Source organism: bacterium, from assembly GCA_024742285.1.
Taxonomy (GTDB): domain Bacteria; phylum Myxococcota_A; class UBA9160; order UBA9160; family UBA4427; genus UBA4427.
In genome coordinates this window covers 114,100-171,770 of record JANSYR010000010.1, presented here as the reverse complement: position 1 = coordinate 171,770, position 57,671 = coordinate 114,100, and the positions used below count along the sequence as shown (strand labels likewise).

The 57,671-nt window shown below is 69.3% G+C and carries 42 protein-coding genes (2 of these 42 only partly in view); 25 read left to right on the top strand and 17 right to left on the bottom strand.

All coding sequences use genetic code 11. From position 1 onward, the window contains the following. Positions 1-1,668 carry the 3' portion of a BamA/TamA family outer membrane protein gene (locus NXI30_18495; protein MCR9096221.1) on the top strand. Its footprint begins 252 nt before the window's first position, so the window shows 1,668 of its 1,920 coding nt (coding positions 253-1,920); the start codon falls outside the window, past its left edge; the stop codon is at positions 1,666-1,668. After that, positions 1,668-5,273 carry a translocation/assembly module TamB domain-containing protein gene (locus NXI30_18490; GenBank protein ID MCR9096220.1) on the top strand — a complete coding sequence of 1,202 codons (3,606 nt, stop codon included), beginning with the start codon at positions 1,668-1,670 and terminating at the stop codon, positions 5,271-5,273. Before NXI30_18495 ends, NXI30_18490 begins: the two co-directional genes overlap by 1 nt. Here the strand turns inward: NXI30_18490 and NXI30_18485 are convergent. Both NXI30_18485 and NXI30_18480 read right to left on the bottom strand, forming a co-directional pair. Further along, on the bottom strand, positions 5,270-7,252 hold the full coding sequence (locus NXI30_18485; protein ID MCR9096219.1) for a pyrroloquinoline quinone-dependent dehydrogenase: 1,983 nt from the start codon (positions 7,250-7,252) through the stop codon (positions 5,270-5,272). The genes NXI30_18490 and NXI30_18485 overlap by 4 nt on opposite strands. Next, positions 7,249-8,352, bottom strand: coding sequence for a DUF1214 domain-containing protein (locus tag NXI30_18480; protein MCR9096218.1), 1,104 nt, complete (start codon positions 8,350-8,352; stop codon positions 7,249-7,251). The genes NXI30_18485 and NXI30_18480 overlap by 4 nt, the downstream gene beginning before the upstream one ends. A 123-nt stretch (positions 8,353-8,475) precedes the next feature. Here NXI30_18480 and NXI30_18475 point away from each other — a divergent pair, with 123 nt between their 5' ends. The 6 genes from NXI30_18475 to NXI30_18450 all read left to right on the top strand — a co-directional run bounded on the left by NXI30_18475 (position 8,476) and on the right by NXI30_18450 (position 16,697). Beyond that, the gene (locus NXI30_18475) at positions 8,476-9,144 is read left to right on the top strand and encodes a TetR/AcrR family transcriptional regulator (protein ID MCR9096217.1); all 669 of its coding nucleotides are present in this window, start codon (positions 8,476-8,478) and stop codon (positions 9,142-9,144) included. Positions 9,145-9,204: 60 nt separating this feature from the next. Beyond that, positions 9,205-10,551, top strand: coding sequence for a cytochrome P450 (locus tag NXI30_18470; GenBank protein MCR9096216.1), 1,347 nt, complete (start codon positions 9,205-9,207; stop codon positions 10,549-10,551). After that, on the top strand, positions 10,551-11,648 hold the full coding sequence (locus NXI30_18465) for a dihydrodipicolinate reductase (GenBank protein ID MCR9096215.1): 1,098 nt from the start codon (positions 10,551-10,553) through the stop codon (positions 11,646-11,648). The genes NXI30_18470 and NXI30_18465 overlap by 1 nt, the downstream gene beginning before the upstream one ends. Positions 11,649-11,668: 20 nt before the next feature. Then, entirely contained in the window at positions 11,669-12,631 is a 963-nt protein-coding gene (locus NXI30_18460) for a Rieske (2Fe-2S) protein (protein MCR9096214.1), read from the top strand. Beyond that, positions 12,628-12,834, top strand: coding sequence for a ferredoxin (locus NXI30_18455; protein MCR9096213.1), 207 nt, complete (start codon positions 12,628-12,630; stop codon positions 12,832-12,834). The genes NXI30_18460 and NXI30_18455 overlap by 4 nt, the downstream gene beginning before the upstream one ends. Positions 12,835-13,250: 416 nt before the next feature. Continuing rightward, positions 13,251-16,697: a pyruvate carboxylase gene (locus NXI30_18450; GenBank protein MCR9096212.1), complete on the top strand. Its 3,447-nt coding sequence runs from the start codon at positions 13,251-13,253 to the stop codon at positions 16,695-16,697. A 10-nt stretch (positions 16,698-16,707) separates the two neighbouring features. On the opposite strand, the gene NXI30_18445 is transcribed toward NXI30_18450, so the two are convergent. Continuing rightward, positions 16,708-17,115, bottom strand: a complete 408-nt coding sequence (locus NXI30_18445) for a PaaI family thioesterase (protein ID MCR9096211.1) — start codon at positions 17,113-17,115, stop codon at positions 16,708-16,710. Between the two features lie 84 nt (positions 17,116-17,199). Here NXI30_18445 and NXI30_18440 point away from each other — a divergent pair, with 84 nt between their 5' ends. Next, positions 17,200-18,354 (top strand): epoxide hydrolase, encoded by a 1,155-nt coding sequence (locus NXI30_18440; GenBank protein MCR9096210.1) that lies wholly within the window; start codon positions 17,200-17,202, stop codon positions 18,352-18,354. Positions 18,355-18,392: 38 nt separating this feature from the next. Here NXI30_18440 and NXI30_18435 read toward each other — a convergent pair whose 3' ends face one another. Continuing rightward, the gene (locus NXI30_18435) at positions 18,393-19,757 is read right to left on the bottom strand and encodes a cytochrome P450 (GenBank protein ID MCR9096209.1); all 1,365 of its coding nucleotides are present in this window, start codon (positions 19,755-19,757) and stop codon (positions 18,393-18,395) included. A 137-nt stretch (positions 19,758-19,894) separates the two neighbouring features. Here NXI30_18435 and NXI30_18430 point away from each other — a divergent pair, with 137 nt between their 5' ends. Both NXI30_18430 and NXI30_18425 read left to right on the top strand, forming a co-directional pair. Next, entirely contained in the window at positions 19,895-21,226 is a 1,332-nt protein-coding gene (locus NXI30_18430) for an acyl-CoA dehydrogenase family protein (GenBank protein ID MCR9096208.1), read from the top strand. A 32-nt stretch (positions 21,227-21,258) separates the two neighbouring features. Further along, positions 21,259-21,738 (top strand): hypothetical protein, encoded by a 480-nt coding sequence (locus NXI30_18425; GenBank protein MCR9096207.1) that lies wholly within the window; start codon positions 21,259-21,261, stop codon positions 21,736-21,738. Positions 21,739-21,808: 70 nt separating this feature from the next. Here NXI30_18425 and NXI30_18420 read toward each other — a convergent pair whose 3' ends face one another. From NXI30_18420 to NXI30_18395, 6 genes are all read right to left on the bottom strand, one after another. Beyond that, positions 21,809-22,543 carry a hypothetical protein gene (locus NXI30_18420; protein ID MCR9096206.1) on the bottom strand — a complete coding sequence of 245 codons (735 nt, stop codon included), beginning with the start codon at positions 22,541-22,543 and terminating at the stop codon, positions 21,809-21,811. Positions 22,544-22,978: 435 nt separating this feature from the next. Continuing rightward, on the bottom strand, positions 22,979-24,496 hold the full coding sequence (locus tag NXI30_18415; GenBank protein MCR9096205.1) for an NAD(P)/FAD-dependent oxidoreductase: 1,518 nt from the start codon (positions 24,494-24,496) through the stop codon (positions 22,979-22,981). 13 nt (positions 24,497-24,509) lie between these two features. Continuing rightward, positions 24,510-25,715 carry a CoA transferase gene (locus NXI30_18410; GenBank protein MCR9096204.1) on the bottom strand — a complete coding sequence of 402 codons (1,206 nt, stop codon included), beginning with the start codon at positions 25,713-25,715 and terminating at the stop codon, positions 24,510-24,512. Between the two features lie 59 nt (positions 25,716-25,774). Continuing rightward, complete coding sequence (locus NXI30_18405) at positions 25,775-26,500, bottom strand: hypothetical protein (protein MCR9096203.1); 726 nt, start codon at positions 26,498-26,500, stop codon at positions 25,775-25,777. 172 nt (positions 26,501-26,672) lie between these two features. After that, entirely contained in the window at positions 26,673-27,710 is a 1,038-nt protein-coding gene (locus NXI30_18400) for an amidohydrolase family protein (GenBank protein MCR9096202.1), read from the bottom strand. Positions 27,711-27,714: 4 nt separating this feature from the next. Then, positions 27,715-28,797: a Zn-dependent alcohol dehydrogenase gene (locus NXI30_18395; protein MCR9096201.1), complete on the bottom strand. Its 1,083-nt coding sequence runs from the start codon at positions 28,795-28,797 to the stop codon at positions 27,715-27,717. Between the two features lie 143 nt (positions 28,798-28,940). On the opposite strand from NXI30_18395, the gene NXI30_18390 reads away from it, so the two are divergent. Then, positions 28,941-31,133, top strand: a complete 2,193-nt coding sequence (locus tag NXI30_18390; protein MCR9096200.1) for a molybdopterin-dependent oxidoreductase — start codon at positions 28,941-28,943, stop codon at positions 31,131-31,133. After that, a complete protein-coding gene (locus NXI30_18385; protein ID MCR9096199.1) occupies positions 31,130-33,076 on the top strand; it encodes a DUF3604 domain-containing protein in 1,947 nt (648 codons plus the stop codon). Before NXI30_18390 ends, NXI30_18385 begins: the two co-directional genes overlap by 4 nt. Here the strand turns inward: NXI30_18385 and NXI30_18380 are convergent. Further along, on the bottom strand, positions 33,055-34,563 hold the full coding sequence (locus tag NXI30_18380; protein ID MCR9096198.1) for a hypothetical protein: 1,509 nt from the start codon (positions 34,561-34,563) through the stop codon (positions 33,055-33,057). The genes NXI30_18385 and NXI30_18380 overlap by 22 nt on opposite strands. A 145-nt stretch (positions 34,564-34,708) precedes the next feature. Here NXI30_18380 and NXI30_18375 point away from each other — a divergent pair, with 145 nt between their 5' ends. The 3 genes from NXI30_18375 (at position 34,709) to NXI30_18365 (ending at position 37,763) form a co-directional block, all read left to right on the top strand. Further along, entirely contained in the window at positions 34,709-35,518 is an 810-nt protein-coding gene (locus tag NXI30_18375; protein MCR9096197.1) for an SDR family oxidoreductase, read from the top strand. A 1-nt stretch (position 35,519) separates the two neighbouring features. After that, positions 35,520-36,854: an MFS transporter gene (locus NXI30_18370; protein MCR9096196.1), complete on the top strand. Its 1,335-nt coding sequence runs from the start codon at positions 35,520-35,522 to the stop codon at positions 36,852-36,854. A 165-nt stretch (positions 36,855-37,019) separates the two neighbouring features. Next, positions 37,020-37,763, top strand: a complete 744-nt coding sequence (locus tag NXI30_18365; protein MCR9096195.1) for a hypothetical protein — start codon at positions 37,020-37,022, stop codon at positions 37,761-37,763. A 52-nt stretch (positions 37,764-37,815) separates the two neighbouring features. Here the strand turns inward: NXI30_18365 and NXI30_18360 are convergent, their stop codons facing one another. Next, a complete protein-coding gene (locus tag NXI30_18360) occupies positions 37,816-38,592 on the bottom strand; it encodes an SDR family oxidoreductase (protein ID MCR9096194.1) in 777 nt (258 codons plus the stop codon). Between the two features lie 116 nt (positions 38,593-38,708). Here NXI30_18360 and NXI30_18355 point away from each other — a divergent pair, with 116 nt between their 5' ends. Together NXI30_18355 and NXI30_18350 are read left to right on the top strand one after the other, a co-directional pair. Further along, entirely contained in the window at positions 38,709-39,737 is a 1,029-nt protein-coding gene (locus NXI30_18355) for a Rieske (2Fe-2S) protein (protein ID MCR9096193.1), read from the top strand. Between the two features lie 105 nt (positions 39,738-39,842). Beyond that, positions 39,843-40,511 carry a TetR/AcrR family transcriptional regulator gene (locus NXI30_18350; protein ID MCR9096192.1) on the top strand — a complete coding sequence of 223 codons (669 nt, stop codon included), beginning with the start codon at positions 39,843-39,845 and terminating at the stop codon, positions 40,509-40,511. 22 nt (positions 40,512-40,533) lie between these two features. Here the strand turns inward: NXI30_18350 and NXI30_18345 are convergent, their stop codons facing one another. The 3 genes from NXI30_18345 to NXI30_18335 all read right to left on the bottom strand — a co-directional run bounded on the left by NXI30_18345 (position 40,534) and on the right by NXI30_18335 (position 44,012). Further along, positions 40,534-41,802 (bottom strand): methyltransferase domain-containing protein, encoded by a 1,269-nt coding sequence (locus NXI30_18345; protein MCR9096191.1) that lies wholly within the window; start codon positions 41,800-41,802, stop codon positions 40,534-40,536. Between the two features lie 165 nt (positions 41,803-41,967). Further along, positions 41,968-43,026: an ADP-ribosylglycohydrolase family protein gene (locus NXI30_18340; GenBank protein MCR9096190.1), complete on the bottom strand. Its 1,059-nt coding sequence runs from the start codon at positions 43,024-43,026 to the stop codon at positions 41,968-41,970. A gap of 32 nt (positions 43,027-43,058) precedes the next feature. Next, a complete protein-coding gene (locus NXI30_18335; GenBank protein MCR9096189.1) occupies positions 43,059-44,012 on the bottom strand; it encodes an aldo/keto reductase in 954 nt (317 codons plus the stop codon). Positions 44,013-44,386: 374 nt separating this feature from the next. Between NXI30_18335 and NXI30_18330 the strand changes: the two genes are divergently transcribed. Together NXI30_18330 and NXI30_18325 are read left to right on the top strand one after the other, a co-directional pair. Next, entirely contained in the window at positions 44,387-45,922 is a 1,536-nt protein-coding gene (locus NXI30_18330; GenBank protein MCR9096188.1) for an amidohydrolase family protein, read from the top strand. Further along, positions 45,919-48,009: an alpha/beta hydrolase domain-containing protein gene (locus NXI30_18325; protein MCR9096187.1), complete on the top strand. Its 2,091-nt coding sequence runs from the start codon at positions 45,919-45,921 to the stop codon at positions 48,007-48,009. The genes NXI30_18330 and NXI30_18325 overlap by 4 nt, the downstream gene beginning before the upstream one ends. Before the next feature lie 9 nt (positions 48,010-48,018). Here the strand turns inward: NXI30_18325 and NXI30_18320 are convergent, their stop codons facing one another. Further along, entirely contained in the window at positions 48,019-50,952 is a 2,934-nt protein-coding gene (locus NXI30_18320) for a fused MFS/spermidine synthase (GenBank protein ID MCR9096186.1), read from the bottom strand. Positions 50,953-51,153: 201 nt separating this feature from the next. Here NXI30_18320 and NXI30_18315 point away from each other — a divergent pair, with 201 nt between their 5' ends. The 5 genes from NXI30_18315 (at position 51,154) to NXI30_18295 (ending at position 57,476) form a co-directional block, all read left to right on the top strand. Continuing rightward, entirely contained in the window at positions 51,154-51,642 is a 489-nt protein-coding gene (locus NXI30_18315; protein MCR9096185.1) for a hypothetical protein, read from the top strand. Positions 51,643-51,784: 142 nt separating this feature from the next. Then, the gene (locus NXI30_18310) at positions 51,785-53,950 is read left to right on the top strand and encodes a PQQ-dependent dehydrogenase, methanol/ethanol family (protein MCR9096184.1); all 2,166 of its coding nucleotides are present in this window, start codon (positions 51,785-51,787) and stop codon (positions 53,948-53,950) included. Positions 53,951-54,062: 112 nt separating this feature from the next. Further along, positions 54,063-55,547: a hypothetical protein gene (locus tag NXI30_18305; protein ID MCR9096183.1), complete on the top strand. Its 1,485-nt coding sequence runs from the start codon at positions 54,063-54,065 to the stop codon at positions 55,545-55,547. A gap of 169 nt (positions 55,548-55,716) precedes the next feature. Continuing rightward, positions 55,717-57,069 (top strand): FapA family protein, encoded by a 1,353-nt coding sequence (locus NXI30_18300; GenBank protein ID MCR9096182.1) that lies wholly within the window; start codon positions 55,717-55,719, stop codon positions 57,067-57,069. Then, complete coding sequence (locus NXI30_18295; protein ID MCR9096181.1) at positions 57,066-57,476, top strand: CBS domain-containing protein; 411 nt, start codon at positions 57,066-57,068, stop codon at positions 57,474-57,476. The genes NXI30_18300 and NXI30_18295 overlap by 4 nt, the downstream gene beginning before the upstream one ends. Here the strand turns inward: NXI30_18295 and NXI30_18290 are convergent. Next, positions 57,473-57,671, bottom strand: partial view of a DUF3820 family protein gene (locus NXI30_18290; GenBank protein MCR9096180.1) — the 3' portion only. It continues 104 nt past the right edge of the window; 199 of the gene's 303 nt are visible here — the last part of the coding sequence; the start codon falls outside the window, past its right edge; the stop codon is at positions 57,473-57,475. The genes NXI30_18295 and NXI30_18290 overlap by 4 nt on opposite strands.

The window sequence follows — 57,671 nt, the reverse complement described above, 5'->3', positions numbered from 1 at the left end:
CGCCCCGCCCCGCGGCTCGATCCGTTCACGCTGGAAGACGATCTGGACCGTATCCGCGATCTGTACCGCTCGGTCGGCCACTTCGAAGCGGAGATCCAGGCCGACGTCGTCCCGCTCGCGCCCAGCCGCTCGGCGGAGCGCGTCGACGTCCACCTCACGATCGTCGAGGGACCGGCGACCCGACTCGACGGCTGGGACCTCACGATCGTCGAGCCGGCGGACGCGGCGCGACCGCTCTCCGACGCCGAACGGACCGCGCTGCAGGCGATCGTCGAGCCGCGCGACGAGGGGCGCTTCGGGACGCGACTCTATCGGGAGCGACGCGAGGCGCTGCTGCTCGCCTGCGCCGAGATGGGCTTCCTCTTCGCGCGGATCGAGGGTCGAGCGAGCGTCTCGACGGAGACCCTCTCTGCACGCGTCGACTGGCAGCTGCGGATCGGCCGACGCGCGACGGTCGGTGCGATCTCGTTCACTGGCCTCGAGAGGGTCTCGAGGCACGTCGTCGCGCGCGAGCTTCGGCTCGAGCGAGGTGAGGTCCTGCGGGCTTCGATGCTCCGCGACTCGGAGCGACGGCTGATCGAGACCGCGCTCTTCCGGAGCGTCGTGGTCGGCGAGCCGAAGGGCGGAGACGGCGCCCGCGTCGACGGCGTCGTCGATCTCGAGATCTTCCTGGAGGAAGCGCCGCCCCGGTCGGCGCGCGCGTCGATCGGCTACGGAAGGGAAGACGGCCCCCGCGCAGAGGTGTCCCTCGACTGGCGCAACTTCCTGGGCGACGCGCGAAGGCTTCGGCTCCGCGCCTTCGGCTCGTTCCTCGACGTCGGTTTCGAGGGGACCCTCGGGCAGCCGCACTTCTTCGGTCCCAAGACGCGGGTCGACCTCTCGGTCTCCGCCCTGCGTCGGGCGCGTCCCGGATACGAGGCCTTCGTGACCGGGGCGAGCGGGATCGTCTCGCACGCGCTCCGTCGCGACGGGCCGGTCACCGTCTTCGGCGGACTCGGCTACGAGCTGTCCGACATCCTGAGCTTCGAGATCAGCACCTCGCCCGCGGTGCGTGGCCCCGAAGACAGCGTGATCGTGAATGGCTTCGGCGGCATCCGCTACGACGGCGTCGACGACCGTCTCGACCCGCGCCACGGCTTCCGGGCGACCCTCGAAGCCGAGCTCGGTGGGTTCCCGCTCGGCTCCGACCTCGACTACCACCAATGGAGTCTGGACCTTCGGGCCTATCGCGCCCTCGGTCCCGTCGTCCTCGCCGCGCGCGCCGCGGCGACCACCCTCGATCCGATCGACGGTTCGCGCGACGACGTTCCTCTCACGCGGCGACTCTATTCCGGTGGCACGCAGTCGATCCGAGGCTTCGGGTTCCAGAAGCTCGGCCCGGAGGACGCGGCGAACGACCCGATCGGCGGGCTCTCGCGGATGGAGCTCGGGACCGAGCTGCGCCTACGCGTCTACGGCCCCTTCGCGCTCGTGGGCTTCGTCGAGGCCGGGGACGTCCGGTCCCGTCCCTTCGCGTTCCACCCGAGCGCGCTGCGCGCCGCGGCCGGGCCCGGCCTCCGCGTCGATACGCCCGTCGGCCCGCTCCGGCTCGACGTCGGTTTCCTGCTGAACCCGCCGCGCGACACGGATCCGTGGCGTATTCATCTGTCCGTGGGGCACGCATTCTGATGAGAAGACTCTTCTCCCTGCTCGGCTGGCTCGTGTTCTCGGCGATCGTCGCGGCGACGGTGATCGTGATCGCGATCGACGTCGGCTTCCAACGCGATCGTTTGCGAGACGCCGCGCTGTCGATCGTCCGCGACGAGCTCGGGCTCGAAGTCGCGGTCGATCGGGTCGACGGTCGCGCGAGCCGGGGCCTCGAGCTGCACGGCGTCCGGATCGGCCCCGAGGCCGCGCCCCTCGCGGAGATCGATCGAGTGCGCGCCGAATGGCGGATCTGGCGATGGCTCCTCGACGACGAGCTCCGGATCGAACGAATCGAGGTCGAGAGAGCGAGGCTCTCCCTGGAACGCGACGCGGACGGGCGGTGGCGAACGCTCGACGATGTGCTCGATCGCCTTGCCGACCGGCAGCCGCCGGCGCCGGCCGCGGACGCCGAAGCGCTCCCCCCGATCCTGGTCCGGCGACTCGCGATTCGTGATTCGCAGATCGCCCTCACTGCGACGTCCACGGACGCGAGCGACCCGAACGACGGCGCGGAAGGCGCCGATCGGATCGTGTTCGCCGTCGAGGCCGAGGCCACCGGAATCCGCCCCGACACGGAAGTCGGCCTGCCCGTCGAGCGTGCGGACCTCGAGCTCGAGCTGGTCGAGGCGATGCGCGTCGGGTCGACGCTGCCCGCGTTGGACGCCGCGCGAATCATCGTCGGCCTCACGGCGGAAGGCGGTCTGTCCACCACGCTCGAAGCGCGCGGCCCGGGTCTCACCCTCGATGCGACCGTCGAGGGGACGACCGGGACGCCCGGCCCCGTGCGATTCGCGCTGCGCGTCGACGACCTCGGCTCGCTGGCGCGCTGGGTCCCTCGCGCGGAGAACCTCCTCGGTCGCGCCCGGATCGAAGGCGAGCTCGAAGGCTTCCGGCTCGATGCGCCGACGATCTTCGAGCGCGACGCGCTCGATGGCCGCCTGACGGTCGACGCCGCGATCGACGGACTCCCGCCGATTCGGGGTCGATCACTGCCCCCCGGCCTGCTCGAGATCCAGGCCCGGGCGCGCGTCGACGCGGGCCGGATTCTCGTGGAAGGGGCGACGCTCTCCCACGCCCGGGGGCTCCAGGCGACGCTCTCCGGGACCGCATCGCAGACGCACCTCGAGGACGCATCCGTCGCCGCGCGGGTCGAAGACCTGGGCGTGTGGACTCGAGCGCTCCTTCCCGAGGTCGAGGATCTGCGCGGTCGAACGCTCGAGCTCACGGCCGACCTCGACGGACCGATCGACGCGCCGAGCGGCGCCGTCGTGGTGAACGCGCGGGGGCTCACCCTCGGTGACCTCGCGCCGACGGACCTCGCGGTCTCGCTCCGGCGAAACGGTACGGCCCCGGCCCGGCTCCACGCGCTGGCCTGGGCGACGGGGTCTCCCCGACCGGATCCACGCGCTCCCTCCGTCCCGCTCCGGATCGAAGCCGAGATCGATCCCGTCGGCCGACGGGCGACCTTCGGCGCGGCGTTCGACGGCACCTTCGTCTCGCAGTCGGGCGCCGTCCCCACCCCGTTCTCGGGCGCGTTCACGCTCGACGGCCGAACCGAAGCGGAGGGCGATGGTCTGCGGGTCGAAGCGCAGCTTCGCGGAGAGGAGGTCATCGTCGACACGACGTCGTTCGGCTCGCTCGACCTCGCCGGACGAACGCGCGCGCCAGCCACCCCGGATCGGATCGAGGTCGACCTGACACGACTCGAGACCGGAACCGGATCGGCGCGGTTCCCGCGAATCCGTCTGGAGCGGCCGGCCTCCCTCACGCTCGAGGCTTCGCAGCGCTGGAAGATCGACGACCTGGCCTTCGCGCTCGACTTCGAAGACGAGGGGACCGTCGAATCCGTGTCCACCGACTTCGACGCCGAGGGGCCCGTCGAATCCGGGTCCACCGACGGCGGACCGAACCCGGGCGCCGCGATCGTACTGACGGCCGACGGTCGCGCCGGCACGCCGGATTCGGTCGCTCTCGTGCTGCGCGCGCTTCCGATCGAAGCGATCACCGCGCACCTCGAAGCTCCCCCGCCCCTGAGCGGACGCCTCTCTCTCGAAGCCCGCCTGGACGCCCGGAACGGCGTCCTCTTCACCGCAGGCGAAGGGACGATCGAGGCCCCGACGCTCGCGGCACGCAGCTTCGACGACGTCTCCCTCTCCTGGGAAACGAACGAAGAGGCGAAGGCGACCCTTTCGCGCCTCGTCGTCCAGATGGCGGCGGCGACCCCGATCGAGATCGAGGCGCGTCTGCCTCTCGTGCCGTCGGATCCCGAGCGGATCCGCGGCGCCGTCCTGAACCAGACCACCTTCGTGGCGAAGCTCGACGGCTTCGATCTCGCGCTGCTCGCTCCCGCGATCCCTCGTACCCTGCGCGATCCCGCCGGAGAGCTCCGCGGACGACTCGAAGGACGGCTCGAAGACGGACGCCCGCGACTCTCCGGCCGCCTCGAGGTCGCGGACGCCGGCATCACCGTTCCCCTCCTCCGCCGACGCTTCGCCCCGCTCGACGGCCTGGCCGTCCTCGACGAATCGAGGCTGGAGCTCCGCGAGCTGCGTCTGGGCGACGACGAGGCGGGCGCTCGACTGACGGGATTCGTCGACCTCGCCCCCGACGCCGGCCTGCCGATCGACGCGGAGCTCGCCTTGCTGAACCTGCCGGTCTCCCGGTCGCCGCTCCTGCACGCCGACGTCGACGGGCGCCTCTCGCTCTCGGGGTCCCTGGCGCGACCGAAGATCGAGGGTCGACTGACGCTGCCCGGTGTACGGGTGCGGGTGCCCGCGGCCCAGGATCCTCTCCTTCGAGAGATCCGCCTGACCGCGGCCGCCGGCGACGCGCTCGTCGAGTCTGCGCCCGGCGCCGACGACTTCGTCACTTCGTCCTTCATCGACGTCGAGTTCGAGGTTCCCGAAGGCGCGCGGATCCGCGGCCAGGGCGCCCATCTCTACGTGAAGGGAAACGCCCGGATCGCTTCCCGCCCAGGCGAGGCCTTGCGGGTCTTCGGCGAGGGAGAGGTCGTCAACGGCACGTACACGCTCCAGGGGCGCCGCTTCCAGGTCCGCCGAGGAAGCGTCCGGCTCGTCGGCGACCGGGAGGTCGATCCCGTCCTCGACGTGGAGGCTCGTCTGCCGACCGGCGACATCGTCGCGATCGTCGACGTGACGGGCCGCCTCTCGTCCCCGATCGTCCGCCTGCGCTCCGAACCCGAGCGCAGCGAGCAGGACGTCCTGGCCTACCTGATCTTCGGACGCCCCGCGGACGAGGTCGGCGCGAGCCAGAGCGGCGCGATGGACGCGGCGGCGGCGCGTCTGGTCGCGGGGGTCGCCGAGCGCGAGCTGCGCGAGCTGCTCGGCGACGCGATGCCGGTCGACTCCATCGAGATCGGCGCCGACGACGAGGGCAACACGAGCGAGCTCGGCTTCGGAAAGTACCTGCAGCCCAACCTCTACCTGCGGTACGTGCACGTGCTCGGGGACGAACCGGCGGACCGGGTCGGCGTCGAGTACCGGGTGAACGATCTGATCAGCGTCGGCAGCAGCGTCTCGACGACCGGCGATGCCGGCCTCGACCTGATCCTCCGGCACGACTTCTAGGGCGCGCCCTCGTCCGGGAGCGCGTACGCGATGAAGACGTCGCCGGGCGGGAGGCCGACGCGCTCATAGCCGGTCGCGCCGATCACCACGTATTGACGCCCGCCCACGCGGTAGGTCATGGGCGTCGCGATCGGGGCGTAGGGCGTGTCCGTTCCCCAGAGAAGGTCGCCGGTCTCGGCGTCGAAGGCGCGGAACCGGTTCTCCATCGCGGCGCCGATGAAGACGAGACCGCCCCCCGTGGCGAGGGGCCCACCGATGTTCGGCACGCCCAGGTCCCAGGGAATCGGGAGCGGCGCGAGGGTGCGGAGTCCGCCGAGCGGAACCTGCCAGTCGATGTCGCCGGAACTCAGGTCGACGCTCGCGAGCGTGCCCCAGGGCGGCGTGCTGCAGGGCACGCCGAGGGGCGACGTGATCATCTCGCGGGTCATGCCGTAGGGCGTGCCCTTCATGGGCTGGAGCTCGACGTAGCCTTCGCCGGAGAACTTCAGGTCCTCCGGCATGTCCTTCCGTTCGACGAGGGCGACCTTCCATGGGAAGTCCTGCTGGTTGACCAGGATCCGCTGGCGCTCCTCGTCGACGGCGAGTCCGCCCCAGTTCTGCCCGCCCGCGTTGCCGGGCACCATCAGGGTCCCTTCGAGGGTCGGCGGCGTGTAGATCCCCTCGAAGCGGAGCGCAGCGATTGCGTCGCGACAGGCCGCGCGATCGAAGGGCGTGAGTCCCCAGGCGTCGTCGGGCGAGAGCGAATGGCGGACGAGGGGCGCTGGCTTGACGGTGAAGGGCTGCGTCGGCGCGAGCGCCTCCCCCGCGACGCGGACCTGTGGGACCGGCCGTTCCTCGACGGGGAAGAGCGGCTGGCCGGTCTCGCGATGGAGGATGAAGAGCATCCCCATCTTCGTCGCCTGGACGAGGGCCGGAATCTCGCGCCCGTCCCGACGCAGAGTGAAGAGGGTCGGCTGCGCGGGAACGTCGAAGTCCCAGAGGTCGTGGTGCACGGTCTGGAATCGCCAGGCGACTTCGCCGCTCGCCAGATGGATCGCGACGACGGAGCTTCCGTAGTAGTCGACGTCGAGATCGCCCCGATAGTAGTCCGGGGCCGGATTCCCCGTCGGCACGAAGAGCAGATCACGCTCGAGATCGACGGACATCGGTGCCCAGACGTTCGGCGTCCCGAGCGCGTAGCCGGCCTCGCTCGTGTTCTCGGTCGTCGGGACGAAGCCCGGCGAGCGCAGGTCCCAGGCCCACCGGAGCGTGCCCGTCCGCGCGTCGTAGGCCCGCACGACGCCACTCGGCGCATCGGTCCGCTTGTTGTCCGCGATCGCCGCTCCGACCACCACGACGTCGCGTCCGACGGCTGGCGGCGAGGTGACCTGGTACTCGCCCTTCCAGTCCTGGCGCCCGACGCCGGGGTTCAGGTCGACCTGTCCAGCCTCGCCGAAGCCCGGGCAGGGGTCGCCGGTCGACGCGTCGAGCGCGATCAATCGCGCGTCGTTCGTCGCCGTGAAGATCCGACGCCCGCAAGTCGCGCCTTCGTCGGCCGCCGGGTCGCGCCAGCTCGAAACGCCGCGGCAGACGAGCTGGTTGCCGTATCGACTGTCGAGGTCGAACCCCGGATCGAAGCGCCAGCGCTCCTCCCCGGTCGCCGGGTCCACCGCGATCACGAAGTTGGTCGGCGTACAGAGATAGAGCGTCTCGTCGACGAGGATCGGCGTGGTCTCGGACGCGAAGGGCGACCGCGTCTGCCCGCCGCGCGCGCCCGGCAGATCCCCCGTTTCGAACCGCCATACCTCCTCGAGGCAGGCGACGTTCTCCGAGCGGATCTGCGCGAGGGGCGAGTACCGGGTGCCGCCGGAGTCGTTCCCGTAGCTCGGCCACTCGCTGGCCGGCCCGCCGCTCGTCGCCGGCTCACAGGACGGATCCTCGGCGCAGCCCGAGAGCGCGAGGGCCAGCAACGGAAGCACCGCCGTTGCGACGCCCCTCACGCGAGCTCGCTCGCCTTCACGACCCGCGTCCTCGGCTCGACGATCTCCTCCGCGCCGGTCAGGCGAAAGAGGAAGGTGCCGTTCGTGTGGCCGGCGGTCGTGAGCCAGTTCGGCCAGCCGGGGTCCTTCTCGGTGATCACGATCCGGACGGAGCCGTCGGGCTCGACGTGGGCGGTGTCCTTGTTCACGTTCGTCCGGTGGTACCGGTAGTCGAGGCTCTCCATCCAGTAGTTGCAGACCTGAAGGCTCCACGCGCGACACGGCGGAACGTGATCCAGCTCGACCACGAGTGCCTCGCCTTCGGCCAGGGTCCAGTACGAGTTGAAGTAGGCGATCGCCGGATCGCCACCGACGCGACGGGTGATCTCGGGATCTTCCCGGGGAAGCTCGTTCGGGTGCGCCTGATAGCGCGCCGCCCAGTCACAGAAGAGATTCGCCGTGCCGTCGAGGAAGCCGACGGCGGAGCCGAGCCCTTCGGCGAACTTCGCGGGATCCAGCGGATCCGGGATCTCGCGCGCCGAGAGACACTCGATCTCGAGCTCGGCGATGGTCTCCTTCGAACGATCGCCGAAGGTCTGCCGAATGAGCAGCACCTGCGTCTCGTCGGTCATCGGAAGCCAGTTCCCAGGGTGCTCCTTCGTGCTGACGATGATCTCGAACGTGCCGTCGTCCGCGACCTCGAGCCCGTCCGTGTCGAGGAAGCCCGTCGGGAGCATCGTCCCACCCTGCCCGAAGTTGCTGCCCTGGGTCAGGAAGCTGACGGACTGGATCGTGCCGCGATGGCCGCGGATCCGGTACTCGAAGGCGCCGGAGAGCGCGCACTTCTGGAGGTACTTGTCCGGATCGTCCCCGCCGTACTTCACCATCTCGTCGCAGGGGCGGTAGATGACCGGGAACTCCGGATCGGCATGCTCGGTGAAGATGTCGAAGGACGAACGCAGAACCCGGGTCAGGTAGCGGTAGCCCTCGGCCCGGGTGAAGGGGTCCGCGGGGACCTCGGGGCGCAGGACGTGGCGCCCGACCTGCTTCAGGCGATCACAGAATTCGTCCCAGGCGGAGCCGTCCATCAGGCTCTGCAGGCGCTCGTCGACGTCGGGCATGGCCCCTCCTCATCGCCCGCGTGGGGCCGCCGCGGAGCGGACGCCCCGGGGCGTCCCCGGACGATGGCAGAAATGCGGTCGATCCAGGATTGAAATCTGATTCTAATCTGTCAATATCAGATTATGACGAGCGCCTCCCCCTCCCCCGGTGGCCGCCGAGCCGCGGCCCGCGAGCACGCGAAGAACGCGCGCCACGCCGCCTATCGCGATCTCGTCGTCGAGGCCGCCTCCGAGGCGTTCGCGCGGGACGGCGTCGCCGCGACGCGCATGGAACAGCTGGCGGAGGCCGCGGGGATCTCGCTCGGAACGCTCTACTCCGTCTACAAGGGCAAGGCCGAGATCGTCGACGCCCTCCACGAAGCCCGGCTCCGGGAGATCCACACGGCGTCGATCTCCGCCGAGGACGCGGCGTCGGATCCGCTCGAATCGCTCCTCGCCGGAAGCCGCGCCTACCTCGCGTACTTCATGGAGCGGCCCGAGTACCTGCGGATGTACCTCGACGAGGGCGCGAACTGGGGCGTACGGCGCTCGATGGATCGCGAGTCCCGGCGCGCGGCGGTCTGGGGCGATGGCGTGGCCCAACTGGCCGCGATCTTCGAGCGCGGAATCGAGGAAGGCGTCTTCGAGCCGGGGAATCCGGATCGGCTGGCGCGCACGATGCTCGCGATGCAGCAGGTGCTGCTCGCGGACTGGTACGAGGCCGGCGCGGATCCGTCCGACGAGGCCATCCTGAACGAAGTGGAGGTGCTGCTCCGGCGCGCCTTCTGTACCGAGGCGGGGCGCCCGCGTTAGGCGCTCTCCTTCGGGTCGACACCACGAGACGACACGAGAGTCAACACGAGAGGAATGCCCATGAGTGATCAGCCCCGCCCCAAGGTCGTGAGTGGCGCGAAGCCCGAGTCGGGCCACTACGACGAGTTCATGGCCCACGCGGCCCACTTCCTCTACCGGGCCTACCAGGAATGCGGCGAGCTCGCGGAGTTCGACCTCTTCGGCGCCAAGCACGTCCTGCTCGGGAGCGCCGACGCCCAGGAAGCGGTCTACCGGTCGCCGGACGATCGCGTCTCCACCGCGGCACCCTATCAGTACATGGTCCCCGTCTTCGGCGAGGGGATCCAGTACGGCGCGCCGCTCGAGATCGAGCGCCAGCAGGTCCGCTTCATGTCCGACGCGCTCCGCCCCAAGCGCATGAAGACCTATGCCCAGGTCGTGGCCGAGGAAGTCGAGGACTTCATCGCCGACTGGGGCGACGAGGGCGTCCGGGAATTCCACGACACGTTCAAGGACATGGTCCTGCGTACCTCGACCCACTGTCTGATGGGCAGGGAGTTTCGCGAGCGGCTGACGGACGAATTCGGCGTGCTCTTCGCCCAGCTCGAGCACGCGATCTCGCCGGAGGCGGTGATCGACTTCAAGTCCGAGGCGGACGCCTTCGCCAAGCGCGACGAGGCGCGGGCGCGGCTCCAGGACATGCTGATGGAGGCGGTGAACGATCGGCTCGAAGCGAACGCCCGCGGCGAGGAACCGCCGACGGACATGCTCCAGAGCTTCCTCGATGCGCGCTACAAGGACGGCAGCGCGATGGCCCACGAGCTGATCCCCGGCATGATCATCTGGATCATGTTCGGCGGCTTCCACACCAGCTCGAACACCGCCGCCTGGTGCTGCGTCGAGCTCGCGCGTCATCCGGAGTACCAGCGCGAGGTGATCGAGGAGGTCGACGCGATCTACGGAGACGGCGGGGATCTCTCGTTCACGTCGCTGCGCGAGATGCCCGTGATGGAGGGCTTCCTGAGCGAGACCCTGCGGCTCCACCCGCCGCTTCTCACGCTCATGCGCCAGGTCGTGAACGAGCCCTTCGAGTACAAGGGCAACACCTTCGAGGTCGGGACGAACCTGGTGATCTCGCCCTACGTGTCCCACCGCCTCCCCGAACACTTCCCGGATCCGGAGCGCTTCGATCCCCATCGCCCGCTTCCGGAGCACCTCTTCGCGCTGATCCCCTTCGGCGGCGGGAAGCGCAAGTGCGTGGGCAACGCGTTCGCCTACCTCCAGGTGAAGTCGATCCTGACCGCCCTGCTCTCGCGCTACGAGCTCTCCTGCGTCGATCCGCCGGAGAGCTACCGCGAGGTCATGCCCTCGCTGATCCTCCGCCCGAGCGACCCCTGCAACCTCCGCTACACGCGGCGGGTGAAGTGATGGCGGCGCCGATTCCGCGAAGCGCGGCGGGTGAAGCGATGGCGGCGCCAATTCGCGTGATCCAGTGGGCGACGGGGAGCATCGGCACCCACGCCATCCCCGCCATCCTCGAGGATCCGGGCCTCGAGCTCGTCGGCGTGAAGGTCTACTCCGAAGCCAAGGAAGGAAAGGACGCGGGCTCCCTCGTCGGGATCGACCCGATCGGGATCACCGCGACTCGCGACGTGGACGCGCTCCTCGCTCTTGACGCCGACTGCGTGCTCTACGCGCCGCTCCTCGCGGACGTGGGCGAGATCTGTCGCCTCCTCGAAGCGGGACTCAACGTGATCACGCCGGCGGGCTGGGCGTATCTCAAGGACGGCGCCGAGAAGCAACGCCTCGACAAGGCGTGTGCCGCTGGGGGCGTGTCCTTCCACGGCACGGGGATCCACCCGGGCTTCAGCGGCGACCGTCTGCCCGTCGTCCTATCGGGCCTCTCGCGTCGGGTCGATCGCGTGCGCGTAATCGAGATCTGCAACATGTCGGTCATGAGCGAGAGCCCCGAGATGGTCATGGACCAGCTCGGCTTCGGCCTGCCGGCGGACGAGGCGCGCAAGAATCCCCCGCCGCTCCTCGACGTCATGAGCACGATCTTCTTCCAGTCGATGGACATGGTCGCCGCGAGCCTGGGCTTCGAGATCGAGCGATACGAGAAGCGCTTCGAGTTCGCGACCTGCCCCCACGACGTCGAGGTCTCCGCCGGTACGATTCCGGCGGGCCACGTCGCCGGTCAGCACTACGAGTATCTCGGCTTCGTCGACGACGAGGCGGTGATCGAGTTCCAGACCTACTGGCGGATGACGCCCGACCTGGAACCGAACTGGCCCTACGACGCGATCCTCGAGTATCGCGTCGAGATCGACGGCGATCCGCCGCTCCAGCTCTCGTTCGGCCCGGTCACCGACGGCAGCTCGACCGAGTTCGGCCTGCTGGCGACGGCCATGAACTGCGTGAACGCGATCGCCCCGGTCTGCGCGGCGGAGCCGGGGATGCGCACCACCCTCGACCTGCCGCCGATCGCCGCCCACGGCCGCTTCGTTCGCCCGAGCGAGCGCTAGGTCGCGCGAAGGAGTCGACGATGCCCCGCTTCCCCTTCGGCACGCCCTTCAGCTGGTATCCCGTCGCCTGGAGCTCCGAGATCGCACCCGGCCAGATCATCCGGCGCGCCTACTTCGGCGAGGAGCTCGTGGTGTTCCGGACGGAGGACGGCGAGGCGAGCGTGCTGGACGCCTACTGTCCCCACCTCGGAGCCCACCTCGGCGTGGGGGGCAAGGTCGACGGCGAGGGGATCCGCTGTCCCTTTCACGGCTGGAGGTTCGGCGGCGACGGGTCCTGCCTCGACGTGCCCTACGCCAAGCGGAAGCCGCAGGGCGTGCGTGCGCGGACCTACCCGACCCGCGAGGTCGCCGGCGTCGTCTGGGCCTGGTACCACCCCGACGGAGCGGCCCCGACCTTCGATCCGCCATCGATTCCGGAGTTCGGCGCCGCGGACTGGACGGCGGACTGGACCCAGTACGACTGGACGATCCGGACCCATCCCCAGGAGATCTCCGAGAACAGCGTCGACTGGCCCCACCTGACCCAGGTCCACCTGATGGAGCCACCGCCCAACCGCACCGTCGAATTCGTCGGGCACGAGATCCAATGGCAGACGGTGACGAGCAAGCACGTCACGACGATGGACGACGAGCACGACGACATCGTAATCACCGGCCGCAACCCCGGCCTCGGCTGCAGCTACGTCAAATACACCGGGATGGGGGATACGGTGATCCTCATGGGCATGACGCCGGTCGACGACGAGATGCTCCACATGCGCTTCGGCGTGATCGGCAAGAAGGCGGGCCGGAGCGACCGGGAGATGGCCGCCTTCCACCAGGCCTACTCGGACGACATGGCGGCCGCCGTCGAGCAGGACTTCCCGATCTGGGAGAACAAGACCTACTACGACCGGCCGCGCCTCTGTGACGGCGACGGACCGGTCGGTGACTACCGGAAATGGGCCAGCCAGTTCTACGTGCAGACGGAGACGGATCGATGAAGGTGAAGACGGACCTGGACCTCTGCCAGGGGCACGGCATGTGCGAGGACACCGCGCCCGAGGTGTTCCGCGTCGTCGAGTCCGACGACGGGTCCTACTCCCACGTCGAGCTGGTCGTGGCGGAGGCGGACGAGGGGCTTCGAGAGAAGGTCGAGGAAGCGGTTCGCTACTGCCCGAATCGCGCCCTTTCGATCGAGGCGTGAGCGCGTCCGGCGAGGGCCGGCGCCCGAGTCCCGCGTCCATCGCTGCGAGCGCGTCCGCACGCAGGCCAAGCTTCGTCGCCGCGTAGGCCTTCGCGGCGAGCGACCGGAGCCCTTCGAGCCGCCCGAGGGCGCGCTTCTCGCCCCTTCCCGGACCGACGACGTCGTCGAGCAAGCCCCCCGCGATCGCCTCGGCGTCCCGGGCGAGAACCTACGACCGGATCGCGACGGCCTGGAGCGCGGTCCGGGCGACCCGCGTCCGGAGGAGCGGGAGCGGCCCCTAGAGCTCCCGCCGGTTCGCCCGAAAAGGCCGTCCGGCCTCGCGAGAAACGTCTTTATCTACTTGATTTCAGTGAACAATGCACGAAACGGGGAAACCTGTACACTCGGCGCCCACCCATCTCTGCGGACCCCTCCCCATGCCTGACCCGATGCCCTTCGAACGCCTGCTGATCGCCAATCGCGGCGAGATCGCCATCCGGATCCACCGCGCCTGTGCCGAGCTCGGCATCCGCACGATCGGCATCCACTCCGACGAGGACCGCTACGCGCTCCACCGCTTCAAGGCGGACGAGGCCTATTCCCTCGGCGAGGGGGGCAATCCGGTCGGCGTCTACCTCGACATCCCGCGGATCCTCGAGATCGCCGAGGCGACCGGCGCCCAGGCCATCCATCCGGGCTACGGCTTCCTCTCCGAGCGCGCGGACTTCGCCGAAGCCGTGACCGCTGCGGGGATCCAGTTCGTCGGCCCCCCGGCGAGCGTCCTCTCCTCCGTCGGCGACAAGGTGAGCGCCCGCAACGCGGCGATCGAAGCCGGCCTCCCGATCATCCCCGGCTCGCCGCCGATCGAAGACGCCCAGGCGGGACTCGAGTACGCCCGCGAGATCGGCTTCCCGGTCATGGTCAAGGCGAGCGGCGGAGGCGGCGGCCGCGGCATGCGCGTCACCAACACCGAGGCGGAGTTCGTCGAGAACTTCGAGGCCGCGCGCCGGGAAGCCGCCAGCGCCTTCGGCAACGACGAGGTCTTCGTCGAGAAGCTCGTCACCCGCCCGAAGCACATCGAGGTCCAGATCCTCGCGGACAAGCACGGCAACGTGGTCCACCTCTTCGAGCGCGACTGTTCGATCCAGCGACGCCACCAGAAGGTCGTCGAGCTCGCCCCGGCACCGAACCTGCCGCAGGAGCTCCGCGAGAAGCTCTGCGACTCCGCGGTCGAGTTCGCGCGGCACGTCGGCTACCAGAACGCGGGCACCGTCGAGTTCCTCGTCTCCGGCGACGACTACTACTTCATCGAGATGAATCCCCGCGTGCAGGTCGAGCACACGGTCAGCGAGGAGATCACCGGCGTCGACATCGTCGGCTCCCAGATCCGCGTCGCCGCCGGCCAGACCCTCGAGTCGATGGGGATCTCCCAGGAGACCCTCGCGCCGCGAGATTTCGCGATCCAGTGCCGCGTGACGACCGAGAATCCGGAGAACGGCTTCCTCCCGGACTACGGCCGACTCATCTCCTACCGATCCCCCGGCGGCCTCGGCGTCCGCCTCGATGCGGGCAACGCCTTCCCCGGCGCGATCATCACGCCCTACTACGACTCGCTCCTCGCGAAGCTCACGACCCGAGGCCGTGACCTCGAGGAAGCGTCGTCCCGCGCGCTGCGCGCCCTCGGCGAGTTCCGCGTCCGCGGCGTAGAGACCAACGTCTCCTACCTGCGGCGCTTGATCGATCACCCGACCTTCCAGGCCGGCGAGTGCGACACGCACTTCATCGCCGAGACGCCCGAGCTCCTCGAGTTCGACGAGGACCGCGGGATCGGCACGCGTCTGCTGACCTACCTGGCCGACGTGACCGTGAACGGCCGCCCGAACGTCGAGCGCCTCGACCCGGACGCGCTCCGCCAGACGCCGCAGATCCCCTCCTACGACCGCAAAGCCGAGCCGCCGGCCGGCTCGAAGCAGAAGTTCGAGGAGCTCGGTGCCGAGGGCTTCGCCGCGTGGATGCGGAGCCACGAGGCCACCCTCGTGACCGACACGACCTTCCGCGACGCCCACCAGTCGCTCCTCGCGACGCGCCTGCGGACCCAGGACATGCTGGCGGTCGCCCCCGCCCTCGCGCGTCTCGCGCCCCAGCTCCTCTCCCTCGAGATGTGGGGCGGCGCGACCTTCGATGTCGCGATGCGCTTCCTCGACGAGGATCCGTGGCAGCGCCTCGAGGTCCTGCGCAAGGCGATCCCGAACGTCCTCTTCCAGATGCTGCTCCGCGGCGCGAACGCGGTCGGCTACACGACCTACCCGGACAACGTCGTCCGCGAGTTCGTGAAGGAAGCCCACGAGCGCGGCATCGACCTCTTCCGCATCTTCGACTCCCTCAACTGGGCCGATCAGATGCAGGTCGCGATCGATGCCACCCGCGAGTCCGGCGCGATCGCCGAGGTCGCCATCTGCTACACGGGCGACATCCTCGAGCCGGGTCGCGAGCGGTACGCGCTGAACTACTACGTGGACCTCGCGAAGGACCTCGTCGACCGTGGCGCGCACATCCTCTGCATCAAGGACATGGCGGGCCTGCTCAAGCCCTACGCGGCGAAGAAGCTGGTCTCGGCCCTGCGCGACGAGGTCGAAGTTCCGATCCACCTCCACTCCCACGACTCCGCAGGCATCCAGGGGGCGGCCTACCTCCAGGCGGTCGAGGCCGGAGTCGATGCGATCGACTGCGCCTTCGGACCGCTTTCGGGATCGACGAGCCAGCCGAACCTCCAGAGCGTGGTCGCCATGCTCGCGCAATCGCCGCGGTCCTCGGAGCTCGACCTCGACCAGCTGCTGCCCTTCGACGCCTACTGGGAGTCGGTCCGGTCGAACTACCACGCCTTCGACAAGGGGCCGTACCACGGCTCCGCGGAGGTCTACGAGCACGAAATCCCGGGCGGGCAGTACACGAACCTGCGGACGCAGGCGGTCGCGATGGGTCTCGGTGAGCGCTGGCGCGACGTCATGAAGATGTACGCCGAGGTCAACAAGCTCTTCGGCGACGTCGTGAAGGTGACCCCGTCCTCGAAGGTCGTCGGCGACATGGCCCTCTACATGCTGTCGAACGGTCTCACACCGAAGGACGTCATGGATCGCGGCCGCGACCTGACCTTCCCCGACAGCGTGATCGAGTTCTTCGAGGGACGGATCGGGCAGCCCGCCTATGGCTTCCCGGAAGAGCTGCAGAAGCTCGTCCTCAAGGACCGCACGCCCCTCGACGCACGCCCCGGCGCGGATCTCGCCGACGCGGACCTCGAGGCCGCGGCCGCGGAGCTCACGAACAAGCTCGGCCGTGAGGCGACGAAGGCCGAGGTCCTCGCCTACGTCCTCTACCCTCGGGTCTTCCTCGACTACGTCGAACGAAGGCGCGAGCACGGCGAGCACCTCACGGTCCTGCCGACCGTCGCCTTCTTCCACGGCATGGGCCTCGGCCAGGAAATCCATCTCGAGACCGAGCCCGGACAGGGCCTCGTCGTCCGCCTCGTTGCGATCGGCGACCCGGACTCCGAGGGCCAGCGTCAGGTCTTCTTCGATCTGAACGGCCAGCCCCGACGCATCCTGGTGCACGACCGGACGCTCGGAATCCAGATCGAGCGTCACGCCAAGGCCGACTCGGACGATCCGCTCCAGGTCGGCGCGCCGCTCCCGGGCCTGCTCGCGAGCCACGCCCACGGCGAAGGGGACGCGGTCCCCGCCGGCGAGATCCTCGCCGTGATCGAGGCCATGAAGATGGAGTCGAGCGTGACCGCGCCGGTCGCCGGTCGGATCAAGAAGATCCACATCGCCGCCGGGGAACAGATCGAGACGGGCGATCTGCTCTACACGCTGGAGGCTGCGGAGTAGCGACCGCGCCTCAGAACCGTTCGCGTTCCTTCTGAGCCATGGTCTCGGTCAGCATGAACGTGCCCGTGGCCTTGCAGATCAGGCGGTCCTCGTCGTCCCGGATCTCGGCCTCCGCGTAGGCCGTGCGGCGCGACGTGTTGACGCATCGCGCGACGACGCGAACGCGACCCTGCTGGACCGGGCGGAAGTAGTTGATCTTTGCCTCGATGGTCGCGCAGCCCCGACCCGCTGGGAGCGTCGAGATGACCGAGCGGCCCATCGCCGTGTCGATCATCGTGAAGAAGACGCCGCCGTGGACGCGCTCGGCGATCGACAGATGGCGGTCGTCGACGTCGAGGGTCATCTCGCAGATCCCCTCCTCGGCGCGGTCGAACGCGATGCCCACGAAGCCGTTGAAATCGGAAGTCGGTTGGCTCATGGGCGCCGAGGATGTCATATCCGGCCCGCGCCGTCGCGGCCGAGCCGGGGGCGCCTTCGCGCGCATCGGTCCATACTGGCCGGCATGGAAGCTTTCGAGATCGCGATTCCCGATGCCTCGCTCGAAGATCTCCGTGCACGCCTCGATCGGGCCGTCCTCCCCGCGGACCCGTCGAACGAAGACTGGCGCTACGGGACCGAACGGACCTACCTCGCGTCCCTGCTCGACCATTGGCGGAACGGGTACGACTGGCGCGCCCACGAAGCCGCCATGAATCGGTACGCGCATTTCCGAACGACGATCGACGACGCGCCGATCCACTTCCTGCGTGTCCCGTCGCCGCGGGCCGACGCGATCCCGCTGATCATGACCCACGGCTGGCCGTGGACGTTCTGGGACTTTCAGCACGTCCTCGGGCCGCTCTCGGACCCGGACGCCCACGCTCGCCCGGACGCCCCGGCCTTCGAGCTGATCGTGCCGTCGCTTCCGGGCTTCGGCTTCTCGTCCCCGCTCACCCGGACCGGGATCGGCTATCCCGAGACCGCCGTCCTGTGGGACCGGTTGATGCGCGAGACGCTCGGCTTCGAACGCTATGCGGCCTATGGCGGTGACTGGGGCGCCCTCGTGACCGCCGCGATGGGTCACCGGTTCGCCGACCACCTGATCGCGGTCTACGAGAGCCTGCCCGGCTATCTCGGCCTCGACTACGAAGCCCTGCGCGAAGAAGACTACGCAGCGGACGAAACGGGATGGTGGGACCATCACGTGTCCATGAAGTCGACGATCACCTCGCACATGGCGGTCCATTCCCTCGATCCGCAGACCCTGGGCTATGCGCTCTCGGACTCTCCGGCCGGTCTCGCGGCCTGGATCCTCGAGCGCCGTCGTGCCTGGAGCGACTGCGACGGCGACGTCGAGAACTGTTTCTCGAAGGACGACCTCCTCACCACGATCTCGATCTACTGGCTGACCGGCACGATCACGTCGAGCCTCCGCTTCTACTGGGAGACGGCCCACCACCCCTGGCAGCCCGTCCACGATCGCCAGCCCCCCTGCGAGGCACCGACCGGGATCGGTGTCTTCCCGAAGGAGACGATCCTCGTGCCGAGACGGATCGCGGCGCGACACGCGAATATCGAGCACTGGACAGTGATGCCGCGGGGAGGCCACTTCGCCCCCGCGGAGCAGCCGGCACTCCTCGTCGACGACCTGCGCACCTTCTTCGCCGGACGATCCTGACGGGGGTGGGAACGGGGACGGGGGGCCGGCGCCGACGGTCAGTCGAGCTTCACCATCTGGTGGATCGCGCCCGCCACCGGGACGCGCTCGAAGGCGCCGTCCGGGGGGTGGAGGGTGACGGGGACGCCTTCGCGGGGCGCGACGGTGACCGCCTGGTGGCGATCGAAGCGGCTGCCGGCGACGACGGTGAAGCGGAAGCGCTGGAGCAGCCGGATCAGCGTGATCTTCTGCATCCGCGTCGTGAAGCCCTCGCCGATACAGCGACGCGGACCGGCGCTGAAGGGCAGGTACTCGTACTGGGTCGGCTTGAGCCCCTCCCAGCGATCGGGGCGGAAGCGCTCGGGCTCCGGATAGATCGCCGGGTCGTGGTGCGTGATGTAGTGGCTGAAGACCGCGGTCGAGCCGACCGGCAGGGTCTGCCCGAGGACCTCGGTGTCCCGGTTCGCGCGACGCACGTTGAACGCGACGGGCGGGAGGATCCGCAGGCTCTCCTTGAGCGCGCGATCGAGCGCCGGCAGGCGCCCGAGGTCCTCGACCGAGGGGGCGCCGTCGCCCACGACCCGCCGGATCTCGTCGACGAGGCGCCGCGCCTCCGCCGGATGCTGCGCCACCAGGAACAGCGTCCAGGCGAGGGCCTTCGACGTCGTCTCGTGGCTGGCGATGAACGCGATCGTCGACTCGCCCACCAGCTCCGCGTCGCCGATCGGCGCGCCCACCTCGTCCTTCGCCCGGATCAGACGGGAGAGGATGTCCTCCCCCGCCGCACCTTCCGCCCGGCGCTTCGCCACCAGCGCGAGCATCGTCGCCTCGACCTCTTCTGCCGCTCGCAGCATCCGTGCGTAGGGCGTGCCGGGCAGATCCCGCTGGAAGAGTCGAACGCCGAGGGCCGTGTTCATCTTGAACCAGCGGTCGATCGTCGCCGCGACCCGATCCGCCTCGGCGGCGTCGTCCATCGCGAAGAGCGTCGCGCTGCTCACGCGAATCGCGAGCCGGTTCATGTCGTCGAGGAGATCCCGGGTCTCCCCGGCGCGCCAGCCGGCGAGCATTGCGTCCACCGCCGCCACGACCGGAGCGTGGTACGCGTCGAGGGCCGACCCGGCGAGGGGCGGGACGAGCAGGCTCCGGTGGCGCTTGTGGATCGGTCCGTTGAGGTTCACGAGCCCTTCGCCGATCCGCCGCTGGGCGGAGCCCTCGGGCCCGGGCAGCGTGATCGGCAGGACGTGGAACGTGTCCGGGTCGCCCAGGATCGCCTCGTTCTCGCGTCGTCCGAGGAGGAACGCGACCTGTCGCCCCTTCCGTACGAAGTTTCGCTTGGCGCCCGGCTCCCGGTCGAGTCGGATCAGGCAGTCGACCGGATCGCGCAGGAACTGCACGTAGAAGCGAGCGTCGCCGAGGATCGACATGGTCGGAGTATGCGGCTTCGAGGCGCGCGGGGCACGGTCCGGCGGCGCTGGACGACGAGTCGCAAGGGGCGCCTGATCTTCTGACACGCGGTGTGCCATCATGCGCCTCGGCCGCGAGAACCGAGAAAGGACCCGCCATGCCCGGAATGGAATCCACCCCCGAGATGTACGACCTCCGCATGTCGGAGGCGAGCCGCCCCCTCTTCGACGCCGTGACGAAGTTCGTGCGCGAGGAGATCGACCCGGTCACCCAGAAGTACCACCAGCTCGGTGATCAGCGCGAGGACCACTGGGGCTACCACCCCCAGCAGCTCGAGATCCTCGACGGCCTCAAGCAGAAGGCCAAGGACCAGGGGCTCTGGAACTTCTTCCTGCCCGACGCGGAATCGGGCGAGGGCCTGAGCAACCTCGACTACGCCTACATCGCCGCCGAGCTCGGCAAGAATCCGATCGCGAGCGAGTGCTTCAATTGCTCCGCGCCGGACACGGGCAACATGGAGGTGCTCGAGCGCGTCGGAACCGAGGAGCAGAAGAAGGAGTGGCTCGAGCCGCTCCTCGCCGGCCAGATCCGCTCCGCCTACGCCATGACCGAGCCGGACATTCCGAGCTCCGACGCCAAGAACATCTCCTGTCGCGCCGAGCTCGTCGGCGACGAGTGGGTGCTCAACGGCGAGAAGTACTACATCTCGGGCGCCGGCGATCCGCGCTGCAAGATCATGATCGTGATGGTCAAGACGAGCCCGGACGCGCCGCCGCACCTCCAGCAGTCGCAGATCCTCGTGCCGACGGACACGCCCGGCTACGAGGTGCTCGGCCCGATGCACGTCTTCGGGAACGACGACGCGCCCCACGGCCACATGCACATCCGCTTCACCGACTGCCGCGTCCCGAAGGAGAACATCCTCCTCGGCGAGGGCCGCGGCTTCGAGATCTCGCAGGTGCGTCTCGGCCCGGGCCGGATCCACCACTGCATGCGCTCGATCGGCGCGGCGGAGCGGGCGATCGAGATGCTCGCGAAGCGCGCGCTGACCCGGAACGCGTTCGGCAAACAGCTCGCGAATCTGGGCAAGAACACCGAGGTGATCGCCAAGGCGCGGATCGAGATCGAGTCGATGCGCATGATGGTGCTCAAGGCCGCGAAGGCGATGGACGTGCTCGGTAACGCCCAGGCCCGGGTCTGGGTCAGCGCCGTCAAGGCGATGGTCCCGATCCGCGTGTGCGAGATCATCGACGAAGCGATCCAGATCCACGGCGCGACCGGCGTCTCCCAGTGGACGCCGCTCACCCGGCTCTACGCGAGCCAGCGCACGCTCCGACTCGCGGACGGCCCGGACGAGGTCCACTGGTTCGTCGTCGGCCGCGCGGAGCTCCAGCGCTGGGTCGAGGACGGTGCGAGCGACTACGACCCCAAGAAGCGCTTCCTCGAGGAGGAAGGCGGCTACGAGGGGTTCGCGTTCAGCGGGCCGTAGAACCCGGACCTGCTGGAAGGGGGACCGAAACGATGCGACGTAGGGCACTCTCGCGCCGGGCGATTCCGCTCCTCGCGATCCTGGGGATCCTCGCCCTCGGCGGGCCGTCCGCCGCAGCCGGCGGGCCGAAGGGCTTCATCAAGACGGCGATGACGCCCTTCCAGCTGGCCGTGTCGCCGGGGGGCGTCCAGCTCTTCCATAAGGAGACGAAGGTCTACGGCTGGCGCCTGTCGCTCTTCTACGGGACCCAGAAGAAGGTCTACGGCCTCGACACCGGCTTCTTCTCCGACGCCTACGCGCTCAAGGGCGTGCAGGCGGGGATCGGCAACCAGGTGCTCGGAAAGATGCAGGGCGTCCAGCTCGGAGTCGCGAACGGCGTCGACCACGGGTATGGACTGCAGCTCGGCGTGCTGAACCGGGCGAAGTCGATGAAGGGACTCCAGCTCGGCGTCCTCAACTTCAACGACGAGGGGTTCCTTCCCGTCTTCCCGCTCTTCAACTTCGCGCCTTAGGACGTGGACCGAGGATTGCGCCTCTTTCGGGCGTGTTCCTCCCGAAGAATGCTCCGCGTGCCCGTGCTCGCTAGATCGCGAACCTCGCCCGATGCTCGACGCAGCTCTCGATCGCCCGCGTCCGGATCCGACCGAAGTAACACTCCGCCAGCCAGCCCCGAACCGACGGGATCCGGCTGGCGAAGAGACGCCCACGAAGGACGTCCTTCAGATCCATCACCCTCTTGGTGATTCCCAGCGTCTGCGCCGGCGTCCCCCTCCGACGGTTCTCTGATCGATCCTTCAGGTAGTTCCGCCACACCACCCAGATCGCCAGGCGATAGAGAGCGGATTGTCTCCGTTTAGAGAACGCGATCGTCTCCCGCTTGTGGTTCGCACTCGAGTGCCGAATCAGCATGTCCGACAGGTTTACGGGGAAGAGCGGATTCTCCGGCGTCCGCGCTTCCTTCGAACTCGTCTGACCATGAACGAACGTCCTATCCGTGAGCCCCGCCATCGCCCGTGGGTAGGCCTGGTGCTCGTCGCTCCGGAGCTCGACCACGCCGCCGGGCGGAACCACTCTGCGAAGCAGCTCTTCGGTTCTCTTCCGCGTCGCCTGCGGGTCCGGTCTCCCAAACTTTCGTTCCAGGATCTGCCGTTTCACGGCCTGGGCGGGCCTCATCGTACCGCTTCGCCTGAGCTCGGCATCGTTGAAGCCGTAGACGAAAAGGCTTCTTCCCACGACCAGATTCAAGTCCATCGGCCAGTACTGGCTGTGCTCGAAGGTCCGGAAGCCGTCCAGGACGAGAGGCTCGTTGGGACACATCCTCGGCCTCATGGCCTCGTGGAACAGAAGACAGTGCCGGCCCAAGCGATCACTCAGACGCCGAACCGTCGAGTGCGAGACGCGCTTGGCTCGGGCGATCTGGCGGAAGCCCGCGCAACTCACTAAGAGGTGGAACACGTCCTCGAGGAGATCGCCGCGCCTCAGCCAGTAGGACGGAGAGAAGGTCTGTGAACTGAAGTAGCGGCCGCAACGGGTACAGCGGTACCGCTGGATCCGGCGCGGCCGGGCCTCTCGTTCGTAGAAGCCTTTCTTCTGAAAGCGCCAACCGGTTGGATCTGCATGGAAATCGCAGTCGAGGTTGGGGCAGTGAGGTGGGCGGCGCAGGAAGGGCGGAGTCGGCATGCAGACCGGCCTCGCAGGATGCGTGCCGGGTGCATTCTACGGCCCACGTCTCGCGCCTTAGGACGTCGGCCGTCAGCCGAAACGGTAGTCCCGAAGCGGGAACGTCCGGCTGCGCAGCCAGTGCTGCCCGCCCGTTACCGGGCGGAGTCCGGGCGTGTCTCCGTGTGCGTCGAAGTAGTAGCTGTTCGACGAATCACAGTTCCCCGCGAACGGCAGCGTGTCCGCGCGTCGCTGCTCGACGCGCCGGAAGTCCGCGCGGAACGCCTCTTCGCGCACCTCCACCCGTGACGCCCCCCGACGCCGCGCCTCGACGAGTACCCGACTCATGTGCCGGCTCTGGGTGTCGATCATCGTGAAGTACGACGCCCCCGCCGCCGAGTACGGCCCCATGAAGAGGAAGAAATTCGGGTAGCCGGGAACCGTCGCGCCCTCGTAGGCGCGGTATCGGTCCCGTGCCCACTCCTCTCCGAGGGAGCGCTCTCCCCGCCCGAGGATCTCGAAGTTCGGCATGCAGCTCGGATCGAAGACGCTGTAGCCGGTCGCGCAGACGAGGACGTCGAACTCGTGGAGGCGACCATCCGCCGTCCGGATCCCGGCGGACTCGATCTTCTCGATCGGATCGGTGACGAGCTCGACGTGCTCGCGATTGAAGCAAGGGTAGTAGGTATTGGAGAAACTCGGCCGCTTGCAGAAGAAGTTGTAGTCGGGGATCAGCTTCTCCTGGATCTCGGGATCATCGACCTGGGACCGCATCCATTCGACGAGACTCCGCTCGAGACGCTCGAGCAGGAAGGGGAACTTCTTGTAGTGGATGAAGCCGGGGCCGAGGGTCAGCTCGACGATCGCGAAGAGCGCCCAGCGCGCGAGCCGCTGGAGGAAGGGCAGCCGGGCGAAGAGGCGCTTCGTCCGATCGGAGATCTCGGCGTCGGGCTTCGACATGAGCCAGATCGGCGTGCGCTGGAAGATCGAGAGCGCAGACACGTCGTCGACGATCGCGGGCACGACCTGGATCGCGCTCGCGCCCGTTCCGATCACCCCCACCCGCTCGTCCTTCAGCGCGACATCGTGGTCCCAGCGTCCGGTGTGGATGACGGATCCCGCGAAGGTGTCGATTCCCGGGATGTCGGGGAGCTGTGGATCGACGAGCAGCCCCGAAGCGCTGACGAGATAGCGCGACCGGATCCGTTCGCCGTCCTGGAGCTCCGTGGTCCAGACGCCCTCTTCGTCGTCCCAGCTCGAACGCCGGACGGGACACCCGGTCCGGACGTGGGCGTCGATGCCGAAGCGCTCGGCGGTCGACAGCGTGTACTCGAGGATCTGCTTGCCGCGCGGATAGACGTGGTCCCAGTCGGCGCTCATCGCGAACGGATAGGAGTAGATGAACGACGGCATGTCGACTTCGAGGCCCGGATAGGTCGCATCGCGCCAGGTCCCGCCGATCTCTTCCGACTTCTCGAGGATCACGTAGTCGTGGAATCCGCGGCGCTGGAGTTCGACGGCGGCGCCGATCCCCGAGAAGCCGGAGCCGACGATCACGATGTCATGGTCCAGCGCGACCGTCTCGACCGCGAGCTGTGCCGCTACTGCCACGATGCGCCTCCGCCTAGCTCGACGACGAGACGATCAGCGCGATCGTCTCGTCGTCGACGCCGGCCTCGCCGAGGACGTCGGCCGTGTCAACCGCGAGGAGCGGCGCCGGCGCGTCCCCGGTCATGGCATGTCCCGACATCCGGAATGGCGGGGCGACGGTCTTGAACTTCCCGAACTCGGGGTGGTCGACCGTCGCGAACATTCCGGTCGCGTTCGCGTTCTCGTCCTGGATCGCCTCGGCCAGGGTCCGGACCGGCGCCCAGATGAGCCGTCCCCCGTTCAGGACGTCCTCCCACTCCGCCAGGCTCCGCTCCTTGAAGAGCGCGTCGAGGAGTTCGACCAGCGCCCGGCTGTTCCGGAAGCGCTCGCCTGCGTTCGCGAAGCGCTCGTCGGCGGCGAGATCCGGTCGCTCGATCAGCTTCGTGAACGTCGGCCAGTAGCGGTCGGCCTCGATCATCACGAGGAAGAGCCAGCGCCCGTCCCGGGTCTCGTAGTGGTTCCAGAGCGGATTGCGCGGCTCCTTTCGGTCGTGCCGGGGAGGTGTCTCCCCCGTCGCGAGAGCGTTCGCCGCGTCGTTGCCGTTGATGTAGTACCCGATCTGTTGGAGCGCGACGTCGATCACCTGTCCGTCCCCACCCTGATCGCGTACGCGAAGCGCGCCGAGGATCCCGGTGACCATCGCCATCGCGGCCGAGTGGTCGCCGACCCCCGGACGCATCCAGCCGGGCGGCGCATCGAGGTCCCGGAGATGATCCATCAGCCCGGAGAGGGACCAGAAGGCCGTGTAGTCGAAGGCCGGATCGTTCGCGCGATCACCGTCGGGCCCGTAGCCGGAGAGCCGCGCGAAGATCAGCGAGGGCTGATCGCGCTGGAGCGTCTCGGGATCGAGCCCGTACTTCTCGAGGCGCGCGGGCAGCACGTTCGTGATCACCACGTCGGCTCCGGCGATCACCTTCCGGAGCGCCTCTTGCGCCTGGGGAAGCGCCAGGTCGAGGCCGAGCGAGCGCTTCCCCCGGTTGTCCATCTGATAGGGGGCGCCCGCCGGAAAGTCCGAGTCGAAGCCGGCGAGCTTCGGTGAAGCGTGACGGTAGACCTCCCCCCACGGCACCTCGACCTTCACGACCTCGGCGCCCATGTCGGCGAGCAGCGCTCCCGCGGCAGGGACCGCGACGAAGCTGGCGATCTCGACGACCTTGATTCCAGCGAGGGGGGCAGTCATGAGGGATCCTCCAACACGTAGGCCGCAAGACTAGCCGACTCAGGCTCGAGCCGATCGCCTCAGTCGGGCGGCGGGAGCAGCTCCCATCCGAACCCGGCGAGGCACTCCTTGAGCTCGCGGCCGGAAAGATCAGAGGTACACGCGTCCCTCGCGCGACGGTAGGCACCCGGCGCGGGGTCCGATGCTCGTCCGGGCACGAAGACCAACAGCCCTCGCTGCCCTACGCGAAACGGTATGTATTGCATCGACCTGAAGAGGCACGCGTTTCGCGTCTCGCCCTCCGGTTCGCGACAGGAGTCCCGGACGCGTTCGACGGCTTCCCGCGCCAAGGCCTCTGCGGCGAAGTCCCGATCCTCGATCGCAGTCGGAGACTCCCCTCTCTGGATGCGCTCGAAATCGGGAGTCCCTCTCAGCGGTACCGACTCGTCGGTCCCCGCTCCGTCGACGACGTTGCAGCTCCTCGTCTCCGTGTTCGTTCCACGGCGGGAGGCCACGCGGCAGAGGGGTGCGCATTGTAGGCCGGGGAGCGATTCGCCCGTCGACGAAGCACGCAGGGTGGGCGCGATGCGGTATCGCGTCCAACGCCGCTCGTGCGTCGGCATTCGCTCGAGGCGGGTGCGCTCGAGGTTGGGATCGAACACGTACCTCTCACCTGCGACCAGGTCTGCTTCGATCCGACACGTCGTCGTCATCAGCGAAAGAGGTCCGATGAGCTTCTGCCGAGATTGCCACTCGAAGTCGATCGTATGCTTGCCGGGAGGGAAGCGAGTCTTCCGGTCGTCCATCGCCCGACCGTCGAGACGCGTGACCTTCGCGTAGCGATTGGAGGTCTCGATCTGGACTTCCTGACTCGCGGATGAATCAGGATCGCGCTGCGTCGCTCCGCTCCCTGCGCAGCCGAGAACGAGTGTGCCGAGCACGGCGCCGATCCAGCGTCGCGAACGCGCGCTGCCCATCCTATTCGCCTCCGATCCGATAGACACGACGCGCCGTTCCGCCGAAGAGCGCGTCCTTCTCGTCGTCGGAGTAGCCGGCGGCGAGCTTCTTGAAGCCATTCCAGAGCACCTCGTACGAGAGCGAGAGCTTGTCGACCGGAAAATTGCTCTCGAACATACAGCGATCCGGCCCGAAGGTCTGGATCGCGTGGTCGTAGTAGCGCGCGTAGGTCGCGACGAACTCGTCGCTGGTCGGCGGCTTCGCCCGCCTCTCCCAGCCGAAGCCATTCCACGGCATCGCCATCCCACCGAGCTTGATCGCGACGTTCGGGCACGTCGCGATCGCTGCGAGCTTCGCCCGCCAATCCGGGAAGATTTCCTCCGCCTTCCCTGCGTAGGGACCCGCCCCGAGCGGCGCTCCGAGATGATCGACGACGATCGTCGTTTCCGGGAACGCGCGCGCCAGCGCGGCGAGGGAAGGCAGCTGCGTGTGATACTGGTAGCCGTCGAAGACCAGGCTGCGTTTCGCGATCTCCGCAAAGCCCGCGCGAAACCCGGGCTCGCCGTACCAGTCGCCGTCGGTCGCGTAGTCGACCCGTGCGATCTCCGGGCTCGGATCCCAGATGCCCATGTCCCGCACGCCCCGGAAGAGCGGACTCGCCTCGAGCTGGGCGTCGAGGGTCTCCGCGACGCGATCCGCCCCGTTCACCAGCCACGCGTCGCCGACGATCCCGACGATCTGGACGCCGTCCGGCGAAGCCGCCGCCTCCCGCGCGCGTCGGTCGACCCGCTCGATCTCCCCGACCGGTCGGAGATGCTCGGGCCCGTCCCGGCGATAGCCCTCCTCACACTCCATGTAGATCGCGCCGGTGACGGCGTGGCGCGACGTGTCCCGCTGGAGATCGGCGAGGGCATACCTCGGAAAGGTCGGATTCTCTTCGAAGAGATGGAAGTGGGGATCGAGGATCGGTCGCTCTGGATCGAGGATCTCCTCCTCGACCGAGGCGAGCCAGTCCTCGCGAAGCGCCATCCGCGAAACCTCGCCGGCTTCCTCCTCCATCCCGCTAGTCGAAGGCGATCACGGAGCGGGCCACCTCGCCCTTCCGGAGCGCTTCGAATCCGGCGTTGATCTCGTCGAGGCGGAGCGTCCGCGAGACGAGCTCGTCGAGCTTGAGCCGCCCCTGCAGGTAGAGATTCGCGTAGGTCGGCATGTCGATCCGGAAGCGGTTCGAGCCCATCGTCGAGCCTTGCAGCTTCTTCTCGGCGAGGAGGGCCACGCCCTGGACTTCGACGGTCGTCCCGATCGGGATCATGCCGATCACCGTCGCCGTCCCGCCGCTGGCGAGCATGTTGAAGCAGTCCTCGGCGGTCTGCTTGAGTCCGACCGCCTCGATCGCGTGGTCGACGCCGCCGCCGGTCATCTCGAGGATCTCCGCCACCGAGGTTCCCTGGCTGGCATCGACGGTGTCGGTCGCGCCGAAGGTCCGGGCGAGCTCGAGCTTGTCGGCGAGCATGTCGACGGCGATGACCCGCTCGGCGCCGGCGAGCCGAGCGCCCTGGATCGCGTTCAGGCCGATCCCGCCGCAGCCGACGACCGCGACGATGTCGCCGGGTCCGATCTTCGCCGTGTTCTGCGCCGCGCCGACGCCGGTCGTGACCGCGCAGCCGATCAGCGCCGCCCGGTCCAGCGGCAATTCCTTCGTCACCTTCACGACCGCCTTCTCGTGGACCAGCATCTGTTCGGCATAGCAGGAGAGCTCGGTCAGCTGATGAACGACCTCTCCTCCATGGGAGAGACGGGGCGGGGCGTCCGGGGTTCGCACCAGGTTCTCGTGCGGGCAGAGGTAGGGCTTGCCCCGCAGACAGTTCCGACACTCGCCGCAGGACATCGACACGCAGGTGATCACGTGATCGCCGGGCTGCACGTAGGACACGTCCGAACCGACGGCCTCGACGACCCCGGCTCCCTCGTGCCCCAGCACGATCGGCAGCGCGCTCGGGTACTTCCCTTCCTGGAAGTGCATGTCGCTGTGGCAGACGCCGGCCGCCGCCGTCCGGATCAGCACCTCGTTCGCCTGGGGTCCGTCCACGTCGACGTCGAGGATCTCGAGCGGCTTGTTCACCTCGGTCAGCACGGCTGCGCGCATCGCATTTCCTTTCGTGGGCGACCGCCGGAGAGCGGGGTCGCGGGCTCCCCAGTCTATGGAAATCGAGCCACGCGCACACTCGCGAATCCGGTACGCTCGGACGGGTCGCCCGGCCACCATGGGCGATCGGAGGGAAGCCCGCGATGGCCGTCGAGACGAAGATCACTTTCTGCCGCGTCTGCGAAGCCACCTGCGGCCTGGAGGTCGACGTCGAGGTCGACGAGAACCGCGTGGTCGACATCCGACCCGACCCGAAGCACGTGGTCAGCAAGGGCTACGCCTGCGTGAAGGGCACGCGCTGGGGCGCGACCCAGCACAGCCCGGACCGCGTGCTCCATCCGATGAAGCGGACGGGCGACCGGTGGGAGGAGATCTCCTGGGACCAGGCGATCCGCGAGATCGCCGACCGGATCCGGACGCAGATCGATCGCCACGGCCCCGAGACCTTCGCCCACTTCGTCGGCTCGGCGGGGGGCGCGATCCTGATGTCCCCGATGTTCCGGACCGCCCTCTACGAGGGGCTCGGAACGCGACGCATGTACGGAACGGGGACCTGCGACACGATGAACAAGTTCCGGGTCAACGGGGAGATGTACGGCGCACCGATGCGCCTCATGTACCCGGACGTCGAGCGCGCGTCGTTCATGATGGTCCTGGGCGGGAATCCCGCGATCTCCGGGAACACGCTCTACCACCTCCCGCGCGCGCAGGAACGCTTCGCGGAGATCACGCGACGCGGCGGCCGCGTCGTCTTCGTCAATCCGCGAAGGATCGAGACCGCCCGCGCCGGCGAGCATCTCTTCATCCGACCGGACACGGACGTCTACTTCCTGGCGGCCTTCGCGAACGAGCTGATCCGCGGCGGCCACGTCGATCGCGAGCGCGTCGAGGCACACATGACCGGCTTCGAGACCCTCGCCCGCTCCGTCGGGCCCTGGACCGCGGAGCGACAGGCAGAAGTCACCGGTGTTCCCGCCGAGACGCTCCGGGATCTCGTCCGCGCCCACGCCGAGGCGAGCCGGCGAAGCGAGGACGGTCAGGGCGGTGCCGCCCTCTACATGGCCACGGGCGTGAACCAGGGGCGCAGCGGCTCGCCCTGCTTCTGGCTCCTCGAGGCGATCAACGCCATCAGCGGAAATCTCGACCGCCGCGGCGGCACCCTCCTCGGCAGCGGATTGATCGACATGGGCGAAGCGATGGGCGAGCTCGGCCTGACCTTCGACCGCGAAGACGGACTGCCCACGGTCTCCGGGATCCAGCCCTCGGGCATGCTCGCGGACGACATCCTGAACGACGCGCCCGGGCGGGTGACCGCCATGATCGTCGAAGCGAGCAATCCACTCCTCGCCTGCAGCAACCCGAACGGCCGACTCGACGAAGCCTTCGCTTCCCTCGATCTCCTGGTCACGATCGATCTCTTCCGGAACGAGGTCGGTTCGATGGCGGACTACGTGCTTCCCGCGCAGACGTGGATGGAGCGTCCCGAGATGCCCTATGCGCTCCAGAGCTTCGCCGGCACCTGTCCCACGCCCTACATCATCTACGCCGATCCCGTCCTCGAGGCGCCGCCGGACGTCCGTCCGGAGTGGTGGATCTACGTGCGACTGGCCGACGAGCTCGGCGTCGACCTCTTCGGGAAGAAGCTCCTCTCCACCCTCGCGAAGACCTATGCGAAGGCCCTCTACTCGCCGCTGCGTCGTATCCTTCCCGGCATCGAACGCCTGATGGACGGGATGCTCAAGGGGGCCGGGATGCCCGGGATCGCCGCGATGCGAAGGGATCACCCGCACGGCCTCCTCCTCCCGGAGAACGAGGGCGACAATTTCCTCGGAACGGACCGCGTCCTGACCCGGGACAAGAAGGTCGCCCTGGCGCCGACGCCCGTCGTCGAGGCCTTCGAAGAGAACACCGAGCGCTTCTACGCCGAGGAGCTCGCGAACCGCGACCGCCTCAAGCTGATCGGCCTGCGCCAGATCAAGCGAATGAACACGGCGTCCTCCAACAGCGAAGCCCTCGTCCGCGAAAGCACGAACTACGCCTACCTGAATCCCGAGGATGCGTCCCGGATCGGCGTCTCGAACGGCGACGACGTCGACGTGCGATCGGATCACGGCAGGATCCGAATCCCGGTTCGGGTGAGCGACGAGATGATGCCGCGGACGGTCGCGATCCCGCAGTGTTGGGGACACGCGAAGGCCGACGGTCTCTCGCACGCGGCGAAGCATCCGGGCGTCAACTCGAACCTTCTCGCCGGCGACGGGCTCGAGCACGTCGAAGCCCTCTCGGGCATGTCACACCTCTCGGGCATCCTGATCGACGTGACCCGCGCGTCGTGATCCCGTCGCCCCGTTCGAAGCGCGCCCGCTCGGCGCTCGCCTGTGGGCTGCTCGCGGTCGCGGCGGCGGCCCCGAGCAGCGCGGCGGGAGATCGCTGCGCCGATCATTCGCCCGAGCGACGCGCCTTCTTCGGCGACCTCCATGTCCACACGTCGCTCTCCTCCGACGCCTACGTGTTCCAGACGCGTACGCGGCCGGACGATGCCTACCGCTTCGCGAGCGGTCGCGGGCCCGCGGGCATGCGCGTGATCACGCAGTCGGGCGTCGTCGCCGCCGAGGCCACGATCCCGCGCCCGCTCGACTTCGCTGCCGTGACCGATCACGCCGAGATGCTCGGCGGTCCCTGGGTCTGCACGACGCCGGGCAGCGGCGCCTACGACAGCGAGATCTGTCGCCGCTTCCGTGCGCCCTGGGCCCCGGTCGGCGACCTCGCCGACGGCGTCGCGAAGATCGTCGCCCTGCTGAACGACCTCGACAGCGAGGTCGTTTGCGGCCCGGGCGGCGTCGAGAGCGGCGCCCGCTGCATGGAAGGCATGCGCACCGCCTGGCAGGAGATCCAGGACGCAGCGGCGCGCCATGATCGGCCCTGTGCGTTCAGCACCTTCGTCGCTTACGAGTACTCGTCGAATCCGGAGATGTCGAAGGTCCACCGCAACGTGATCTTCCGGAACGAAACCGTCCCCGCCCTCCCCGTCTCCTCGCGGACCACCCCGGAGGCCGTCGGCCTCTGGCAGTCGCTCGCGGAGAGCTGCGTCGACGCGGGCACGGGCTGCGATGCCGTCACGATCCCGCACAACCCGAATCTCTCGAACGGGCGCGTCTTCTCCCTCGACTACGGGGGGACCAGGACGCCGGCGGAGCAGCGCGCCTACACGCTGCTGCGACGAAGGATGGAGCCCCTCGTCGAGATGTTCCAGATCAAGGGCGACTCGGAGTGCCGGAACGGACTCGCCGGCGTGCTCGGGGCGACCGACGAGCTGTGTGGCTTCGAGAAATACCGACGACCGAGGGAAGGCGACGTCCCGGACTGCGGCGACGGCGTCGGAGGTGGCGCGCTCCTCGGCCGTGGCTGCTTCACGCGTCGCGACTTCGCGCGCTACGCCGTGGCCCGCGGCCTCCACGAGGCCGAGCGGGTCGGATCCAACCCCTTCCAGGTCGGCTTCATCGGGTCGACCGACATCCACGAGGGCCTCCCGGGGGACGCCGACGATTGGGTCCGCGACGGTGTTGCACGTCCCCAGCGAACCAACAGCTTCGGCAACGACAACCCGGGCGGCCTCGCCGGCGTCTGGGCCGAGGAGAACACCCGCTCCTCGCTCTTCGACGCGCTCGAGCGGCGCGAGACCTTCGCGACGAGCGGCCCTCGGATCGAGCTCCGTTTCTTCGGCGGCTGGGACCTGCCGAGCGATCTCTGCAGCCAGCCGGAGCTGGCGAAGCGGGCCTACGCGACGGGCGTTCCGATGGGCGCGGACCTCCCGGCCCGTGCTCCGCGAAGCGGTCCGGACTTCGTCGCGAGCGCCCTCGCCGACCCGGGCGTCGAGGGACACCCGGGCGGTCTCCTCCAGCGCCTGCAGGTCATCAAGGTCACGTCGGACGCCGACGGGCGCGCCGTGCAACGGGTGATCGACGTCGCCGGCGATGCGAACGGGGCGACCGTCGACCCACGAACCTGCGAGCCGATCGGGGCGGGCGCCGCCGCGCTCTGCGCGCGCTGGACCGATCCCGACTTCGACCCCACCGAGCGGGCCGCCTACTACGCGCGGGTCGTCGAGAACCCGAGCTGTCGAGCGTACGCGCGCACGTGCCTGAACCTCTCGGGGGCGGATCGGCCGGCGGCGTGCGACGACCCGGAGATCCCGCGGACGGCTCAGGAGCGGGCGTGGTCGTCGCCGATCTGGTACACCCCGGGCGCCGACGGCGTTCAGTCCGCCGACTCGAGATAGCGACGCGCACGCTTCCGGAGCATCGGATCGTGGCTTCGCGAGACGACCTCGCGGGCCGCGAAGGCGGCGGCGCGCATGCGCCCGTCCGCTGCCCGGAGCTCGGCGTCGACCAGATCGATCTCGAGCGCGCCGGTCCCCTCCGCGCGGGCGAGCTCGAGACAGCGCGCCGCCGTCAGGGTGTCGCCCTGACCGGTCGGGATCTCGCCGTCGATGAGGCGAGCCAGCGCGAGCCACACGCGCGCGACGCCCTCTCCTTCCCCGCTGCTCGCCGCACGGAGATGCGCCAGGGCGAGATCGAAGTGCCCTTGCCGTTCGCCAGCGTCCCCGCTCGAGCGCGCCAGCTCGAGCTCGACTTCGGCGGCCCGCGCCGCGACGGACGCGTCCGGGCGAGGCTGGACGTGCGCCTCCCGACCCTCCGCGGCCCGCCCGAGTCGGAGCAGCGCCAGCGCGCGGCCCAGCTCGATGTCGGGGTGGGACGCGGAGCCGTCGCCCAGCGCTTCCTCGCGCGCGCGATCGAAGTATTCGAGCGCGAGCGCGGGTCGATCGAGGTCGAGGGCCAGCTCCGCCAGGGCGACGTGGGCCTCCCGGGGCGAGAGCGTTCTCGAAGCGATCTCGCCGGACTCGGGACCCGCGATCTGGACGCGATCGACCCGATGCTTCCCGGAGCCGAGATGGGTCCAGACACGCTCCGCGAGCGCACGCCGCGTTCCCAGCTTCTCGATCGCGTCGGCCAGAGGTCCGGTCCGGCCGCTCTCGAAGCCGACGCGCACCCGCTCGAGCGCCCGCCGCCCCGCCTGCTTCTGGGGCGCGTCGAAGAGGATCGTGTGGACGAGGGCCCAGCTCGCCGCCTCGAACTCGCTGCGCGACGCGCGCGATCGATCATCGAGGCGCGTGACGTCGAAGACGTCCGCGAGATCGCTGCGCTTCCACTCGATGATCGCGCGCGCATGCTCGGGATGGAGTCGGCCGATCTCGGCGATGGTGCCCGAGACGCGGATCGTGCTGGCCAGATAGCCACGCCCCTCGGCATACCAGAGCGGCGGGCGTTCGCGGGAGAGCGCGCGGAGCACGCGACGGGCGTAGCGATTGCGCAGGTCGGCGGTGACCCGCTCGGCGAAGCTCCCCGGCGCCCGGATCATGAGGATGGGCGCGTCGACCGAGGGGATCCACGAGGCCGGCTCGCCACGGATCGCGAAGGGGCGCCCGAAGCCACGATCGTCGAAGGCGACCACGCGCGTGCGATTCGGGAGCCGGCCGTCCGGGGGCAGACCGAGGGCGTAGAGGGTGCCGGCATGCAAGGTCTCGAGCTCGAGGGCCAACGACCGCGCCGCGGCCTCACCGAAGCTCGACGTCACCCGGAAGTTCGGGGTCACGACCTCGACGAAGCCCTGGTTCCAGGGCGAGACCGAAGCGCAACCGGTTCCGATCGCGAGCAAGATCAGACAGGCGACCACGCGTCTCGGGGCACCGGACGTCGGCTCGGGCATCACGTTCACTCGGTCCTCCAGGTCGGGAGCCCCGAGCCTACCAGCCGCACGCAGCGGTGAAAAACGGCCGCCGGCGCCCGCCCGTCGACCGTGTATCGTCGGACGCAACCATCGTCTGCCTCGCGCAGGCTGCTCCGGAGGCCCCATGCAGGATTTCAAGGACAAGGTCGCGATCATCACCGGCGGTGCTTCTGGAATCGGCCTCGGGATCGCTCGCGCGCTCACCGGCGAGGGGACCCACCTCGTGATCGCCGACATCGATCCGGACAACGCCCGATCCGCCGCCGCGAATCTCGAGGAACGCGGTGCCCGAACGCTTGCCGTCGCGACCGACGTGCGAGATCCCGCCTCGGTGGACGCACTCTTCGACGCCGCGAAGGCCGAGTTCGGCGGGATCGATCTCGTCTTCAACAACGCCGGGGTCTATCTCGGCGGCGCGATGCGCGACTGCACCTTCGACGACTGGAAGTTCGTGCTGGACGTGAACGTGGACGGCGTCTTCCACGTCGGGCAGAAGGCCGCCGCCGTGCTGCGCGAGCAGGGACGGGGCGGCTACGTCGTGAACACCGCATCCATCGGCGGCTTCACCTCTCACAACGCGGGCCTCGCCTACGCGGTCAGCAAGTTCGGTGTGGTCGCCTACGGCGACGCCATGCGCATGGACCTCGAGCCCGACGGGATCGGCGTCTCCACCCTCTGCCCCGGCCCGATCGACACCAACCTGACGGCGTCCGACCGCCTCCGGAATGCCGGTGACCAGACCGGCGGCGTCTCCGAAGCGCTCTCGCCCTTCATCCGCGGCGGGATGGCTCCGGACGAGATCGGTCCGATCGTCCTCTCCGGCATCCGCCGCGGCCTGCCCTACATCTTCACCCACGACGACATGCGGGAGGTCTTCAAGGCGCGCTTCGACCTCGTTCTCGAGTGCATCGACCGGATCGGCGAGCCAGCCTGAATTGAGCGCTCCGCCCGCCGCCCCCAGCGATCGCCCGAATCCGCGCTACGCCAACTACGTGCTCGCCATCATGGTGATCATGTACACGTGCAACTACCTGGATCGCTACGTCCTCGCAGTCATGATCCAGGACATCAAGCAGGACCTCGAGATCTCGGACTCGATGGTCGGGCTGATGCTCGGACCGACCTTCGCATTCTTCTACACGGGCATGGGACTCCCGATCGCCCGCTGGGCGGACAAGGGCTCCCGCCGAGACATCATCGCGATCGGCATGACGATGTGGAGCGCGTTCACGGCGCTCTCGGGCTTCGTCACGAACGCGGTCCAGCTCTTCCTCGCGCGGATCCTCGTGGGCGTGGGCGAGGCCGCGGGGGCCGCCCCCGCTCAGGCGCTGCTCTCCGACTACTTTCCCGCCGACAGGCGCGCGACGGCACTCTCGATCTTCCAGGGAGGCGTGTACTGGGGAAGCATGCTCGGGCTGGTCGTCGGGGGGCTGCTCGTCGACGCGATCGGCTGGCGCATAACGTTCGTCGTCGTCGGCGCGCCCGGACTGCTGATCGCCCTCGTCGTTCGGCTGACGGTCCGGGAGCCCGCCCGCGGTCAGTTCGAGCCGCCCGCCGCGCGCGCCCCGAAGAACGAAGGAGACGAGGGCGAGACGGCGACGGTCGCCGAGGTCGCGCGCTTCCTCGCGTCCAAGCCCACGTTCTGGCTCGTCGGCCTCGGCGCGGGGATCGCGTCCTTCGCGGGGACCGGGTTCGGCATGTGGTTGCCCACCTTCTTCGAGCGCGTCCACGACATGGCGCAATCGGAGATCGGCCCCCGGCTCGGCCCGATCCAGTACGTGCCTGCCCTGGTCGGCTCCTGGCTGACGGGGCTGGTCGCCGACCGACTCGGCCATCGCAGTCTCAGGTGGTACGCCTGGATCGGAGCGATCTCGGTCTTCCTGATGATCCCGTGGCAGGGCGCGATGCTCCTCTGGCCGGACGGACGCGACGCCATGTGGTGGGCCGTCCCCGCGGCGCTCTCGAGCGCCGGCTGGGCCCCCGTCGCCTACGGCATCGCCCAGAACCTGGCACCGCCTCACATGCGGGCCGTCGCCTCCGCGTTCATCATCATCTTCATCACGTTCCTCGGGACGGGACTCGGCCCCTGGGCCGTCGGCATCCTGAACGACCTCCTCGAGCCGAGCTACGGCGACCTCGCCGTCCGTTGGTCGCTCCTCTACGTACTGCTCTCCTGCAGCGTGGGTGCGGTCCTCTTCGGCCTCGCCGGCCACACCATCGAGCGGGACCTGGCAGCGACCTCGAGCTTCGGCGACCGGCGGAACGACTGACGGACGCCGCGTCGGGCCGCGGCCTCGCTCGACGCGGCGACCCGAGGCGGCCCTTCGACGAGCGCCGGGAATCGAACGAAGTCCGACAGGGGGCGCGGTCCGCTGTACTCTCCGTCCCCAGCGCCCCGAAACCCTGACGACACGGGCGCCCGAGAGGATCCGACGATGCGCGCCTGGCCCCCCCTCCTGACGACCGCCCTGCCCCGGCTGCTCGCCTGCCTCGCGTTGCTGGCGACGATGGGCTGCACGCGGGAGATCCTGAGCGTCGAGCTCCCGACGATGACCTTCGTGAACCCGGCGCCGCCGATCGACGGGAGCGTCGAGATCTGCGTTCCGTCGAAGCTCTACAAGCGACAGTGGAACGTCCCGGACCACCCCTATCGGATCGAGCTCGGCAAGCGTGCCGCACTCAACTTCGAGCGGATGGCGAAGACCGCCTTTCGGGAAGCCGTTGCGGTGTACGGCGACGGATGCGGCTCGACGAACGGCCTCCCCTGGATCGAGGCCATCATCGTCTCCGCCAACCGCGACTGGGACGGGATCGTCGGCGTGATCGACCCCGAGCCGGTGGACACCGCGCTCACGATGTCCTTCGCCCTCTTCGCCGACGACGGCTCGCCGATCTGGTCGACGTCGGTCAAGGCGGAGCACCGCGTCGTCGACTCTGCGCTCCCCATCTTCCTGGGCGGGACGCTGGTGCGCAGCCGGCGCGGTAGCCGGGACTTCGGCGCCGTCCTGGGCAAGGCCCTCGACGACGCCTATGAGCAACTGATCACGTCGACCGACGTCCGCGCCGCCTTCGGCGATGCCGGCCTCGAAGCGGATCCGGCAGGCGGTCCGGTCGCCGCCACCGCCGAGGGCGAGGCCGCCGAGGCGTCCAGCGAGGACGACGCGGCGAGCGAGCGCTGACGCCGCCCCGCTTCGCCCGACCGCGCTGGTCCGTCCCGCTTGGGTCCCTCACCTAACGCAGGACGCCGCCGCCGTCGACGATCACGCCCTGACCGTTGACACGACTCGCGCGATCGGAGCAGAGCCAGACGGCGGTCTCCCCGATCTCTTCCGGCCTCACGAGGACCCCGCCCGGGACGGTCGCCTCGAGGCGCTTGCGATGCTCCGGCCCGTTCGCTTCGAAGGAGGCCTGGAGCATCGCCGTATCGGTGATCCCCGGCAGGACCGAGTTGCAGCGGATCTGCTGGGAAGCGTACTCCTGCGCCACGTTCTTCATGATCCCGACGACGCCGTGCTTCGCCGCCGTGTAGTGGGGCTGCCCGGGCGCGGGCACGACGGCTGCGCCGGACGAGGTGTTGCAGATCGCGCCCCGCCCCGCCCCGACCACGTCCTGGGTCACCATCTGCTTGAGCTCGTGCTTCATGCAGAGGAAGACGGCCGTCAGGTTCACCGCGAGCATGCGATGCCATTCTTCGAGGGGCATCTCGTGGAAGACGTAACTCGGGCTCGTGATCCCCGCGTTGTTCATCGCCGCGTCGAGCCGACCGAAGCGCTCGACGGTCGTCGCGACCATCGCCTCGACCTGCGCCTCGTCGGAGACGTCGACCGCGAGCGCGAGCGCCTCCCCGCCCTCGGCCTCGATCAGCCCGACCGTCTCCTTCGCACCGGCTTCGTTCAGATCGACGACGGCGACCCGCGCGCCTTCTCGCGCGAAGATCCGTGCGCTCGCGCGTCCGATTCCGCTCCCCGCGCCCGTCACGAGCGCCACGCGCCCCTCGTGCATGCCCATCGTCGTCGACCTCCTCGATTCCCGGGACGCGGTTGCCGTCGCAGCGACCGGGCCTCGGATTCGGTTAGTCTAAACGCCTGCGATCGGCGCCGCCGGCGCCCGAGACGAGGACCCTCATGGCCGAACCGATCCACGATGCTCCTTCCCGATCCCGCTATCCCTTCTCGTCGACCCCCGACGGCTGGTACGCAGTCGCGACATCCGCCGAAATCGCCCCGGGACGGGTCCGGCCGCTCCGCTACTTCGGCGAAGACCTCGTGCTCTACCGGACCGCGTCCGGCGAAGCCCGTGTGACGGAGGCGCACTGCCCGCACCTCGGCGCGCATTTCGGCCATGGCGGCACCGTCGAGGGCGAGGAGCTCGTCTGCCCGTTTCATGCCTGGCGCTTCGACGGCGAGGGGCGCTGCTCCGGCATTCCCTATCTCTCGCGAGGCCAGCTGCCGGACGTCTCCGTCCGTACGAAGATCGTCGACGAACGTGCGGGCCTCGTCCTCGTCTGGCACAGCGACGAGGGCACCGAGCCCGACTGGTTCATGCGCGACATCCCCGAGTACGAGGATCCCGGCTGGCTCGGCTACGCGTCGAAGCGCTGGAAGATCCGCATGCACGTGCAGGAGCTCGCCGAGAACGTCCCGGACACCGCCCATTTCGAGACGGTGCACGGCCTTCCGGTGCTGCCTCGCGCCGAGGCGCGCACCGAAGGCCCGGTCTACTACCAGCGGAGCTCGGTCCCCGGCGCGTCGATGGGCACGGGCGACGACGACTACGTCTTCGCGCTCCAGGAGGCGTGGGGGCTCGGGCTCGTCTGGCTACGCGTCCCCCAGTCTCCGAGCATCTTCTTCCTGACCGCGACGACGCCGATCGACGACGAGTTCTGTGAGATGGCGATCCACCTGCTCCTCGAAGACACCGAGGGCCACGGAGAGCTGAGCGATGCGCAGCGGCAGACCGTCGAGATGACCTTCTCGCAGATCGAGCCGGACGTACCGATCTGGGAGAACAAGGTCTACCGTGAGCGACCGCCGCTCATCGAGGACGACGGTCCGCTTCCGGTCCTGAGGCGCTGGGCACGACAGTTCTATCCCGAGCTGCGCGACGCTTCGGAAAAAGCGAACGCGGATGCGACCGATCCAGCGGATCGATAGGCCCGTACCCGACGTTGGGTTATAACGATCACGGGACGGGCACTGAGCCCGGGCGAAGACCGAGGTCACGCGGCTCGCCCCCTCGACGGAGCGGAATCGGGTTCGATGACAGACGGAAGTGAATCGCCCCGCAAGACGCGACGCGGGAAGGTCACGCTCGAGAAGATCCTGGACGTCACGGAAGCGCTCATCGCGGAGCTGGGTCCCGACCGATTCCAGCTTCAGCAGGTGACAGAAGCCCTCGGCATCACGCCGCCGGCGATCTACAACCACGTCCGGGATCGCGACGACCTGATCGCCCAGGTGGCCGCGCGGGGCGGGCAGCGGATGGCGGAGCGGATCCGCCGCGAGCCGGGCGAGACGACCCTCGACGCCCTGCGCCGGAACGCGCGGGAGTACGTCGGCTTCCTGGCCGAGCACCCGGCCCACGCCCGGATGATCCTGTGGGAGACCGCCCGCCGCGGTACGTCCGACTGGTCGGAGCTCGCGCCCTCGAACGTCGAGATCTCGGCGCGGACGCGCACCACCTTCGAAGAAGCCATCTCGCGCGGCGAGATCAAGCCCATCGCGCTCTCGACCTACATGCAGGCGCTCTACGTCGGCTACGCCGCGGCCGTCGTCTGGCGAACCTTCCCGTTCGACCGCAAAGACGACCGCAAAGACGACCGGAACGACGCGGGGGTTGCCGCGAGCTCGTCCAGCCTCGACGCGGAAGAGATCATTCGCATGCAGGAGGAGGCGGACGAACTCGTCTTGCGACTGCTCGCGCCGTAGGAAACCGGGCGTCGGGTCCGCTTCATCCGATCGGAGGAACCACGCCCGCCGCAGGGCGCGCCCGCCTCGCCGGCGCCGGTCGAACGGCCGTCGCGATCATGTTGTTCCCGACCTCGCCTTCGGTCAGCAGGCCGTTGACCGCGCCGCGGATCTCCACGCGATCGAAGTGGCGTTCCAGGATCGCCCGGAACTCCGCCACACTGTACTCGCGCAGGTGCCAGGGGTTGATCGGAATCGCGCCGAAGAGATTCTGCGGCGTAGAGCAGAAGAGCCGCCCACCCGGGGCGAGGACCCGCCTCAGCTCGCGGCAGTAGGCCTCCGCGTCTTCCACGTGCTCGATCGTCTCGAGACTCACGATCGCCGTGAAGGCGTCGTCGGGAAACGGGAGACGACAGACGTCGGCCCGCTCGAAGGTGAGATTGTCTCGGTCCGACGTGCGCTCACGCCGGTTGGTCGCGATCACGTCTTCGTCGAGGTCGACACCGACGACCCGTCGAACCGTCCGTGCCAATCGTTCCGACCCGGAACCGTCGCCGCACGCCGCATCGAGCACGACGTCCGTGGGCAGGAGCGCCTTCTCCACGTGCACGTAGCGCTGCGCACAGTAGTTGCCGGGCTGGTACGCCCGGGCGGTGTCGCTCACGGAGCGTTCAGTGCCGACGAACATCGCCTCGGCGAGCCCGCGAAACCGGCGCAGCTCGTCGTCGGAGTAGCGGGGGAGCGCTTCCGGGGCGAGGACGAAGGAGCGGAACCGGTCGGTCCGGTCGAAGACGTACGAGAGAGGCCGCACGAGCAGACGCAATCGCTCGTCCTCGGGCCGCGCCAGGATCTCCTCCCGCGCTCGGCGGAGCGCATCGACCCGGACCGCGATCCCGGTGAAGTGGGTCTCGAAGTTGATCGGGGCCTGCACGAGATCGAACGAGCCCTCGTCCTGGATCGCGACGAGTCGCTCGAGCAGCTCGGGAATCAGGAACATGTGCTGCCCCATCACATGGAGGATGCGCGAAGCGCCGAAGTGATCCGCCGCCTGGAGCAGCCGGAGGGCGACGTCGTTCGTCGAGCCGCGGAAGAGCGTGACGCCCGTCGCTTCGGCGACGGGAAGGAACGCATCGTTCACGCCCTCGTCCGGAACCGCCAGGCAACACTGGCTCGCCACGAGTCCCTCGGTCTCGAGCAGGCGCTCGATCGTTCGCTGGACGGCGGGCATGCCTTCGACCTCGATCAACGAGTGATCGAGCGCTCCGTCCCATCCGCGTGCATGTGCCTGGATCAGGCCGAGGGTCTTCTCCATGGACGACGTCTCCCCTTCGCGCGACCGGAGCGGGTCGGCGTGGGGCTCTCATCGGATCTGCCGGTGAGCTGCCTATGCGATTTCGGCGTGCCGGCGAGGGAAACGACGCGATTTCCGGGATCTGCCCCAGAAGGCCTCGGGCTTGGACCCGAGCGTCCGGCCTCGCTAGGAAGCGAGGCGGGCCGCGACCGCCGCGGTCCGCGCGACGAGCTCGTCGAGGGCGTGCTCGCCCTCTCCGGCCAACGAGACGCGGACCCGCCCCTGCCAGGGCGCCGTCCAGGCTTCGGGAATCCGCTTCTCCTGCAGCGCCCAGAGCGCCCCGACCGTCGCCCCGTTGCAGTCGGTGTCCCAGCCGGCGGCGACGACGTCCCCGATCGCGGCCCCGAAATCGTCCGGATGCGAGAGCAGCGCCCAGACCACGAGCGCCAGATTGTTGTTCGTGTGGACGGGCGAGAGGTCTTCGTAGGCCTGGTGGATCGCCTCCGGCCCCTCGCCGGCCAGGGCGAGTCTTCGCCCGAGCAGGGCGGCGGCGGCGGCGCCCGATTCCGCCGGAACCTCCGCGAGCGCCACGTCGAGCGCGGAGGAGAGCTCGGAGCAGCCCGGAATCGCCGCCCCCCACGCGGCCACGATCACCGCGCCATCGATGCCGTCGCCCACGTGCGAGAGCGCCGCGTCCGCCCGCGCGAGACGCGCGGCCAGCGCGGGATTCCCGGGCGTGGCCCAGCCGTAGACGTCGGCGCGGATCTGCGCTCCGATCCACTCGTTGAACTCGTTGTCGGCACACTCGGCCAGGTCGAAGCCCGGCTCGGCCCCCATCGAGAACCATTCGTGCCCCTTCTCGAGGAGCGTCTTGTAGGCGGCGCGCTCCGCGGTGAAGGTCATGCCCACCGGGAGCTTCATCAGCCAGGTCCGTGCGACGTCGATCGTCGAGAGCGAAGCACCGTGGGCCTCGAGCATCCCGAGCGCCAGGACCGAGTAGTTGATGTCGTCGTCCGGCTCGCTCGCCTCGAAGCGATCGCGACAGCAGGAAGCCAGCAAGAGCGGCGGCGGCTCCGCCGCGAGCGGAATGTAGTCCCGGACCGGGAGCGCCCCGACGCTCTCGAGATACGCCGTCAGCTTTGCGTGCCCCTGAGTCATCGAGAAGGCCTCGACCGCCTTGCCCAACATGCAGCCGGAGACTCGGCCCTGCCATGCGTTGCGGAGCCGCCCCTCGAGATCTCCCATGCTCGCCTCCTCGGCCCGCGGAGGAGTGGTGGCTACGACAGCGCCTTGTCGACTGCGTCGAGCACGTCCCGGGCGAGCCCCCCGTGTGTGAGCTTCGCGTTGCTCTCGACCTGCTCCGGCTTCGTCGCGCCGGCGATCACCGAGGACACCGACGACTGACTGGCGAGCCAGGAGAGCGCGAGCTCGATCAGCGAGATGCCGGCGGCGGAGGCGACCTCCTCGAGGCGCTCGACCTTGGCGAGATTGTCGTCGGACACGAAGTGACCGTACATCTGGCTGAACATCTCGCGGCCTTCGCCGCCCCCGTAGCGGCTGTCCTTGTCGAAGTCCTGCCCGCGCTTGTACTTGCCCGTCAGCGCGCCGGAGGCCAGCGGGAAGTAGGGCATGATTCCGAGGCCGTGATGCTCCGCGGCGGGCACGACCTCGGCCTCGACGTCACGGTTCAGCAGGCTCCATTCGTTCTGGGCCGTGACGAAGCCCTTGAGACCCGCAGTGTCGGCCTCCCAGGCGGCGTTCGAGATCTGCCAGCCGGCGAGGTTCGAGCAGCCCGCATAACGAACCTTGCCCTGGTCGATGAGGATGTTCAGCGCATCCAGGGTCTCCGCGATCGGCGTGTCCGGATCCGGGATGTGCATGATGTAGACATCGATGTAGTCCGTACCGAGGCGCTTCAGACTCGCTTCGCACGCCTGCATCACGTAGCGCCGCGACGCCCCGCCCATCAGCGGCCCTTCGCCCATCGGCACCCCGAACTTCGACGCGATCACCACGTTCTGCCGCTCGGCCCCGAGCGCGCGACCGAGATTCGTCTCCGAGCCACCTGCGCCGTAGCAGTCGGCGGTGTCGAAGAAGTTGATCCCGCTATCGAGCGCCGCGCGGATCACCTTCTCGCTCTGCTCGTAGTCGATCGTCCAACCGAAGTTGTTGCAGCCGATGCCCGCGACCGAGACCTTGAGGCCCGAGTCGCCGAGGTTGCGGAATTCCATGTCGTCTTCTCCTGCTGGGTGCGGGTCGGAGCGTGGTTTCGCTCACGGGGAAGACGAGGGTACATCAACGCGGAGCGCCGCCAGGGGCCTGGAAGGAAGACCCTGGACTGCGCCAGGTGCCCCGCAGCCGAACAAGGGTCTCTCCGACACTCCGTCGCCCCCTCTACCGAGCGTGCGGGACCGGAGGGTCGAAACCGATCTCCGAAGAGGAAGTCGCCGTCCGGATCGGGACGGGACCCCGGAAACCAGTCTCTGCACCCGGCCCTCGCGCCGACTGCCGGCGGCCTTCCGGTCGCCGTCCGGAGTCGGTTCGCGTCGCTATGCTCGACCGTCCGTCGGGGAGCGACGAGCGAGGGAGGGCGGTCGACGTGTTCATGCAATGCCGAAAGGCCGCGCTCGTCCTCCCGTTCCTCTGGGCCTTGGCGGGGCTCCTCTCCGCGGGGTCCGCCGCCGCCGAGCCCGCCTACGACCTCGTCGTGCGCGGCGGACGCGTGATCGATCCCGCGAGCGGTCTGGACGCGGTCCGAGACGTCGGGATCACCGGCGACCGGATCACCGCCGTGAGCGAATCCCCCCTCGACGGTGCCCGCACGATCGACGCCGCAGGTCTCGTCGTTTCGCCCGGCTTCATCGACCTCCACACCCACTCCCCCACGCCCCTCGGCCAGCGCTACCAGCTCCAGGACGGGGTCACGACGGCCCTCGAGCTCGAGGCGGGTAGCTACCCCGTCGCCGATTTCGCCGTGGAGCTCGAGGACGAAGCGCGGATCCACTTCGGCAGCTCCGTCGGCTGGGCCTCGACCCGGGTCGAGACGATCGCGGGACTCCGCTTCCAGACCCTGCTGTCGAGCACGCCGACGCCGGTCAGCCTGCGCGGCGTCTGGACGATGCTCCGCGGCCTCTTCGGCGGCCGACCGACCGAAGCCTTCACCAGCGTCGCGACCGCGGACGAGCGAGCCCGGATGCGGGAGATGCTCGAGGACGATCTCGCCGCGGGCGGGCTCGGCGTCGGCGTCCCCCTCGACTATCTGAGCGAGGGCACCGACGAGGACGAGCTCCGCATGGTCTTCGAGGTCACCGCCGCTGCGAACAGCCTGCTCTACATCCACGTGCGCCGCGGCATCAACGGCGACCCGGCGGGCCTGCGCGAAGCGCTGCGACTCGCCCGGGAGACCGGCGCCGCGATCCACGTCTGCCACATCTCCCACAACGCGATGCGCAACATCGACCTCTTCCTGCGCGAGATCCGCGAGGCACGCTCCGAAGGCGTCGACGTCACGACCGAGCTCCTGCCCTACGACGCGGGATCGGCCCTGATCTCGTCGGCGGTCTTCTCGCGGAACTGGCGGGAGATCTTCGCGATCGACTACGCCGACGTCGAGTGGGCGGCGACGGGCATGCGCTTCGACGAAGCGACCTGGAACGAGTACCGCGAGAAGCATCCCGGCGGCCAGGTGGTCCACCACTACCTGAAGCCCGAGTGGACGCGACGCGCCCTCGTCGAGCCGGGCGTCCTCGTGGTGAGCGACCTGCTCCCCATGGTCGACGAGGAGACGATGGTCGCCCCGCACAACGGGGCGTTCACCCGGATCCTCGGGCGCCACGTCCGGGAATACGGGGACCTCGATCTCGTGACCGCGCTGTCGAAGATGACGTCCCTTCCCGCCCAGCGACTCGCGACCTTCTTCCCAGCCTTCGAGCGGAAGGGTCGCGTCGCGGTCGGGGCCGACGCCGACTTGACGGTCTTCGACCCGGAGACCGTGATCGACCGGGCGACCTACGGAGATCCCTTCCAGCCTTCGGACGGGATCGAAGCCGTGATCGTCGCAGGCCAGGTCGCTCTCGCGCAGGGACGCGTCGTCGAGGACGTATTGGCCGGCCGAAGAATCCTGAATCTGGAGGTCCGATGATCGCCCGTACCCACGCAGTCGCTCTCCGCCCCGTCGCAATCCTCGTCGCCCTCCTCTCCCTGGCCGGCCTCCTCGCCGCCGCCCCGGGCGCCGCCCGCGTCGTCGAGCTCGAGATCACGCGTCGCGTCCCGATCCTCGAGCCCGACGCTTTTCGCGACGACCTCGGGAAGCCGATCCCCTACGAGCTGATCGAAGGTCGGGTCCACTACGCCTTCGCCCCGGACGCGCCCGGGAACGCGCGCGTGGCGGACCTCGCCGCCGCCGCGCGTTCGCCGGAGCAAGCCGAAGTCCGGGCGAGCGGTGACTTCACCGTCCTCCAGGCCATCGACCCGAAGCAGCGGAGCGGGACCGCGCTCTTCGACGTCCCGAACCGCGGCCGCCGACTCGCCCTGGCGCTCATGAACCGGGTGGAGAGGAGCTTCGGCGCCTCGGCGACCCTGGACCCGTCGTCTCCGCTCGACTGGGGCGACGGTTTCCTGATGCGGCGAGGCCTGACCGTCGTCTGGATCGGCTGGCAGGCGGATGCGCCGCGCTTCCCGGACGCGATGACCCTCGACGTTCCGAGCGCACTCGCCGACGCCGCGGGCCAGCCGATTCGTGGGCTCGCGCGCTCGGACTGGGTCGTCGACGAGGACGCCACGACGCTCCCCCTCGCAGCCCTCGGCCACCTCCCCAACGTCGCGAGCGAGCCCGACGCGCCCGAGAATCGGCTCACGCGACGGCGCGCAAGGAACGCCGAGCGTGAGGTCGTCCCGCGCGCGACCTGGCGCTTCGACGAAGCAGGCGGATCGATCGTGGCGAGCGACGGCGCCTTCGAAGCCGGCTGGATCTACGAGCTCGTCTACGTGTCGAGTCGGCCGCGGCTCCTCGGGCTCGGCTTCGCCGCGTTCCGGGACTTCGCCCGCTACGTGAAGGGCGACCCGGACTGTCCCTTTCGCGCAGCGACCCTCGTCGCGCACGGGCTCTCCCAGTCCGGCCGCTACCTCCGCCACTTCCTCTACGACGGCTTCAACGAAGGCGCCGCGGACGAGGGGACCGGGAGCGAACGCGTCTTCGACGGCATGATGATCCAGATCGGCGGCGCCGGCCGCGGCGGCTTCAACCATCGTTTCGGTCACCCGGGACGCGTCGGCAATCCCTACGCGAACTTCTTCTATCCCGGCGATGCCTTCCCCTTCACCGGCCGCCCGACCCGCGACGGCGACCGGGAGGCGGGGCTCTACGACCGGGCGATCGCGAGCGGCACGCTCCCGAAGATCTTCCAGATCAACACCGGCTACGAATACTGGGGCCGCGCCGCTTCCCTCATCCACATGACGCCGGACGGAACCCGGGACGTCGCGCCCGTCGCCGACGAACGCCTCTACCACGTCGCGAGCGCGCCCCACTACTCCCTGCCCTTCCCTCCGGATCCGCGAAGCGAGATCGAACCGGGGCTCTTCGTGGGAAGCAGCATCGACACCCGCGCCTTCCAGCGCGCCCTCCTGACGCACCTGCTCGCCTGGGTCGAGGCCGACGTCGCCCCGCCCGCGTCGTCGATCCCCACAATCGAGAGCGGGACCCTCGTCCTCCCCGGATCACTCGACTACCCCGTTGCGAGCCTCGTGCCCCCGCGCTCGCCCCACGTCGCCGATCGCCTCGACTTCGGTCCGCGCTTCGAGGAGCGGATCATCGACGTGCAGCCGCCGAAGCGCGGCGCGGCCTACGCGATCCGTGTCCCGGGGATCGACGCGACCGGCAACGAGGCGACGGGTCTGCGCGCAGTCGAGCTCCAGGCGCCCATCGGGACCTACACGCCCTGGGCACTCCGCCACGGCAAGCCCGGCGGCGCCGACGAAATGGTCGGCTACATCGGTTCCTTCCTGCCCCTCGCCCGAACCGAAGCGGAACGCGCTCCCGGCGACACGCGCCCCGCCCTGCGCGCGCTCTATCCCGATCGCGACGCCTACGAGACCCGGGTCGCCGCGGCGATCGACCAGCTCTTCGCAGCCGGCTGGCTCCTCGCCGAGGACGTGAAGCCGACCTTCGATGCGGCGATCGAACGCTGGAAGTGGGCGACGCGACGGGACGTCCCGACCACGCGTTAGGCGGCCGACCTAGCTCGCGCCCCAGGATTCTTCGAGCGATCGCATCGCCTCGTTCGTCGGATGGACCTCGAGTCCTGCGGCCAGCGCCGCCCGCGCCTCCTCGCGACGGCCCAGCGCGTCGAGCACCCGGGCGACCTCGAGATGGTGTCGCCATTGTCGGGGCTCGAGTGAACGCGCCCGTTCGAAGGCCGCCAGGGCCGAAGCCTTCCGGCCACGCCGCCGCTCGGCGAGCCCCTGGGCGTGCCAGGCGATCCCGCTCGCTGGATCGAGGGCGATGGCCCGCTCCGCGTCGACGAGCCCCTGCGCCGATCCGCGTCCGCCCTGGGTGAGAAAATGCTCGGCGCGTTGGCCGAGATAGGCCGCGAGGGCCATCGCCGCCGGTCGATAGTCCGGCCGCTCGGCGACCAGCGCGTTCAACGCTCGGAACGCCTCGCCACGCAGGCCCGGGTCCGGGGAACGGATGCCGATCGTCGCGAGCACCGTTCGCGTCTTGGCCCGCTGGACCGCGTGCAGCGCCTCGACCGTCTCCGGCGCAGCCGCGCGGAGCGGGCTCACCCCGGGCGGATAGGCGTGCAGCGCGCGCAGGACGCTCCAGACCTGTCGATCGCCGCCGATCGCCAGGGGGCTCGAGAATTCCAGGTGCAGGTTGTCGTCGGTATTGACCAGCCCCCCGGCCGCGAAATCCCGGACCTGCGCATCGTCGAGCCGGAGCTCCCCGACGAAGGCGAGCGGCGTGTCGAGTCCCAGGAGATCGAGCTGGCGCGCGACCCCGGGCTGCTTCATCCGACGCTCGAGGTCCGCGAGATCGAGCGTGAGGGGCGCGTCGCTCCCGATCAACACCGCCGACGTGCTGTGCCACAGCATCGTGTACGAGAAGACCTTCGCGAAGGTCGCCACGACGGATTTGAAGTCGGCGGGGGCGAGGTCCGCGACCGGGAGCCACTGACACATGATTCCGCCCGCCTCGAGGCGCTCGGCCGCGAGCCGGTAGTACTCTTCGGTATAGAGGTACCCCGAACCGCGGGTCCACGGGTGGATCGGATCGGCGGTGATCACGTCGTAGCGATGATCGGTCGTCTTGAGATAGTTCCGGCCGTCCTCGAGGAAGACCCGCAGGCGCGGGTCCGAGAGCGGGGACCCGTTCGAGGCGGCGAAATGGGGCTCGGCCCCGAGCATCGCCTCCTCGATCTCAGCGAGGGCGATGCGGTCGAGGTCGTCGTGCGCGGTGATCCCGCCGAGGGTCGTCCCCGCCCCCATCCCGATGACGAGCGCCGAGCTCGGGTCGGGGTGCACGAGCAGCGGCACGTGGGCCAGCATGTACTGCGTGCGCAGGTCTTCGGGGTCGTCGCTCGCGACGATCTTGCCGTTCACGCTGATCGAACGAAAACCGTCCTGCTCGTGGACCGAGACCGTCGCGCTCCGGCCTTCGCGGTAGTAGCGGACGACGCCCTTGCCGAGCTCGGCCTCGACGTCGATCCCGCCGTCCGCCCGCACGTACTGACCGAGCTGGTTGTTGCTGAAGGCCCCGAAGAGCTCGTCGGTCCGCCCGGGCAGGAGCGCGGGGAGCGAGAGCGCGACGCCGGCCGCGATCACCGCGAAGACCACCGAGGGCGAGGTCAGGCCCTGCTGCTCGGCGGCCTCGACCGCCAACACGATCGCCCCCCACGCAACGTAGAGGGACGCGGCGAGGAACATCGCTCGCTCGAGCCCGACGAGCGGAATCAGCACGAACCCCGCGCCGAGGGACCCTGCGATCGAACCGAGGGTGTTCAGCGAAAGGGTGTCCCCCACCGGCCGCGCGAAACCGTCGCCCCGCGCGGCCGCGAGCCGCGCCCGGGCCTCGTTCGCGAGGGGAAAGGCCATGCCGATGAACAGACAGGGCACGACCATCATCACGAAGGCGAGGAGGAAGGTCGTGAGCGGGCGGATCCGCGCGAGATCGTCGTAGAGCGCCAGATTGAGCTGGATCGCGAGGCGGGGGAGCTGCGGGATCGCGCTCGACACGACGAGGGCCCCAACGCCGGCCGCGGCCAGGATCCATCCGAAGCGCGGAACGAGGGGGCGCCCGGCGGTCGGGGACATCGCGTGGATCAGGCTCCCGAGGGCGATGCCCGTGAGGAACGCCGCGAGCATGACGGAGAAGCTGTAGGTCGAGCTCCCGACCGCGACCGAGAGCGCCCGGGTCCAGAGCACCTCGAGGGCGAGAGACGCGAAGCCCGAGAGGGCGGTCCCCCAGAAGACCAGGCGGAGCCCGCGAATGGAATCCTGGCTGGTCGAGTCGGGCCCCGCGGTCGCAGCAATCGTTCGTTCCTCGACGGGTCGCACGCGCCGATCGAGGCCCAGCGCGACGAGGCCGATCACGACGTTCACGGCGATCGCCGCCAGCTGGGTCCGCCAGACACCGAGGGCCGGGATCATCCGGAAGCCGGCGGCGAGGGTTCCGAGGACGGCGCCGACCGTATTCGATCCATAGAGCCAGGCGAGGCGCGTCCCGAACTCGTCGTCCTCTTCGACGAGGAGACGCGTCACGACCGGCAGGGTCGCGCCCATCAGGAAGGTCGGGAGGACGAGGGCCGCGAAGGCGAGCACGCTTCGGAGCGCGAGCAGCCCCGCATCGACGCTTCCGTCTCCCGGCGCGAGCGCCCCGTAGAGCGTGTCGATCGCGCGCATCAGCGAGGGGAGGACGAGGGCGAGACCGCCGATCCCGAGTTCGAGGAGCGCGTAGACGCGGAGGGGCCGCTCGAATCGACGCGCGAGCCGCCCGAAAGCGAAGCCGCCCAGGGACATCCCGCCCATGAAGGCGGCGAGCACGATCGCTGAGGACTCGAAGCTGGCACCGAAGATCAGCGAGAGGTTCCGGAACCAGGTGACCTCGTAGACGAGCCCCGTCGCTCCCGACGCGACGAAGAGCGCATAGGCGAGTCGGTGGTCGAAGCGGTTCACGGCGTCGGTCCCTGCGGCAGTGTCCGGCCGGATCGCGGCGGGCGCGGCGCCGGAACGTAGCGGATCCCCCCGTCTCTTCGGTCGGCAGGGCCGTCGACGCGAGCCGGACCGGCGGAAATCGGAGCGGATCCGGGACGTCCCGACCGAAGATGCTCAGGCGATGCACACAGTCGGCCGATGGCGCGTGTGGGAGGTTCCACCATGCTTTCGCGATCGACCGTCCTCGTGCTTCGACGCGCGGTGCTCGTCGGGCTCGGCCTGCTCCTGCTCGCTCCCGCGGCCGCGGCCCAGCGCAGCCCGGAGCTCGATTCCGCAAAGGACTACTGGCAGACGCGCTACCGGACCCTGCTCGAGCGCGCGGACTCGCTTCGCGAGACCATCGCGGTCGAGACCGAGCTCTACGCCGACGCGAACCGACGCAACTACCGCCGCGGCAAGAAGCGACACGTCCATCGCGTCGCGGCCGAGGAGGCGCGGGCGGAACTCGTCGAGGTCGAGCGCGCGCTGTCGACGATCCAGGAAGAGGGTCGCCGCGCGGGCGCCCTCCCCGGCTGGTTCTACGAGGTCGAGCAGGATCGCGCCGACGTCGCGCGCAACCCGGCCCTCGTCCCCGATCCGGAAGACCCGGATGCCGGTCGCAACCCGAGATTCGTCGAACCGAAGGAAGACGCGCCCGCCGCCGCGCGCTAGCGGACAGGTCGGAGCCCCCTTTCCGTCGACGAACTCCCGGTCCAATTTCGGCCCGACGCGCGACCGATGCGCGGCGGTTATGCTCGATCCGCATCGCCGAGGGCGCGTCCGAAGGCGCGTCGCCTCCGAGGATCGACACACCGTGGGCCACGCCCCCTCCCCTCGCCCGTCCATCGCCACGCTCTTCCTCGCGTTCGCCCTCGTCGTCGGGCTCGCCTTCGACGCCTCCAATGCCTCCGACGCCTTCGCGGCTCGCGAGGAGCCGCCGCCGATCGTCCCCATCGAGGGCGACGTCGCCTGGCCGCTCCATGGTCTGACTGCGCGCGAAGAGCGTTTCAGCCCCCTCGACCAGATCGACCGCAACAGCGTCGCCCTCCTCGGCCTCGCCTGGTCCTACATGACGGGCTCGGACCGCGGCCTCGAAGCGACACCGATCGTGGTGGACGGCGTGATGTACGCCACCGCCAGCTGGAGCGTCGTGTTCGCGCTCGACGCGAAGACCGGGCGCGAGCTCTGGCGCCACGATCCGAAGGTCGCACGCTGGAAAGCCCGGCACGCCTGTTGCGGCGTCGTGAACCGCGGCGTCGCGGTCCACGACGGCCGGGTCTACGTCGGCACGATCGACGGCCGGCTCCTCGCCCTCGACGGGGCGACGGGCGAGCCGATCTGGAGCGTTCAGACCGCGCCGCTCGGCCAGCCCTACACGATCACCGGCGCGCCCCGCGTCGTGAAGGACCTCGTCGTGATCGGCAACGGCGGCGCGGAGCTCGGCGTGCGCGGCTTCTTCTCCGCGTACCACGTCGGGACCGGCGAGCTGGCCTGGCGCTTCTACACCGTTCCCGGCAGCAAGGACGGCCCCCACGAACACCCGGAGCTCGAGCGCGCCGCGGAGACCTGGCCCCCGGACTCGCTCTGGGAAGCGGGACTCGGCGGAACCGCGTGGGACTCGATGGCCTACGACGCGGAGCTCGACCTGCTCTACGTGGGCACCGGGAACGCGAGCGTCTACGACCGCGCGAAGCGGAGTCCGGGGGGTGGGGACAATCTCTTCCTGTCTTCGATCCTCGCGCTTCGGCCCGACACGGGCCGCCTGGTCTGGCACTACCAGACGACCCCGGGCGAGCACTGGGACTACACGGCGACCCAGCACATGATCCTCGCCGACCTCGAGTGGAAGGGCACGCAGCGCAAGGTCCTCATGCAGGCGCCGAAGAACGGCTTCTTCTACGTGCTCGACCGCCGGACCGGGGAGCTGCTCTCCGCCGAGAAGTTCGTGCACGCCAGCTGGGCCAGCCACGTCGACCTCGAGACCGGACGGCCGGTCGAACGATCCGAAGCGACCTGGTCGCAGGAAGCGCGCTTCGTGTCACCACCGCCGCCGGGCGCGCACAACTGGCACCCGATGAGCTTCCATCCCGACAACGGGCTCGTCTACATCCCCGCGAGCGAGGGCCCCTACCTCTACGCGCCGCTCGACGAATTCGTCTACCGACCCGGCCTCTGGAACACCGGCGAAGACCTCGCACAGCTTCATCGCGACATGGAATCGACGGCGGCTATCCGCTTCATGCCCTGTGGCCTCACGCGACTGATCGCCTGGGACCCCCGAGCGGAGAAGAAGGCCTGGGAGGTCCTGCACGACTCGGGCGTCCCCGGTGGCACCCTTGCGACCGCCGGACAGCTCGTCTTCCAGGGCAGCGGCAACGGCCGCTTCAGCGCCTTCGACGCCCAGAACGGAAGGGAACGCTGGGGCGTCGACGTCGGTATCGACGTGATGGCCCCGCCGATCACCTACGCGATCGACGGCGAGCAGTACATCGCCGTCCTCGCGGGCGTGGGCGGGTCCCACGGCAACCACATGTCCCGCTTCACGCACGACAACGCCGGGCGGCTGCTCGCCTGGAAGATCGGGGGCCGGGCCACGCTGCCCCCGGTTCGTCAGCGCCCGAAGCGGGAGGTGGCCGTTCCGCGGCTCGAGGTCGACGCAGCACGCATCGACCAGGGACGTACGCTCTACGCGAACAACTGCTTCAGCTGTCACGGGATGGGCACCCACGCGAGCGGGATCTATCCCGACCTGAAGACCGCCAGCGCCGAGACCCACGACCAGTGGGACGCAATCGTCCGCGGCGGTCTGCGAACCGCGAAGGGCATGCCGAGCTTCGCCGACGCGCTCTCCGAAGACGACGCCAAGGCGATCCAGGCGTACGTCCTCGACCGGGCCTGGCGGAGCGGCGGACTGACCGAGCAGCTCGTCGAGTTCATCGCCGAACGCGCCTGCATCCCGACGTCCTGGATCACCGACTGAGCCGGTCGCCCCCCTCCGGAGCCCGCCGCCGAGCCGCCTCGGAGGTGCTATCAACGTCTCTCCCGCGGCCCCGTCCGCCCATCGCGCTCCCCGAGCGCAGGAGACCCCGTCCATGGCTTCCGATGCACCCCGCCGACCTGCGATTGCCGGAATCGGTCAGCTCGTCCAGCGCGTAGACGATCCGGCGGAGGCGATCTCCCCGATCGAGATGATGGAAAACGCGATCCGCCAGGCCGCGGAAGACGCCGGCGCTCCGAAGCTCGCCCGTCACCTCGACGCGATCTACGTCCCGCGCGGAACCTGGCAGTACGGCAACCCGGGCAAGCTCCTCGGCGAGCGCCTCGGCTCCCCGGGCGCGAAGAGCATCACCGGCGCCGTCTCCGGTCACATCGTGCAGATCCTGCTCAACATGGCCTGCAAGGAGATCGCCGCGGGCCGCGCCGACGTGATCGCAATCGTCGGCGGCGAGAGCGAGAACAGCAAGCGGCGGATCCTCCGCGGCGGCGGCGACCTCCACTGGGAGGACGCGATCCCCGGTGAGCCCGACGCCACCGTCGGCGAGATGAAGTACACCCAGAATCCGGGGGAGAAGGACGCGGGGATCGTCGACGCGACGTCGATCTTCACCTTCTGCGAGACGTCGCTCCGCGCGAGTCTCGGCGAGACCCCCTCGGCCCACCGCGATCGGATCGCCGAGCTCGCCCACCAGATGAGCAAGGTCGCCGCGGACAATCCCTACGCGTGGATCCCTCGCGAGGTCCCGGCGGACGAGATCCGCAACCCGACCGAAGCCAACCGGATGGTGATCTATCCGTACACGAAGCTGATGACGTCGAACATCTCCGTGGACCAGAGTGCCGCGCTGATCGTCTGCTCGACGGAGGCGGCCGACCGCTTCGGCGTGCCCGGTGGCCAGCGGGTCTTCCTCCGCGCCTCGACCGAGATGAGCAAGACGATCACGCTCTCCGAGCGGGAGCGGCTCCACGTCCATCCCGGCCAGGTCCTGGCGGCCCAGCGCGTCCTCGAACGGGCGAAGAAGAACGCTTCCGACCTCGAGCACGTGGACCTCTACTCGTGCTTCCCCTTCGCGATCCAGGCCGGCGCCGCCGCCCTCGGGATCCCGACGGATCCGGTGCCGAGCCTGACCGGAGGCATGACCTTCTTCGGTGGCCCCTTCGGCAACTACGTCCTCCACAGCAAGGCGACGATGATCGACCGGCTGCGCAAGGATCCCGGCTCGACCGGAGCGATCGGCTCCGTGGGCGGTGCCTTCGCGCACTTCTCCTACGGCATCTACTCGACCGAGCCGATCGACGCGGTGCTCCCGGAGATCGAGGACGTCTCGGAGGAGTTCGCGAAGATGGAGCTCCGACCGATGCTGAAGGAGCGCTACGAAGGCGAGGCGCCGATCGAGAGCTACACCGTGCTGGTCGGCAAGGAAGGCCCGGTCCGCCTCAACTTCGCGGCGATCAATCCGGACGGATTCCGGGTCTGGGGCGGCTCGACCGACCCGGACCTGATGGCCGCAGCGCTGGCCGACGAGGAGTTCGTGGGGCGCAACGCGCGCTTCTCCGAAGGCGTCGTCACGCCGGTCTGAGTCGTCCGGGATCGCGCGGGCGCCGCGGCGGCGGCGCCCGGTCGTACGACTTCGTCGAGGTTTCGCCGGATTCGCCACCGGGCGAACCCCGGTCGCCGGGGCCGCGTCAGGGCACCGGCGCACGTTCCGGCTCACCCCGCGTCCAGGATCGGTCGATCCCAGATCGGAGATGGACGAGCACGAAGCCCATACGATCGCCCAACGGATCCACGTACGCGTCAGCGACGACGGACTCGAAGCGTCGGTCTCCCTCGTCTCGGGGCCGCCGGGCTCGTTGGACGATCTTCGCGCCGCCCTCGCGACGGAGGGCGTCACCTACGGCGTCGACGAGACGGCCTTCCGCCCCGTCGAGCGCGCCCTCGCTTCACGCAATGCGGACCCGACGGAGCGATGCGTCGCGCGAGGGGTGCCGCCGGTCGCCCCGATTCCGCCGAGGCTCTGCCTCGAGGATCCCGAGGGCCCCCTCCCGGGAACGCTCCGTCCGGACGGCACCCTCGACTTCCGCGAGCGACGATCGATCGTCCCGATCAAGGCCGGCGACCCCGTCGCGCGCGTCCTGGAGGCCGTCCCGGGCGAACCGGGCATCGATGTCCGCGGCGAAGCCCTCGCGCCGGAGGAGACGCCCGAGTTCGCGATCGAGTTCGGCGACGGCGTCGCGTTGCAGGAAGACGGCTCGATCGTCGCGACGCGAGACGGTGCGCGCGCCTACGATCCGAAGGGACGGATCGACGTCGCGGCGGTTCACGTCCACAACGGATCCGTCGATCCCGCGTCCGGCAACCTCGAGACGAAGGACCACCTCGAGATCACGCGCGATCTGACGCCCCACATGCAGGCCAGGGCCGGCGGAAGCATCCGGATCGGCGGCCTCGTCGACGACGGGCAGGTCCACGCGGGACTCGCGGTCGAGATCGTCGGCGGCGTCCTCGGTCGCGAGGGTGGCTGGATACGGGCAGGAACGGATCTCCGCGCACGACATGCGCTCGGTGCCCGACTTCGCGCGGGCGGGCGAATCGAGATTGCACGCAGCGTGTCCGCCTCGCGAATCCACGGTCGCGAGGTCGAGATCGGCGGGCGCGCGCTGTCCGATCGGATCGCTGCCGAACACCGGATCGCCGTCCACCAGGCCGGAAGTCCCGCCGGTGGTCCGGTCGAGATTCACGCCGGCGTCCCGCTCGAACCGGAAGGGATCGATCCCACGCTTCGTCGAGTCGCGACCCCCGACCGACGCGCCGGCCGACGCGGGAGCGCTCGGAAGAGGCGGGATCGCGGCGCACGCAAGACCGGCCAGCGCAAGCTGCGGACCCGGGACGGCGTCGAGGACCGCATCCGATGGCGACTCCGACAACGCGAGCTGCTCTCGGCCGCCTCGATCGAGATCCGCGGCTTCGCGCACGCCGGTTGCCGCCTCGCGATCGGAAGCGTGCTCCACGTCCTCGAGGCCGACGTCGGCCCCTGCACCTTTCGACTCGATCGTGAACAGCGCCGCATCATCGTGGACGATCCGGAGACCGACTCGTGAAGCTCGAAACCCAGCGCGCCCGTGACCTGATGACCCGGAAGATCGTTCGGGGCGATCCAGAAGAAACGCTACGCGAAGCCGCCCTGCGGATGGACGAGCACGGCATCCACGGCCTGCTGATCGATCCGCCCGTGCGCGGTCGTGGCTACTGCATCCTGACAATCAAGGACTGCATCGAGGTGATCTGCGAGGCAGGCGAAGAGGCGCTCGATTCGCTTTGCGTGGAAGACGCGATGACCCGCCCCGCGCTCACGATCCCGGCCGATCTGCTCGCCTCGGACTGCATCCGTCTGATGCGACATGCCGGCGTCCGGATGGCTCCGGTGGTCGAGGGCGTCGAGGCCATCGGAATCCTCACGTTCACCGACGTCCTGCGCGCCTGCGCCCGCCCTGAACCAGGCAGCTAGCGATCTCCCTCGCGGAAGTTGCGCGGGTCGACGTTTCGGTAGAGCGGATCAGACGGGTCGCGAAGACCCGCGAGCAAGGGCTCCAGGCCGTTCGCCTTGATCTCGTAGAGCGTCGCCAGGAGCATGCCGAGGCGGCCCTTGGGGAAGCCCCGCTCCCTCCACCAGACGACGTAGGGTTCGGGGAGATCGATCAGT

What these genes read in the sequence shown, in the direction of transcription:
- NXI30_18490 (MCR9096220.1), top strand. Translation starts at nt 1,668, where the DNA reads ATGAGAAGACTCTTCTCCCTGCTCGGCTGGCTCGTGTTCTCGGCGATC.
- NXI30_18480 (MCR9096218.1), bottom strand. Translation starts at nt 8,352, where the DNA reads ATGCCCGACGTCGACGAGCGCCTGCAGAGCCTGATGGACGGCTCCGCC.
- NXI30_18475 (MCR9096217.1), top strand. Translation starts at nt 8,476, where the DNA reads ATGACGAGCGCCTCCCCCTCCCCCGGTGGCCGCCGAGCCGCGGCCCGC.
- NXI30_18470 (MCR9096216.1), top strand. Translation starts at nt 9,205, where the DNA reads ATGAGTGATCAGCCCCGCCCCAAGGTCGTGAGTGGCGCGAAGCCCGAG.
- NXI30_18465 (MCR9096215.1), top strand. Translation starts at nt 10,551, where the DNA reads ATGGCGGCGCCGATTCCGCGAAGCGCGGCGGGTGAAGCGATGGCGGCG.
- NXI30_18460 (MCR9096214.1), top strand. Translation starts at nt 11,669, where the DNA reads ATGCCCCGCTTCCCCTTCGGCACGCCCTTCAGCTGGTATCCCGTCGCC.
- NXI30_18455 (MCR9096213.1), top strand. Translation starts at nt 12,628, where the DNA reads ATGAAGGTGAAGACGGACCTGGACCTCTGCCAGGGGCACGGCATGTGC.
- NXI30_18450 (MCR9096212.1), top strand. Translation starts at nt 13,251, where the DNA reads ATGCCTGACCCGATGCCCTTCGAACGCCTGCTGATCGCCAATCGCGGC.
- NXI30_18445 (MCR9096211.1), bottom strand. Translation starts at nt 17,115, where the DNA reads ATGAGCCAACCGACTTCCGATTTCAACGGCTTCGTGGGCATCGCGTTC.
- NXI30_18440 (MCR9096210.1), top strand. Translation starts at nt 17,200, where the DNA reads ATGGAAGCTTTCGAGATCGCGATTCCCGATGCCTCGCTCGAAGATCTC.
- NXI30_18435 (MCR9096209.1), bottom strand. Translation starts at nt 19,757, where the DNA reads ATGTCGATCCTCGGCGACGCTCGCTTCTACGTGCAGTTCCTGCGCGAT.
- NXI30_18430 (MCR9096208.1), top strand. Translation starts at nt 19,895, where the DNA reads ATGCCCGGAATGGAATCCACCCCCGAGATGTACGACCTCCGCATGTCG.
- NXI30_18425 (MCR9096207.1), top strand. Translation starts at nt 21,259, where the DNA reads ATGCGACGTAGGGCACTCTCGCGCCGGGCGATTCCGCTCCTCGCGATC.
- NXI30_18420 (MCR9096206.1), bottom strand. Translation starts at nt 22,543, where the DNA reads ATGTGTCCCAACGAGCCTCTCGTCCTGGACGGCTTCCGGACCTTCGAG.
- NXI30_18410 (MCR9096204.1), bottom strand. Translation starts at nt 25,715, where the DNA reads ATGACTGCCCCCCTCGCTGGAATCAAGGTCGTCGAGATCGCCAGCTTC.
- NXI30_18405 (MCR9096203.1), bottom strand. Translation starts at nt 26,500, where the DNA reads ATGGACGACCGGAAGACTCGCTTCCCTCCCGGCAAGCATACGATCGAC.
- NXI30_18400 (MCR9096202.1), bottom strand. Translation starts at nt 27,710, where the DNA reads ATGGAGGAGGAAGCCGGCGAGGTTTCGCGGATGGCGCTTCGCGAGGAC.
- NXI30_18395 (MCR9096201.1), bottom strand. Translation starts at nt 28,797, where the DNA reads ATGCGCGCAGCCGTGCTGACCGAGGTGAACAAGCCGCTCGAGATCCTC.
- NXI30_18390 (MCR9096200.1), top strand. Translation starts at nt 28,941, where the DNA reads ATGGCCGTCGAGACGAAGATCACTTTCTGCCGCGTCTGCGAAGCCACC.
- NXI30_18380 (MCR9096198.1), bottom strand. Translation starts at nt 34,563, where the DNA reads ATGCCCGAGCCGACGTCCGGTGCCCCGAGACGCGTGGTCGCCTGTCTG.
- NXI30_18375 (MCR9096197.1), top strand. Translation starts at nt 34,709, where the DNA reads ATGCAGGATTTCAAGGACAAGGTCGCGATCATCACCGGCGGTGCTTCT.
- NXI30_18365 (MCR9096195.1), top strand. Translation starts at nt 37,020, where the DNA reads ATGCGCGCCTGGCCCCCCCTCCTGACGACCGCCCTGCCCCGGCTGCTC.
- NXI30_18360 (MCR9096194.1), bottom strand. Translation starts at nt 38,592, where the DNA reads ATGGGCATGCACGAGGGGCGCGTGGCGCTCGTGACGGGCGCGGGGAGC.
- NXI30_18355 (MCR9096193.1), top strand. Translation starts at nt 38,709, where the DNA reads ATGGCCGAACCGATCCACGATGCTCCTTCCCGATCCCGCTATCCCTTC.
- NXI30_18350 (MCR9096192.1), top strand. Translation starts at nt 39,843, where the DNA reads ATGACAGACGGAAGTGAATCGCCCCGCAAGACGCGACGCGGGAAGGTC.
- NXI30_18345 (MCR9096191.1), bottom strand. Translation starts at nt 41,802, where the DNA reads ATGGAGAAGACCCTCGGCCTGATCCAGGCACATGCACGCGGATGGGAC.
- NXI30_18340 (MCR9096190.1), bottom strand. Translation starts at nt 43,026, where the DNA reads ATGGGAGATCTCGAGGGGCGGCTCCGCAACGCATGGCAGGGCCGAGTC.
- NXI30_18335 (MCR9096189.1), bottom strand. Translation starts at nt 44,012, where the DNA reads ATGGAATTCCGCAACCTCGGCGACTCGGGCCTCAAGGTCTCGGTCGCG.
- NXI30_18330 (MCR9096188.1), top strand. Translation starts at nt 44,387, where the DNA reads ATGCAATGCCGAAAGGCCGCGCTCGTCCTCCCGTTCCTCTGGGCCTTG.
- NXI30_18325 (MCR9096187.1), top strand. Translation starts at nt 45,919, where the DNA reads ATGATCGCCCGTACCCACGCAGTCGCTCTCCGCCCCGTCGCAATCCTC.
- NXI30_18315 (MCR9096185.1), top strand. Translation starts at nt 51,154, where the DNA reads ATGCTTTCGCGATCGACCGTCCTCGTGCTTCGACGCGCGGTGCTCGTC.
- NXI30_18305 (MCR9096183.1), top strand. Translation starts at nt 54,063, where the DNA reads ATGGCTTCCGATGCACCCCGCCGACCTGCGATTGCCGGAATCGGTCAG.
- NXI30_18300 (MCR9096182.1), top strand. Translation starts at nt 55,717, where the DNA reads ATGGACGAGCACGAAGCCCATACGATCGCCCAACGGATCCACGTACGC.